Genomic DNA, 55,997 nt, shown 5'->3' with positions numbered 1-55,997 from the left:
CAGCCAGCTGACGGCGCAACTGGCCGCCGACACCGCGCGGCTCACGGCCGTCGAGGCGAGGCTCCGCATGATCGAATCGGAGGGTCGGATGACCGCCCAGGACGTCGTACTCACGCAGATCCCGCCGGTGCGCGTCGCGGAGCTGACCGCTGTCGCGCCCAGCTACGAGACCCAGGACATCGGTCCGGTGATCCAACCGCTGTACCCGGAGCTGTTCCGCCGGCTGGCCGAGGCCGGGATCACGCCGACCGGCCCGGCCATCGCCTGGTACGAACCCGCCGGCGATGACGACGGCGACGCTGTCGTCGTGCACGCCGGGGTGACCGTCGGCGCCGGCGTGATGGCACGGTCCGACCTGGCGGTACGTGATCTGCCCGCGGTGGGCACGGCCGCGACGATCGTCCACCACGGCGCCATGGACGACGTCGAGCAGAGCATCCAGGTGCTCGCCCGGTGGATCGAGGAGAACGGCTACCGCACCGTCGGATTCGCCCGTGAGGTGTACCTGGAATATTGTCAGGACTCCCCGGAGCAGGGCGTCACCGAGCTTCAGCTCGCCGTCGACCGCGCCTGACTGTCGCTTTCGCCGTCGCGCCGAGCGCGTCGGCGGCTGGTCCCAGCGCCAGGTCCGATCGCCGCCAGCACCCGCACCCTGGCCGGGGCAGGCTGGACGCATGACGATCACCGCCACCTTCCGCGTCCACGCCGTGCCGGCCGCGGCGCTGGACCTCGTCCGTCGGACCGGCCGCGACGCCGCGGGCCATCGCGTCGAAGGGCGCCCGGCCGACGGCGGGGAGCCGCTGCGCTGTTGCCTGCGCGACGCCGAGGCCGGGGAGGCGCTGCTGCTCTTCGGCTACGCCCCGCCGATCGCCGCCGTCGCGTACCGGGAGATCGGGCCGGTCTTCGCGCACGCCTCCGCCTGCCCCGGCCCGGACCACCGCGGCGGCCACCCGCCGGCCGGCGGGGACGTCCCCAGGTCCTGCGGGCGTACGACCGGCAGGGACGGATCTGCGGCGGCAGGCTGCACGACGGCACGGACCCGGAGGCGGTGATCGCGGAGCTGTTCGCCGACCCGCAGGTGCACCAGCTGCACAGCCGCAACGTGGTCTACGGCTGCTTCATGTTCGTGGTGGAGCGGGCCGCCGGGTGACGGCCCTCAGCTGACCAGCAGCAGCGCGCCGACCGCCGCGAGCGTGCCGACGACGGCGAGCAGGGTGCTGGTCAGCACGAACCGCTTCACCGGCACCGTCACACCGGCAGCCCGGCACCGTTCGAACCACAGCAGGGTGGCCAGCGACGCCCACGGCGCGGCCAGCGGGCCGACGTTCGTGCCGATCAGCAGGGCCAGCAGGCGGGTGTGGTCGGCCGTCGGCAGCACCGACTCGCCGGCCAGGTAGGCCGGTAGGTTGTTCACCGCGTTGGCCAGGAGCGCCCCGGTGCCGCCGGCACGCAGCGCGCCGGCCGCCCCGCCGTCGGCCCCGACCAGGCCGGCCACCAGGTCGTCCAGCCCGTGCCGGCCGAGGGTCTGCACCACCAGGAACAGGCCGACGACGAAGAGCAGCAGGCGTACGGGCACCAACGCGGGGCGCAGTGTCGCCGGGGAGCGGATCACGAAGCCCACCAGCACCAGCGCGAGCGCGACGCTGGAGGCGATCCCGATCTCCACCCCGGCGAGGATGCCGGCGACGAAGAGCAGGCAACCGGCGAGCGCGGTGCGGTGCAGCACCGCATCGGGCGGCACGTGCCGGGCCGGCGGTACGAAGCGACCACCGGCCGGCCGTTCACGCCGCCACCAGCCGTACCAGAGCAGCACCATCGTGACCGCCACGGCGGCGAGCTGCGGCAGCGCCATCCGCTCGGCGTACGCCAGTGGCGTGAGGCCGACCCGGTCGGCGGCCAGCAGGTTCGTCAGGTTGGACACCGGCAGCAGCAGGCTCGCGGTGTTCGCCAGCCAGACCGTGGTGACCGCGAGCGGCCCGGCCGGGACGCGCAGGCCGCGGGCCAGCGCGAGCAGCACCGGCGTGAGCAGCACGGCTGTGGTGTCGAGGTTGAGCACGAGCGTGGTCACCGTGGCGAGGCCGCCGCAGAGCAGGAACAGCGCCGCCCAGCGGCCCCGGGAGGCGATGGCCAGCCGGCTGGCCAGCACGTCGAAGACCCCCGCCACGGCGGTCAGCTCGGCCAGCACGATCACGGTGCCGAGGAAGAGCAGCAGCGGCAGGATGCGGTGCAGGGTCGCTGTCGTCTCGGCGCGGGGCAGCAGCCCGCTCAGCGCGCAGGCCGCACCGGCCACCGCGAGGACGACCGCCACCACGTCGAGCGGGTGGGGACGCCAGCGCACGGTCGGCTCGGGCGGGGCCGGCGGCGTGCCGGCGGCAGACTTCACAGCTGAGCACGTTGGCACATCACCCGCCGGAGCGGCCCGGCCACCCCCGCCCAGGTGACGGGCCCCACCGGGCTGCCCTCGACCGAGGCGCCGGCCCGCCGGACCGGGCCTGATCCACGTCGTGACATGGCCGGGCCCGGCCCCTTCGAGAAGGAGGCCGGGCCCGGGTCACGCGGTGCGTGCTACCAGCTCAGGTAACCGGGCTGGGTCTGCACGTTCAGCTCCGGGAACCGGGTCAGGTTGGCCGTCCAGGTCCGCCAGTCGTTCAGCTCCAGGACGTCCAGGCCCTTCTGGATGTCGTTGGAGTAGATGTTGCCGTTGTAGTAGTACGTCGACCAGGCGCCGCCCGTGATGGCCTGGGTGTCGGACAGCGGGCCCCGCTCCCAGTACGCGATCTCCTTGGGGTGGCGCGAGTCGGTGAAGTCCCAGACGGAGATGCCGCCCTGGTACCACGCCTGCACCATGATGTCCCGCCCGAGCACCGGGATCAGCGAGCCGTTGTGCGCCACGCAGTTCTCGGTCTCGGCGTTCGTCCGGGGGATCTTGTAGTAGCTGCGGAACTCCAGCTTCCGGGCGTCACCGCGGCCGGTGATGTCGTAGACGGCGTCCGCACCGCGGTTGGGGCCGACGGTCTCGTTGCAGGTGGCCGCCCCGCCGCCGCCCAGCTCGTCGGTGAAGACGACCTTGGTGCCGGCGTTGTTGAAGGTGGCCGAGTGCCAGAAGGCGAAGTTGACCGTGTCGCGGACCTGGGTGATCACCCGGGGCGCTTCGCGGTTCTTGATGTCGAGCAGGACGCCGTCACCCATGCAGGCGCCGGCGGCGATGTCCTTCGACGGGTACGCGGTGATGTCGTGGCAGCCGGTGGTCGCCGAGCCGGTCTCGCTGCCCGGGAAACCGCCGTCCGGGAAGAGGTTCGGCGTCGAGATGACTGCCGCCTGGGTCGGCTTCTTCACCGGCACCTTGATGATGGAGATGGAGTCGTGCGGCGGCTGGCAGTCGGGGAACTCGGCCCGCGGGCTGTACGACGAGACGTACAGGTAGACGTTCTTGCGGTCCTTGCCCGGCACCAGCGTGTGGGTGTGCGAGCCGCAGGCGGTCTCGACGGACTTGATGTAGCGCGGGTTGGCCTTGTCGCTGATGTCGAAGACCTTGATGCCCTCCCACGACTCCTTCACCGACGCCGGCTGCGCCACGCTCGCGCACGAGTCGTCGCTGCGTGACGAGTCGGTGGAGACGAAGAGCAGGTTGCCGTAGACGGAGATGTCGTTCTGCGAGCCCGGGCAGTTGACCTGCGCGGTGATCTTGGGCGCGCTGGGCCGGGAGATGTCGTAGACGACGAACCCGTTGTAGTTGCCGGCGAAGGCGTACTTGCCCTGGAACGCCATGTCGCTGTTGAGCGCGGCCGTCGTGTCGAACGGCGCCTGCTTCGGCAGGTTGGCGATCTGCCGCAGGTTGGGGCTGCTGCGGATCTCGTCGACACCCGGGATGTCGCTGGCGGCGGCGGCCGGTGGTGCCGCGGCCGGCGCTGCCTCCTGCGCGCTGCTCGGCGTCGCCACGGCGACGCTGGTCAGCAGCAGGCCTGTTGCGGCCAGGCTGACGATGCGGAGTTGTCGGAGCCGTGCGGTGGCCAACTTGATCATCGGCGGCGCCCTTCGAAAGGGGGGATGACGTTGTCGGTACCTTACCGAGCCACGGAGATCATCGATGTGAGCTGGGTCACATCTACGCCGACTCGTCAATGGATAGGATCGCTGCGACCTCGACCTGAGGGGGGTGCGACATGACTGTCCGACGTGGCCGGTTACTGGCCGTCGTCATAGCGGCGGCCATCGTTGTGGTGCTGGGGGTGCTGGCGGTCCGTGCCGGCGGCGACCCCGGCCGGCCGGCAGCCGAACGCGGTCCGGCGTCACCGTCTCCGACGGCCAGCCCGACCGGTCCGCCACCCCCGCCCGTGCTCGTGCCCGGCCGTCCGGGTGAGCCGGCGGTCGCCCGGTCCGCGCACGAGCTGCGCGACGACAGCCCACCCCGCTACAACGGCCTGGACACCATCTACGTCCAGATGATGATCCCGCACCACCAGCAGGCGCTGGAGATGAGCACGCTGGCCCAGGAGCGGGCGGCCGACCCCCGGATCCGCGCCTACGCCGACCGCATCCGCGCCGGCCAGGGCCCGGAGATCAAGGTCCTGCGCGGCTGGCTCGCCACCCGCGGGCTGCCCGAGACGGCGCCCGGCCACGACCACGCCGGCATGCGGGGAATGCAGTCACCCGAGGCGATGAACCGGCTGACCGCCGCCCGGGGCGTCGAGTTCGACCGCCTCTTCATCGCGATGATGACCGACCACCACCAGGGCGCCGTCACCATGGCCACCGACCTGCTGTCGGTAGGCGTCGATGCGACCCTCAACGAGCTGGCCACCTCCCTCGCCACCGAGCAGGCCATCGAGATCGCCCGCCTGCGCGAGCTGACCCCGCGCTGACCAGCCACCGGCCGCCCGCCACCGGCCACGACACGTACGCTGGGTGACCGTGAGACGCACGCTGTTCGGCCGCGCCCTGCGCGGCGTCGCCTTCGACGTGGCCGTCTCCGCCGTGGTGGCGTTCGTCGGCCTCGCCTCGGCGGTGGCCCAGCCCGGCGGTTGGGCAGCCACCGGCGTCGGCGTGGGCATGGCGGTGGCGCTGCTGTTCCGCCGCACCCACCCGGGCGCGGTGACAGTCGTCGTGGCGGCGCTCGCCCTGGTCCAGGTGATCGCCCAGTGGGGTCCGCTCGCCTTCGACGTCGCCGTTCTCATCGCGCTCTACAGCGTCGTGAAGTACGGCGAACGCCTGCGCGACGGCGTGCTGGCCGGCGCGGTCGCCGCCGTTGGCGTGCTGCTCGCCGCCGCGCAGACCCCCGGCGTCATCGACTGGTGGGTGACCGCGCTGTGGTACGCGCTGGTCACCGGCGCGGTCTGGCTCGTCGCGCTGAACGTACGGACCCGCCGCCTGTACGTGCTCAGCCTCGAGGAACGGGCCGCCACCCTGGAACGCGAGCGGGAGGCCGAGTCCCGGGTGGCGGTCGCCGAGGAGCGCACCCGCATCGCCCGCGAGTTGCACGACGTGGTGGCGCACAGCATGGCGGTGATGATCGTCCAGGCGGACGGGGCCCGGTTCATGCTCGACCGCGACCCCGAGCAGGCCCGCACGGCAGTGAAGGTGGTCGCCGACACCGGCCGTTCGGCGCTGGAGGAGATGCGCCGGCTGGTCGGGGTGCTGCGCGACGCGGGCCCGTCCGGCGTCGGCGGGTCGGTGGTGGCCGCCGACCCGGAGCACCGCCGGCTGGCCCTGGCCGAGCTGCCCGACCTGCTGGCCCGCTTCCGCGACGCCGGGCTGCGCATCCACGACACCGCCAGCGGTCAGCCGCCGGCCCTGCCTCCGGGCCTGGAACTGACCGTCTACCGCGTGGTGCAGGAGGCGCTGACCAACGCGCTCAAACACGCAGGTGTCGGGGCCGCCGTCGACGTCACCCTGGCGTACACCGCCGACGCCGTCGTGGTCCGGGTCGTCGACGACGGCCGGGGCCGCCCGGTGGTCAGCCCGGCGCCGTCGGGCGGTCACGGCCTGCTCGGCATGCGCGAGCGGGTGGCGGTGTACGACGGCAGCCTCACCGCCGGCGCCCAGCCGACCGGGGGTTGGCAGGTCCAGGTCCGGCTACCGCTACCGTCGGAACCCTCAGCGGAGGTGATCGCGGCATGACGGTCCGGGTGGTGATCGTGGACGACCAGGCGCTGGTGCGCGCCGGATTCCGGATGGTGCTCAGCTCCCAACCCGACCTGGAGGTGGTCGGGGAGGCCATCGACGGCGCGGACGCCCTGCGGGTGCTGTCCCGCACCGAGGCCGACGTGGTGGTGATGGACATCCGGATGCCCACCATGGACGGGGTGGAGGCGACCCGCCGGCTCTGCGCCGACCGGCCGTCGGGCCCTCCCCGGGTGCTCGTGCTGACCACCTTCGACACCGAGGCGGACGCGTTCGCCGCGCTCCAGGCCGGTGCCAGCGGCTTCCTGCTCAAGAACGTCCCGCCGGAGGAACTGCTGGACGCCATCCGGGTGGTGGCGCGAGGCGACTCGGTGGTCGCCCCGTCGATCACGCGGCGGCTGCTGGACCGCTTCGCCGGCCAGCTCGGCGCGGGCCCGACCGCCGACCCCCGGCTGGCCCAGCTCACCGAGCGGGAGCGGGAGGTGCTGCTGCTGGTCGCGCAGGGCCTGTCCAACGCCGAGATCGCCGCCAAGGTGCACGTGGCCGAGGCCACGGTGAAGACCCACGTCGGGCGCATCCTGGCGAAGCTGCACCTGCGCGACCGGGTCCAGGCGGTCGTGCTGGCGTACGAGAGCGGTCTGGTCACGCCCGGCCGGTGACCCGTCGTACGACCCGGGTCGTACGGCCGGCGGGCCGAGCGCTACCTCGGTCGTACGCACCTCGAGCGTCCAGGTGGAGATCGATCGGGTCGGCCCGGCCATAGCGTCGAAGGCGTCCGATCCGCGCCTGCACCGGGAGCCCGCACATGATCCGATCGACCCTGCGCTCGCTGCGCGCCGAGGCGCTGCGCATGCTGCTCTCCGCGCTGGCAGTCGTGCTCGGCGTCGCGTTCATCGCCGGCACGCTGATCTTCGTCGACGGGATGCGCGCCGGCGCGTACGAGCGGGCCGGGACCTTCGACCGGCACACCGACCTCGGCGTCTACCCGAGCGGCGACAGGGCGCTGCCGGCGAGCCTGGCCGACCGGGTCCGCGCCGTCGACGGCGTGGCCGCCGCGGCCGGGGAGCTGATCGGCACCGCGGGGCTTCTCGGCACCGACGGCCGGCCGGTGCTCGGCTACGCCGTGCTCGCCGGCATCCCCACCGAGGCTGCTCTGCGCTCGTACGACGTGGTGTCCGGCCGCCTACCCGACCGCGCGGGCGAGGTGGTGCTCGACGCGGCCACCGCGGCCGAGGAGGGCTTCACCCTCGGCGCCCCGGTCCAGGTCGGCGGCACCGGCGGCGCGGCCCGTCCGTACACCCTGGTCGGTACCGTCGACGTGGCGGGCAGCGTCCGCGACGTCGGCGGGCCGTTCATCGGCCTGGTCGGCCCGGACGCGCTCGCGGTCAGCGGCGCGCGCGGCTATGACCGGATCATGGTGGCGGCGCGACCGGGAACGTCCGAGACGGTGCTGACCGACCGGCTGCGCGCGGTCGTCGGGGGCGCCGACGCCAGCGTGAAGGGCCGGCAGCAGATCCTCGACGAGGCCGTCGACGACGCGGTCCGGGACCTGAACCAGTTCATGATGCTGCTGCTCATCTTCGTCGGGGTCGCGGTGGTGGTGGCCGGCTTCGTGATCGCCAACACCTTCGCGATCGTGCTGGCGCAACGCACCCGGCGCACCGCCCTGCTGCGCCTGGTGGGCGCGACGCGGGGGCAGGTCTTCCGGGCCGCCCTGCTGGAGTCGGCGCTGGTCGGCTTCGTGGCGTCCGTGCTCGGGGTGCTGCTCGGGATCGCTCTCGCGGCCGGTATGCGGCTGCTGATGACCCGGCTGGACGTGCCGTTCTCCGGTGGGCTGACCGTCGCCGGCTCGACAGTGCTGACCAGCCTGCTGCTCGGCACCGCGCTCACCGTGGCGTCCGCCCTGCTGCCCGCCTGGCGGGGGACCAGTGTCGCCCCGGTGGCCGCGCTCACCGACGCCGCGGTGCAGCCCGGTCGGGGCGCCGGTCGGCTGCGCCTGATCGTCGGCGCGGTGGTGCTCGGTGCCGGCGTCGCGGCCCTCGCTGGCGCCGCAAGCGCCGGTCAGGTGCTGCTCGTGGCCGTCGGCGGCGTGTTGGCGTTCTTCGGGATCGTCCTGTTCGGGCCGGTGCTCGTCCCGGCGCTGGTCCGGGCGATCGGCTGGCCGGCTCGGCGGCTGTTCGGGATGACGGTGGGTCTCGCGGTGGCCAACGCCGTGCGCAATCCGCGCCGGATCGCCGCCACGGCGACCGCCCTGGTGATCGGAATCGGACTCGTGTCGGCGTTCGTGGTCGGTGCGCGCAGCACCAAGGACGGCATCGAACGCAGCGTCGACGCCGAGATCGGGACGGACTTCGTGGTGAGCGGCATCGGCCAGAACCTGCCCGCCGCGCTCGCCGGTGAGCTGGCCGCGCGCCCCGAGTTGGGCGTGGTGCACGAGCAGCGCAGCACCGTCACCGGCGACATCGAGGTCCGCGCCGCCCACCCGGCGCTGGTCGGCCGGACGCTGACCGCCGTGCTGGCCGGCGACGTCGGGCTACTCGGGCCGGGGCAGGTCCTGGTGTACCGGGAGCTGGCGCAGGCGCGCGGCTGGCAGGTCGGTTCCCCGGTCACCATCGCGGGCCGGTCGTTCCGGGTGGCGGCGGTGGTCGCCGACGACGCGCCGGACATGGTCGCCGGCGCGGCGCCCAAGGGGCACGTCATCGACCTGGACGACGCGGACTTCGCCGTGCTCTTCCCCCGCGAGCGGGGCTTCCTGGCCGAGATCGACCCCGCCGCCGGCGTGAGCGCCGACGAGGCCCGCGACGCGATCGAGACCGTCCTGGCCCGCTATCCGACGGTGAACCTGATGGACCAGGGCGCGTACAAGAAGATGCTCACCGGCACTGTGGACATGCTGTTGGCCTTCGTCACCGCGCTGCTCGGCCTGGCCGTGGTGATCGCGCTGGTCGGCGTGGCCAACACGCTGAGCCTGTCGGTTGTCGAACGCACCCGGGAGAACGCCGTGCTGCGGGCGGTCGGGCTGACCCGGGCCCGGATGCGGGCCATGCTGGCGGCGGAGGCGGTCCTGATGGCACTTGTCGGCGCGGTGCTCGGCGTCGGTCTCGGCACCGGCGTCAGCGCCTCCGCGATGGCGCTGCTGGACCGTCTCGGTGGGGACTTCCACGTGGTGCTGCCGCTGGGCCAGCTCGGGTTGATCCTCGGCGTGGCCGTGCTGGCCGCCCTGCTCGCGTCGGTGCTCCCGGCCCGCCGGGCGTTGTCCCGGCCCGTCGTCGAGGCGCTCGCCGACACGTGATCCGGTCTGCCCCGTCTCGCGGGCGTCGAGCGGACATCCGCCGGCCGGTCCCGCCGTCTTCCCCGGCGGCGGGACCGGCCAGCGGTGCCGGGTCTAGAGGCGCTCGACCATCTCGCCGGCGCACCGGTTGCGGGTGTCGAAGACGTAGCGGGCGTGCCGGACCACCAGGTCGTAGTCGAAGCTGTCATGGTCGGTGACCACCACCACCGCGTCCGCGGCCCGCACCTCCCGCTCGGTGAGCCCGACGATGGTGACCCCGGCGGGAATGTGGTGGGCCTGGGCGTACGGCTCGACCGCGTGGACCTCGGCGCCGAGGGCCTGCAGACGGCGGGCCACGTCGACGGCGGGGGAGTCCCGCATGTCTCCGGTGTTCTTCTTGTACGCGAGCCCCAGCAGCAGCAGCCGGGCGCCGCTTACCGCCCGACCGGACCGGTTCAGCCCCGCCATGATCCGCTGGGCGACGTGCTCGGGCATCTCGTGGTTGACGTCGTTGGCCAGCTCGATGAACCGGAACTGCCGGCCGAGGCGCCGTTTGACCTGCCAGGACAGGTAGCACGGGTCGATCGGCAGGCAGTGCCCGCCGACGCCGGGGCCGGGCCGGAACGGCAGGAACCCGAACGGCTTGGTCTCGGCGGCGTCGATCGCCTGCCAGACGTCGATGTCCAGGTGGTGCGAGAGCATCGTCAGCTCGTTGATCAACGCGATGTTGACCTGGCGGAACGTGTTCTCGATCAGCTTGGTCAGCTCGGCGACCCTGGTGGAGTCCACCGCTACGGTGCGCTCCACCAGGCGCTGGTAGAACCCCTGCACCTGGGCCAGCGACGCCGGGTCGACACCCGAGACCACCTTCGGGGTGTTCTCCAGTCGCCAGGTCGGGTTGCCCGGGTCGATCCGCTCGGGGCTGTAGCCGAGGTGGAAGTCGCCGGGGCTGGTCAGCCCGCTGGCCGACTCCAGCAGCGGTCGAAGCAGCTCCTCCGTCGTGCCGGGATAGGTGGTCGACTCCAGGATCACCGTGCAACCCGGCCGCACGTACGGGCCGATGCCGACGCCGGCCTGCTCGACGAAGCTCAGGTCCGGGGTGCCGTCGCGCAGCGGGGTGGGCACGGTGATGACGCAGATGTCGAAACCCTCGGCGTCGGTGTACTCCGTGCTGGGGCGGTACCGACCGCTGCCCAGCGCCCGGCCCAGCCGGTCGGTGGGGATGTCCTCGACGAAGGACTCACCGGACGCGAGCCGCTTCACCCGGTCGGCGTCGACGTCGAGGCCGACGACGTCCAGGCCCGCCTCGACGGCGCGCATGGCCAGCGGCAGCCCGACGTACCCCTGACCGATCACGACCAGCTTCTCAGCGCTCACCCGGGCTCCCGCGGCAGATGGTGGAAATGACCTGCGGAGAGCCTAGAGTGGTTATCGGCGGCGTAAGTCCGTTTTGGTGATATCGGTGCTGGTGAGGCGGCTGGTCAGTTGCCCACCGGATCGTCCGGACCGGTCGACGCCTCCGAGCTGGGGGGCGGGCTGGTCGGGGGCGGGTCGGTCTTCGGCGGGTCGGTCTTCGGCGGGTCGCTGGGCGGCGGCGCGGTGGTCGCGTTCGGCGTCGCCGACGGCGGGCTGGACGACTGCGAGGGCTGCGTGCTCGGCGTGGCGGTGACCGACGCCGACGTGGTGGCGTCCGGGACGTTCGGCCGGTTCGGGCGCTCCGGGTCGTCGGTGCTCTGCTCGTTCGCCGCCGGCAGCTCCGCCTGCTGGCTGGGCACCTGCGTCGCGGAGGTCGTCGGCAGGTTGACCGCCGGCTCCTCGTCGCCGGTGTTGCGTGCCGCACCCAGCGCCGCCCCGAGACCGATCAGGGCTACCAGCATGGCGGCTGCCGCGCCGACAAGTGGCCCGCGACGTCGCTGACGCGCGACATCCGCCGCGCTCGCCACCGCCGCGCCGACCGGCACGTCGGTGCGGGTGCCCGGTCCGGCCTCGCGCAGCGGGACCGACGCCGCCATCGCCGTCGGCGGCTCGCCGCCGGTGACCGCCGTGCGGGCGGCCTCGGCCATGGCCGAGCCGCTGGTGAAACGGTCGAGCGGATCCTTGGCGAGGGCCCGCGACACCAGGGCGCGGACCGCCTCGGGGATCTCGTGCGGCAGCTCCGGCGGCTCGTCGTCGAGATGCCGGACGGCGACCTGGAGGGGGTTGTCCCCGGTGAACGGTGGACCGCCGGTCAGGCAGCAGTAGGCGACCGCGCCGAGCGCGTAGATGTCGGTGGCGCCGCTGACCGGACGACCGGCGGCCTGCTCGGGCGCCATGTAGAGAGCCGTGCCGGGCACCGCGTTCGTGCTGGTGATGCTGGTCACGTTTGTGGAACGGGCGACGCCGAAGTCGACGAGGACGACAGTGCCGTCCTCCTGGACCAGCAGGTTGCTGGGCTTGACGTCGCGGTGCACGATGCCGCCGCGGTGTGCCGCGCTCAGCGCGTGCGCCGCCTGGGCCACGATCGACATCGTCTCGGCCACGTCGAGCCGACCCGCCGCCTCGATCCGCTTGGACAGCGGCTCGCCCTCGACGAACTCCATGACCAGGTAGTCCGCCCGACCGCCGTCGGGCAGGTCGTCCTCGCCGCAGTCGTACACCTGCACGATCCCGGGGTGCCGCAGAGCGGCCATGATCCGTGCCTCGGCCCGGAAACGGGCGATGAAGTCCGGGTCGGAGACCAGCGCCGGCAGCAGGACCTTGACCGCGACCTGCCGGCCGAGGACCAGGTCCGAGGCACGCCAGACGTCGCCCATGCCGCCGGTGGCGACACGTTCGTCCAGGCGGTACCGCCCGCTGAGCACGACCTCCGATGACAACACAGCATTACCGTACCCAGAGTGGCGGCCAACGGCGCGCTGCGGCTGATCGGCCAGGCGGTCGTACCCACCGGTCCGACCGGTCCGACCTCAGTGGACACGGCCAGATCTGTGACGGCATGATGACGGCACGTGACAAAAGGCGACACATCCCGGCGTACGATTGCCGGATCACCGCCGGGGGCCGTCTCCCGGCCCCGGGAGCGTCCGCTGGTGCCCAGCTGTTACGGCGGCACGCCGTCCGGACGGCTTGATAATTGTCACTCTTCCGTGACGCGATCCCGACTTGTCGCTCGGATGGTCCCCTCCTAGCGTTAGCCCGGCTCGGGGCCGCCCGGCCGACCGCCTCGAGAGTCGAGAGCCATCGCGCCGGGGCGGAGGCCCCCGGCCGGCCCGGACGCGGGCGCGAAGCGGATGCGGATTCGGGGGAGGGCGGTGCGGGTGCGGTCGACGGTGCGCGCGCGGACAGCGCCGCCATGGCGCGTCGGGCCGGGCCGCCGTCCCGAACGATCCGTGAGCCGCGGATGACCGGCGAGTTGTCCGAGGCGGTCACCGCGGCGCAGGCCGGCGACGAGGACGCCTTCCGCTTCCTGTACCGCAGCCTGCAGCCGGGTCTGCTGCGCTACCTGACCGCCCTCGTCGGCGCGGACGCCGAGGACGTGGCGTCGGAGACGTGGTTGCAGATCTCCCGCGACCTGCCCACCTTCACCGGCGGTGAGTTCCGCGCCTGGACGGTCACCATCGCCCGTAACCGGGCCATGGATCATCTGCGCCGGCTGCGTCGGCGACCGTCGCTGCCCGTCCCGGTGCAGGCGCTCACCGAGTTGGCCGGCGACGTCGACACCGCCGAGCGGGCCGGCGAGACGATCAGCACCGAGGCGGCCCTGGCACTGATCGCCACGCTGCCGCCGCGCGAGGCCGAGGCGGTGCTGTTGCGGGCCGTGATCGGGTTGGACGCTGAGTCGGCCGGTCGGGTGCTGGGGCGTCGGGCCGGGGCCGTCCGGACCGCCGCCCACCGTGGGCTGCGGCGGCTAGCCACCCTGCTGGATCGACAGACGGTGACCGTGGCGCCGCCCAACGGTGCGGTCCCCACCGGGACGACCGACGCGCAGGGCGGGGTGTCGACGCCTGACGCTCCGATGACGCGGTCCGCGCCTGCCGTGCCGGCTCACGGCGCCGACGGCGTCACACCGTCGGTCGGCGCCGAGGTGGTCCCGCCACCTCGCGGACGGACCGGCCGATCCCGGCGGACGTCACACGCCGAGCAGGCGGACGGCTGACGTGAGGGGATTCCGGATGAACCCGTACCGGCCGGACCGGCACGCCGGCCGTGCCGAGACCGAGCGGCTGCTCGACGCCACCCGCATCGACGCTGCCCTCGACCCCGAGGCGCCTTTCGGCCCGGACACGTCGTCGGCCTCCGCCGCGGCCCCGCACGTCGACACCGCCGTCGCTTTCGACCTCGATGCGGCCGAGCGGTCCCGTGCGTCCGCCGCCCCGCAGTCGGCGACCGACCCGCTGGCGCGGCTGCTCGCCGCCGCCGCCGGCCCGGCCCGGCCGGGGGAGCTGGCGGGCGAGGAGGCAGCGCTGGCCGCGTTCCGGGCCGCCCGGGCCGCCGCCCCGGAGCCCTCGGCGGGCCCACGACCACGCGGCCGCCGGCTCACCGCCGGCGCGTTGGCCTGGATCGGCGCGCTGGCGGCCACCGCCACCGCGGGCGCCGCGTTCGCCGCGGCCAGCCTGGACCTGGACCCGGCGCCGGAACCGGCGCCTCCGGTGCCGAGCAGCGCGCCGCGACCCTCCAATGCTCCCGAGGCCACCCCGTCCGCCGCTCCGAGCCGGTCGACGCCTGCTGGCTCGCCGTCGGTGACCGGCACCCCGTCGGCTGGCGTGACGCCGGGGGGTCAGTTGCACGGGCTGTGCCGCGCCTGGCGGGCCGGGAAGCCCGAGCAGCGGGAGAAGAAGTTGCGGACCCCGGCCTTCCAGCGGCTGGTGGCGGCCGCCGGTGGCGTCGCCGCAGTCGAGGAGTACTGCCAGCGACTGGTGCCCGAGGCGAAGCCGTCCGCTCCGGCGCGAACGTCCCCGTCAGCGGAGCCGTCCGCTCCGGAGCGGACGCCGCCCCCCGCCGAACCGTCCGCGGCGGCGACGCCGCCGGGATCGGCGAAGCACAAGCCCTCGCGCCCGGCGGGGCCGGCCGCGAACTGAGCATCCAGCCGGCGCGGTTCGTTCTGCCGTGCCCCGGGAAATTCGTCTGTTAGACAGAGGTTGGTGGCACCCTCGACGCCGCCGACAGTGTCGGTGGGTGGGTTTACGGTGGCACAGTGTTCCGGAGTTGGCGCACGACGAAGGAGGCTGCACCGATGGTGACGTCGCCCGAGCTGGACCGCAGCGCGATCCTGCGTGAGTCCGCCGCCGCCGGCCGACATCTCGCTCGCATCTGCTTCAAGACGGGCCCCCCGACATACACCGGCGTCGAACTGGAATGGACCGTGCACGACGCCGCCGACCCCGCCCGACCGGTCGACCCGGTGCGGCTGCGGGCGGCGCTGGGGCGCCACAGCCCCGTCACGCTGGACCCGGCGAGCCCCGCCGAGCCGCTGCGACACGGCGGCACGGTGACCCTCGAACCGGGCGGCCAGTTGGAGATCTCCACCCCGCCGCGCTCCTCGGCCGGCGCGCTGATCCAGGCCACCGAGGCCGATATCGCCCAGGTCACCGGCCTGCTGACCGCCGCCGGGCTGACCCTCGGCCGCAGCGGAATCGACCCGCACCGTCGGCCCCGCCCCGTGGTGGACACCCCCCGATACCGCGCGATGCGCCGCGCCTTCGACAGGCGGGGACCGGCCGGCCGGACGATGATGTACAGCACCGCCGGTCTGCAGGTCTGCCTCGACATCGGCGAGCCGGACCAGGTCGCGCCGCGCTGGGCGGCGGCCCACGCGGTCGGGCCGCCGTTGCTGGCGGCGTTCGCCTCGGCCAGCCGGCACGCCGGGCGGCGCACCGGGTGGGCGTCCGCGCGGATGGCCGCCTGGCTGGCCATCGACCCGACCCGCACCCGCCCGGTGTGGGTGCCCGGCAACGCCGACGAGGATCCGACGACCACCTGGATCCGGTACGTGCTGGCCGCGCCGCTGCTCTGCCTGCGCCGACGCGGCCCGGACTGGGCGCCGCCGCCGGGTGTCACCTTCGCCGACTGGCTCGACGGGGCGCTGCCCCGCCCACCCACCACCGACGATCTTGACTATCACGTCAGCACCCTCTTTCCGCCCGTGCGTCCGCGCGGCTACCTGGAACTGCGCTATCTGGACGCCCAGCCGGACCGGGACTGGCGTCTCCCGCTGGCGGTGTTGAGCGCGCTGTTCGCCGACGCGGACACCGTGCGCGCGGCGTACACGATCGGTGCGCCGGTGGCGCACCGCTGGTCGGCGGCCGCGCGGCACGGTCTGTCCGACCCGACGCTGGCCGCCGCCGCGGCCGCGCTGCTCGACCTGGCCCTGGCCGCACTGCCCCGGCTGGAGCTGCCGGCCGGCATCCACGACGAGGTCCACCGAGGCGTACGACGGCGGCTGGCCGCCGCACAGCGGGGAGACCGGTGAGTGCGAGGAGTGAGCCGGGGTTGCGAGCCCCGCAGTCGCGAACGGAAGGCGGACTGGGTGAGCGCGAGGAGTGAGCCGGGGTTGCGAGCCCCGCAGTCGCGAACGAAAGGGAGACCGGTGAACGGCGAGACGGTGGCTGTGGGCACGACTGACCATCCCGAGGGGGAGCGGTTGCGGGGGCGGATCGCGGCGGAGTTGGCGCGTGCCCGGTCCCGTACGGCGCTGCTGACCGAGGCCGTCGACGAGGCCGACCTGATGCGCCAGCACTCTCCGTTGATGTCGCCGTTGGTGTGGGATCTGGCGCACGTCGGCAACCAGGAGGAACTCTGGCTGGTCCGTGATGTGGGTGGCCGCGAGCCGGTCCGCTGCGACATCGACGAGTTGTACGACGCGTTCAAGCAGCCCCGCCGCGACCGGCCGGCGCTGCCGCTGCTGCCACCGGCGGAGGCGCGTGCCTATCTGGGCACGGTCCGCGACAAGGTGCACGACCTGCTCGACGCCGTGAGTTTCACCGACCGGCCGCTGGTCGCCGACGGGTTCGCCTTCGGCATGATCGTCCAGCACGAGCAGCAGCACGACGAGACGATGCTCGCGACCCACCAGCTGCGCGCGGGTGCGGCGGTTCTGCACGCCCCGCCACCACCCGAGCCGACCGCCCGCGTCGGCGGTGAGGTGCTGGTGCCGGCCGGGGAGTTCACGATGGGCACGGACACCGATCCCTGGGCGCTGGACAACGAACGTCCCGCGCACCGCGTCGACCTGCCCGCGTACGTCATCGACGCCGCGCCGGTCACCAACGGCGAGTACGTGGCGTTCATCGCCGACGGCGGCTACACCGACCCGCGGTGGTGGAGCGCGGCGGGTTGGGAGCACCGGGTGTCCGAGCAGCTCGTCGCGCCGATGCACTGGCGTCGCGACGGTGACGGCTGGGCGTACCGCCGCTTCGGCAGGTGGGATCCGGTGCGCGCCGACGAGCCGGTGGTGCACGTGTGCTTCTACGAGGCGCAGGCGTACGCCGCGTGGGCGGGCAAGCGTCTGCCGACCGAGGCGGAGTGGGAGAAGGCCGCCCGGTGGGATCCGGCGACGGGTCGGTCGCGCCGTTACCCGTGGGGCGACGAGGACCCGACCGAGGCGCACGCGAACCTCGACCAACGTCACCTGCGGCCGGCGCCGGTGGGCGCGTACCCGGCGGGGGCGTCGCCGTTGGGTGTGCACCAGCTCATCGGGGACGTCTGGGAGTGGACGTCGACGACCTTCCGCGGCCATCCCGGCTTCACCGCGTTTCCCTACCGGGAATACTCGGAGGTGTTCTTCGGCGAGGACTACCGGGTGCTGCGTGGCGGCTCGTTCGGCACGGACCGGTCGGCCTGCCGGGGGACGTTCCGCAACTGGGACTATCCGATCCGGCGGCAGATCTTCAGCGGCTTCCGCTGCGCCCGGGACGCCGCGCCGGACGAGTCGCACCCGTGACGTCGCGCCGGGCGGCTGCGCCGGCGGCCGGCTTGCGCTGATGTGCCGTCACCTGGCCTATCTGGGGCCGCCGGTCACGCTTGCCGAGCTGCTGTTCGAGCCGGCGCACGCACTCGTACGCCAGTCCTGGGCGCCTCGTGACATGCGCGGCGGCGGCACGATCAACGCCGACGGGTTCGGCGTCGGCTGGTATCCGAGCGACGGCGAGCCGGTGCGGTACCGGCGTGCCCAGCCGATCTGGAGCGACCCGACGATCGCCGACCTGGCGGCGGTGACCCGGGCCGGCGCTGTGCTGGCCGCGGTCCGCTCGGCGACCGTCGGGATGGCGGTGCTCGACGGTGCCGCCGCGCCGTTCGCCGAGGGGCGGTGGCTGTTCAGCCACAACGGTGTGGTCCGGGGCTGGCCGGACGCGGTGGTGCCGCTCGCCGCCGGCCTGCCGGTCCGTGACCTGCTGACCCTGGACGCGGCGACCGACTCGGCGTTGCTGTGGGCGCTGGTGCGGCACCGGCTGCGCGGCGGCGACGATCCGGCGGAGGCGGTGGCCCGGACGGTGGCCGAGGTCGCCGTGGCCGCCCCGGGGTCGCGGCTGAATGTGCTGCTCACCGACGGGCGGCGCGTGGTGGCCACCACGTTCGGCCACGCGCTGTCGGTACGTGCGGCGGCGGGCTCGGTGCTGCTGGCCTCCGAGCCACACGACGACGATCCCGGGTGGCGGCCGGTGCCGGAGGGGCACCTGGTCACGGCCACCGTGGACGAGGTGCGGATGTGCCCACTGCCGATCCGGTGAGCGGCACCGGTCGGGCAACGCGAGGTGTGTGACCGAGGAGAGAGGCAGGACCGATGACCGCGGAACCGTTGGAGATCTACCTTGAGCCGCAGGACCTGGAGCGTGGCCTGCGGGAGGACGTCCGGGCCGGGTTGACCGCCGAGGCGAAGTGGCTGCCGCCGAAGTGGTTCTACGACTCGCGGGGCAGCGAGCTGTTCGAGGAGATCACCCGGCTGCCCGAGTACTACCCGACCCGGGCGGAGCGGGCGGTGCTGGCCGAGCGCGCGCCGGACGTGGCGGCGCTGACCGGCGCCAAGACCCTGATCGAGCTGGGCTCCGGCTCGTCGGAGAAGACCCGGCTGCTGCTGGACGCGCTCACCCGTCAGGGCGGGCTGGGCACGTTCGTGCCGCTGGACGTGTCGGTAAGTGCCCTGCTGGGGTCGACCGCGCAGATCGCCGCCGACTATCCGGGGCTGCGGGTCCGGGGCATCGTGGGTGACTTCACCCGTCAGCTCGACCGGCTGCCCACCGGCGGTCGGCGGCTGGTGGTGTTCCTGGGCGGCACGATCGGCAACCTGCTGCCGGCCGAGCGGGCCGACTTCCTGGCCGCGATGCGCGCCGCGCTGGAGGTCGGCGACTGGCTACTGCTCGGCACCGACCTGGTGAAGGACCCGTCGGTGATCGTGCCCGCGTACGACGACGCGGCCGGCGTCACGGCCGAGTTCAACCGCAACGTGCTGTACGTGATCAACCGGGAGTTGGGCGCCGATTTCGACCCGGAGGCGTTCGAGCACGTCGCCCACTGGGATCCGGACCACGAGTGGATCGAGATGCGGCTGCGGGCGACGCGCCCGATGCGGGTCCGGGTGCTGGATCTGACGGTCCAGTTCGCCGCGGGGGAGGAGCTGCGCACGGAGGTGTCGGCGAAGTTCCGTCCGGAGGGGGTGGCCGCGGAGCTGCGCGACGCGGGCTTCGCGGCGGCGAACTTCTGGACCGACCCGGACGGGCTCTTCGGCGTGACCCTGGCCCGGGCGCGGTGAGGCTGCACCCACGATCTCCGGCCCGGGCGCGGTGAGGCTCTTCACCCGCGGCGTCCGGGCCGTTCGGTGATCGGTTAGGCTGGTCGCGCGAAGGGGAGTAGCCCCCAATGTCGTGGTCGACATACTGGTGCGTTCCGCACCCGGCCACGCGGCCCCGGTCTCCGGGGCGGGCGAGACCTTCGACTCAGGCTGTCGCAGCCGGGTCGAGGGCGCCCCCGTACCTCCTCCCGGCGTGAACGGGAAGGATGTCATGGAGGGATTCCTCGCCGCGCTGGTCGTCAGCTTCGGTGTCATTTTCGTGGCCGAGCTGGGAGACAAGTCCCAGTTGATGGCGCTGACGTTCGCCACGCGGTTCAAGCCGATTCCGGTGTTGATCGGCATCACCGTCGCCACGGCGGTGGTGCACCTGGCGTCGGTCGCCATCGGGTCGGGTCTCGGCGCCGTGCTGCCCACCGAGTGGATCTCCCTGGTGGCCGGTGTGGCGTTCCTCGGCTTCGGCGCGTGGACCCTGCGCGGTGACAAGCTCACCGAGGAGGAGAAGCGCAAGGCCGAGAAGACCAGCAAGACCGCGATCGTGGCGGTGTCGGTCGCGTTCTTCCTGGCCGAGCTGGGTGACAAGACGATGCTCGCGACGATCACCCTGGCCACCAAGTACGGCTGGTTCGGCACCTGGCTCGGTTCCACGATCGGCATGGTGGCCGCGGACGCGCTGGCCATCCTGGTGGGCCGGATGCTCGGCCGCCGCCTGCCGGAAAAGACCATCAAGTACGGCGCCGCGGTGCTCTTCGCCATCAGTGGCCTCTGGCTGATCCTGGAGGCCGTCAACGAGCTGACCTGAGCACCGACTAGCTGCCCCGCTGGCGGGTAACGGCTCCGGGTGGAGCCGGCGGAGCTGCTGCGCCACGGCGACGAGGTGCTGGTCGCCGTGGTGGAGGTGGCCGGGGCTCTGGTGATCTTCGTGGGTGCCGTGTGGGCGGCGGTGCGGTTCGTGGTCGAAGGACTGCGGCACCGCACCGCCGCCGTCTTCACTCCGATCCGACTGTCCCTGGGCCGGTTTCTGACGCTCGGTCTGGAGTTCCAGCTGGCCGCCGACGTCCTGCGTACGGCGGTGTCACCGTCGTTCACCCAGATCGGCCAGCTGGCGGCGATCGCCACGATCCGGACGGCGCTGAACTACTTCCTGGGCCGGGAGATCCGGCAGGAGCAGCGGCAGGTCACCGACGGGCAGCCACGGCCGTGATCGGTGCGCTGGTCGAGGTGGTGACCGCGCTGGCCCTGGTCGTGGGTGTGGTCACCGCCCTGTGCACAGGTGCCGTCCGGGTCGCGGTTCGGGTCCTGCTGGATCTGCTCACGGCGGCCGGCCTGCTCCGTCTGGCCGGCGATCCGCAGTGGGGTGCCCTCGCTGCCGCGGCGGCGATCGTCGCGCTGCGCCAACTGCTCGCGGCGGCGTTGAGTCTCGCGCCGCCGTGGTCGCGCCGACAATCCCCGCCGCGCTGCGCGGACGACGATCACCACTTACCGTGGGCGGTAGCAGCGAAACAGGGAAAAGCGGGAGGATAACCACATGGCCCGGCACGACGAACCGAACGAGTACGGCTACGCCGGTGGCGCCACCGCTCCCGAGCCCCAGCCCGGCGGCAAGCCCGACGAGCAGGACCTCGCGGAGGAGGTGGCGGTGCCGGGCGACGATCTCACCGCGCCGGCGACCGACGCGTTGGCCGACGAGACCGAGGAGCGTCGCCCCAGCGAGCGTCGCCGCTGACCTCCGCACGCATCGCCGGCGGTCGCCCCACAGGGGCGACCGCCGGCGTCGTTTCGTCCCGCCGACCTGTGTGCAGCAGCTCGTCCCGGACCGCCGGTCGAGTGCGGTGACCACCGTCAGCACGGCCAGCGTGCGGGCGATGTCGGCGGCGATCGGGGTGGCCCAGCCGCGCAACCCCGCCCCGCCCGCTGTCCGGACGATCGCCGCGTAGGTCGCGCGGGCGGCGGCGTCCCGCCGATGTCGGCCAGCGCCGCGAGTGCCGCGCCTCGCGCTTCCGCGGGTCGCCGGCCACGACCTCGCGCCTGACCTCAGCCCCGCCACGAGGACGAAGTCGGCCAGCGGCCCAGGTCGAGGTGCCAGCGCCGCCGCCGGGCCGGGGCGTCACCACAGCCAGCCGGGTGTACGACCCCGAGCGGCGTCCCTGCCGAGATCAGCGCGAGGGCGCACCAAGGAGCGGCAGTGCGCTTCCGGCGGTCGATCGTGGGCGATCGCGGCAGCCGCGAGGGGGCGGCACGGATCGGCCGTGGACTTTTCCCGGATGTCGCCGATGCCGAATGGCCCTTTGTCGGGTTGGTCATGCGGGCGCACTTGTTCGCCTCGAAAATGCATAACTCCGGACATAAGCCCTATGAGGGGCTTTAATGGTTTCACGAGTTGGCAGACGACCTTGGGGGTTTTCGTGAAGTTCTTTGGCGTAACCGGACCCGCACGGAGGCACTCCTGATGGACCTGCTCCGCCAATTGCGCCACGTGCGTCGGCACTGGTGGGTCGTGCTGGTCACCGTCATGGTGGCCCTGGGCGTCTCGGCGTTCCTGACCGTACGGGCCCAGCCCCGGTACGTCGCTTCGGTGACCTTCTTCGTCACCACCCCCAACCAGGGCGTCACCGACGCCTACCAGGGTGGTCTGTTCCTCCAGCAGCGGGTCAAGTCGTACGCCGACCTGCTCAGCAGCGACCGCCTGGCGCAGAGCGTGGTGGCCGAGACCCCGGTCGGGCTCACTGCGGACGAGGTGCAGCGCCGGGTGACCACCTCCACGGAGACCGGCACCGTGCTGCTGCGCGCCTCCGTCACCGACACCGACCAGGCCCGGGCGCTGCGGGTGACCGAAACCCTCGCCGCGAAGTTCGTCGAGCTCGTCCAGAAGGTCGAGACGCCGCCCGAGGGCAAGGCGCCGATCAAGATCGAAGTGGTGAGCGGTCCACGGGTCAGCTCCAGCCCCGTCTCCCCGCAGCCGCTGCGCAACCTCACGCTCGGCGGTCTGCTCGGTCTGGCGCTCGGTGTCGGCCTGGCGATCCTGCGCGGCGTCGCCGACGTCCGCCTGCGCGACGCCGCCGGCCTGCAACGCGCCACCGGAAGTCCGTTGCTCGGCGAGATCCCGTTCGAGAACGCAGCCCGTACCGCTCCGCTGATCGTCGGCGAAGCCGCGACGTCGGCCCGCGCGGAGGCGGTCCGTAAGTTGCGGACCAACCTGCGCTTCGTGGACGTGCACGAGCCGGCCCGGGTCATCGCCGTGACCAGCGCCCTGCAGGGCGAGGGCAAGACGACGCTCTCCTGCAACCTGGCCATCGCGCTCGCCGAGGCGGGCTGGCGGGTGCTGCTGGTCGACGCGGACCTGCGCCGCCCGAAGGTCGACGAGTACCTGGGCCTGGACGCGGGTGTCGGTCTCACCGACGTGCTGGTCGGTGACGTCCAGGTCGGTGACGTGGTCCAGCGCTGGGGCGACAAGTCCCTGCTGGTGCTGCCCAGCGGCTCCGCGCCGCCGAACCCGAGCGAACTGCTCGGCTCCAAGGCGATGGCGGACCTGCTGCTCGCGCTGCGCGAGTCCGCCGACATCGTGATCATCGACACCGCGCCGCTGCTCGCGGTGACCGACGGTGTCGTGGTGGCCGTGCAGGCCGACGGCGCGCTGCTGGTGAGTCAGCAGGGCCGGACGTCGCGAACCCAGGTGGCCGCGGCGGCCCGCTCGCTGCACTCGGTCTCGGTGCGGTTGCTCGGTTGCGTGCTGAACATGGCCAAGGTGGCCAAGGCCGAGGCGTACCAGTACGAGGCCTACCGGGTGGTGACCTCGCCGGCAACGGCGTCGGTGCCGACCGCCCGGGCCACCGCCCCCCGGCACAGCGAGGGCGCCGGCGTCAACGGCGTCAGCGACCGCACCCAGGAACTCACCCGGTTGCGCCGATGAGCGCGGCGAGGGGTCGTAGCGAGCGTTCGATCTCCTCAGCGCAGCGACGGAAGTCGGCGGAGGTCCCGCCGATCGGGTCCCGCAGGTCGTCCGCGTCCGGGGCGGCGGGTTGCAACCGTCCCCGGGCGTGGGCGGCGGCGGCGATGGCGGCCCGCAGCGGGTCGTCGCGCGACTCGGCGGGCGGCTCGGCAGCTGCCGCGAGTCGGCCGAACTGGCGCAGGGTGAACGTCCGGTGCAGCGCGCCGGGCGCCAGCGAGGTGCAGATCGAACGCTGCCGCCGTGTCGCGGTCAGCACGAGCGTCGCGTCGGCGAGGTATTCGGGACGCAGCGTCCGGCTGGCGAAGGCCGCCGGGTCGCCGCCACCCTCGGCCGCGACCTGGGCGGCGTACGGGTGCATCGCCATCCCGTCCATCGCGTCGGTGCCGGCGCTGGACACCAGCACGGGCCGCTCGGCCAGCAACCGGCGGGCCAGGAACTCGGCCATCGGCGAGCGGCACAGGTTGGCGTGGCAGACGAACAACACGCGATCGACCATCGGGAGCCCTCTCGTGGGTGCGGAGGCGGGTCGCCACACCCCGAGGGTGGTGCGTCGACGTCGCTGGCCGCGCGGGGAGGGGTTGTCGGCATCGTACGCGGGCCGACCGCCCGCCGGACGTGCTGCCGCGCCGGTCGAGGCCGATCCGTGGTCCTCGGCGGTGCTCCGGTGAAGATCGGCATCCTGTCGTACCACTTCCCACCCGAGCCCGCCTTCATCCCCGGCAGCCTCGCGGAGGAGCTGGCCGCGCGCGGGCACGAGGTCCGTGTGCTCACCGGCTTCCCGGACTACCCCGGCGGTCACGTCTATCCCGGGTGGCGGCAGCGCTGGCACCACGAGACGCACAGTCAACGGCTGGCGGTCCGGCGGGTGCCGCGCTACTCCGGCGGGGCCACCTCCACGGGCGGGCGGATGGTCAGCTACCTGTCGTTCGCGGGCAGCGCGTCGCTGGCGGCGCGTCGGTTTCTCGGCGACGTGGACGTGCTCTACGTCTTTCAGCTGCCGGCCACCACGTTCGCCACCGCCGCCCTGTTCCGGCTGCTGCCGAAGGTGCCGGCCGTGCTGCACGTACAGGATGTGTGGGCACGCGACGGCGCGGACGCGGACGGCGACGGCCGCTGGTCGGCGCGGATGGGCGCCGCGATGACCCGCATCTACCGGACGGCCGCGCGGGTCGCGGTGGCCGCGCCGTCGATGCGGGACCTGGTGATCGCCGCCGGGGCCGACCCGGCCCGGGTCCAGCTGGTGCTGAACTGGACCGACGAGCGCATCTTCTACCCGGCGACCCCCGGCGCGGCGGCCCGGCAGATGATCCGACGGGATCGCCGGTGCGTGGTCATGCACGCCGGGACCATCGGCGCCCGCCAGGGGCTGGAGACGGCGGTACGGGCCGCCGCCGCGTTGGACCGCACCATGGACCTGGTCCTGGTCGGGTCGGGTGCGGACGAGCGGCGGGTGCGAGGGCTCGCCGCCGATCTGAAGGCGGAGAACGTCCGCTTCCTTGAGCGGCGCTCACCTGTCGACATGCCCGAGTTGTACGCCGCCGCGGACTACCAGCTGATCATGCTGCGCGACCTGCCGGAGCTTCGCGGCATGGTGCCCGGCAAGCTGCAGGCCGCGCTCTCCTGCGCCGCGCCGGTGGTGGCGTCGGCCGGTGGTGACACCGCCGAGCTTGTCGAACGCGCCCGAGCCGGGCTGTCGTGCCCGCCCGAGGACTGGGCCGCGCTGGCCGACCGGTTCTGGTTGGCCGCCACCATCCCGCCGCCAGCGCGCACCGAGATGGGCCGCCGGGGACGGCAGACGTACCTGCGGGAGATGTCGTTGCCGGCCGGGGTGGACCGCATCGAGCGGTTGCTGCACGAGGCCGCCGGCCGGGTTCCGCAGGACGCGGGAGAGCCGCGAGGAAACCTCGCGTAAAGGACGAGAAGTGCCATAACCGTACGAGATTCCTCAGCAGCGTGCTAAGAACGTCGGGGAATCCGACGGACTGTCCGATTCCAGCAAACGGGAGTGTGGTGTGACGGAGAGCGAACGGCCGCAACGACGGCGGAGCCGATCTCGGCGTCGCCGGCGGGCGCGACTGCGACGGGCCCTGCTCGGCGCCCTGGTCGTCGGATCACTGCTGCTGGCCGCCGGGGGATGGGTCGGCTTCCGGGGCTGGCAGGCGCGTGCCCACCTGCTCAATGCCGCCGGCCTGGCCCGGGAGCTGAGCGCGCAGGTGGTCGGCGGGGACACCGAGCGTGCCCAGCGGACTCTCTCCGCCCTGCAGGAGCAGGCCGGCGCGGCCCGGGCCGCCACGTCCGACCCGAGCTGGAAGGTCGGCCGGCGTACCCCGATCGCCGGCGACGACCTCGACGCGGTCCGGCTGATCGCCATCGCCATCGACGACCTGGCCCGGCGGGCGTTCCCGACCCTGCTGCGGACGGACCTGACCAGCCTGGTGCCGGCCGGAGGCCGGTTGGACCTGACCCGGCTCGGCTCGGTCTCCGCGGAGCTGGCCCGGGCGAACGACGCGGTGCAGGGCACCCGGCGCGACCTGGGCGCGGTGCCCGTCGACCGGCTGGTCAGCCAGGTGCGCCAGGCGCTGACCGACCTCCGTGGCGAGATCGACAGGCTGGCCAGTCTCACCGCCGCGGCCGACCAGGGCGCTCGGCTGCTGCCGCCGCTGCTCGGTGCCAATGGATCACGGCGCTACCTGCTCGTCTCGCAGAACCTGGCCGAGCTGCGTGCCACCGGCGGCATGTTCGGCGCGTACGCGATGATCGAGGCCGAGAACGGTCGGGTCCGGATGGGCCAGCAGGGCAGCAGCGCCTCCCTCGGCCGGTTCACCCCAGCGCTGAAGCTGCCCGCCGAGACCCGGGCGATCTGGACCGACCTGCCGGGCATCTATCCCGCCGACGTGAACCTCACGCCGCACTTCCCGACCGCCGCCGCCCTGTACCGGGAGATGTTCCGACGTAAGACCGGAACCACCGTCGACGGCGTGCTCGCCATCGACCCGGTGGTGCTGTCCTACCTGCTCAAGGCGACCGGCCCGGTGCTGGTGCCCGGCGGTGTGCCGCTGGCCAGCGAGAAGGTCGTGCAGACGCTGCTCAACGAGACCTACCAGCGGCTGGACAACAGTCGGCAGGACGAGTACTTCGCGGCCTCTGCCGCTGCGGTGTTTGACGCCTTTTTCAAGAAGAATGTCAACCCTAGGGTGTTGTTGTCCGCATTCGACCGTGCTATCACGGAACGCCGGATATTGTTCTGGAGTGCTCGACCGGAAGAACAGCGGACGTTCGGCGACAGCCGGATGGCCGGAGCGCTCCCGGAACAGGACACGGTGCCGACGGTCGGCGTGTTTCTCAACGACGGCAGCGGCGCGAAACTCGGCTACTACCTGCGGCCGACGGCGAGCCTCACGGTCGGCGAATGCCGATCCGACGGCCGCCGCGAGCTCCAGCTGCGGGTGACCCTGCGCTCGACGGCGCCGAAGTCGGGGCTGAGCAAGTCGATCCTCGGCCTCGGTCTGGCTGGTGATCCGTACACCGCTCGCACGTTGGTGTCGATCTTCAGTCCGGCTGGCGGCTCCGTGCTCGACGCCCGGCTCGACGGGGTCGAAACGGCACTGGGCAGCGGCACCGAACGCCGCCGCCAGGTGGCGACGGCAAACGTCGACATCGGCCCCGGCGCCGAGAGAGCGCTGGAGGTCACCGTCCTGACGGCCAAGACCGGCGTCGGGCAGGCCGAGCTGTGGCTGACCCCCACCGCCAGCCCGTGGACCACCCAAGTTCATTCCGCACCAAGCTGTGACCAGTAGGAGGGAACCAATCATGCGGCTATCCCGCATCATCATGGCGCTCACGGTCGGCCTGGCCGTGGTGGCCGTGCCGACGGCAGCGGGGGCGGCACAGCCGCAGCCGACGCCGAGCGCGACCACCGACCCGCCCCAGCCGCCCCCGTACGCGCCGCAGCCGCCGGCCCTGACCATCAACCGGCCGACGATCTTCCTCGGCGAGACGGTCATCCTGACCGGGACGGGCTTCGGCCCCAACGAGACAGTCGACCACTCGGTGACCGTCACCCCGCTGGCGGCCCCCGCCGCCGGCAAGGCGCCGGCCCGCCGCAGCGACGGCACCACCGTGGCCATGGCGCCGGTGGCGTACCAGGCGAGCGCGCCCCTGCAGTTCACGGCGTTCACCGACGCCCAGGGCCGCTTCACCAAGAGCTACAAGCCGTCGGTGACAGGTCTGCTGACCTTCACCGCCACGGGCCGGGAGTCCGGCCGGACCGCCACCGCCGAGCTGCGGGTGCTGCCCCGCAAGCAGCCGCTGCCCGTCACCGGTGACAGCATCGGTACGCCCATGAAGCTCGGCGGCGGCCTCGTCGGCGCCGGTGCGATCATGCTGCTGCTGACCCTGGCCTGGCGTCGTCGCCAGCGCTTCGGCGGGGCCGCGCACTGATCGGCGTACCACCAACCGGGCAGTGCCCGGATCGCACCTCAGGCTGGCGCCCGTCGGATCCTCCGACGGGCGCCAGCCCCATGTCATCCCTCCCCCGGGAGTCCGTCGACCAGCCCGGGGGGCGATTCGCCCGAGGCGCCCGCCGGGGCTGATCGACCCGTCATTGTCGGAAAGCCCCGCCGCCCCCGGACCTCCGCCCAAGGTCGCCGTGCGCTGGGAGCACCCGGCGGGCTGGTCCCGCCTAGGCGCGTTCGGGCACTCCGGTCGACGTGACCGGGCTGTCGGGTTACGTGATCGACACGAGGTCGCCGATGTCGGGGTATCAACCCGCCCCGGATACCCCGATATCGGCGAACCCGAGTCGATCACCACCCCGATGCACCCTGCCGGCGGTGTTCGCTGCGCCGAATGGGTGGGATGTCCGTTTCTGGGTGGTCGTTGGGGTGTGACCGGCCGCATCCGTGGGCCGGAATCGTGGCGGGCCGGGGGTCGTTACACACTCTGACGATCGCAGGACCACGGCCACCCGCCCCGCACGTCTGGAGGTGGGAATGGCCGGCCGGGCCGGGTCGTTGCAGACCCCCGAACCACCCCGCCGCCCGCCGACCGACCGGCTCGATCCGGCACCGGCGGGTTTGCCGAGCCGGGAATGACCCCGGCCAGCGGGTCGTTACACAGGGTCCCGGCGACACGAGCCCCGCTCACGGGCCGACCCGGGAATCACCCCGGACCGCCGGTCGTTACACAGGGTCCCGGCGCCACGAGCCCCCCGCTCGCAGGCCGCCCCCCGGGCGCCACGAGCGTTCAGCCCGTAGGCCCCCCTCAGACTTTCCCCTGTTTTGTGCAGCGCCGGACGAGGTGCTCACACCCCGCGTCACCGACCCCCCCCCCCCCCCCGGGATGGTGCGTGTGGTGTTCCTACCCCCGAAGGAGCTTCCCCCATGAACACGATCTTGCGTAAGAGCATGCTGTCCGTGGCTGGTCTCGCGTTCGCCGGTGGTGTCTTCGCCGGTCCGATCGCCGCCCACGCCAACCCCGTCGATGCCACGCCGGCCGCTGTGGCCGTGCAGTCGGCGGCGCCCAAGCCGCAGGGCGCGCAGTCGCACATCACCCTCAACGACGAGCAGACCGCCAACGTCAAGGCGATCATCGCCGCCACGAAGAAGGCCGGCCTGCCCGAGCGCGCCGCGGTCATCTCGATCGCGACGAGCCTGCAGGAGTCGAAGCTGGAGAACCTGGGTCACCTCGGTGACGCCAACGACCACGACTCGCTGGGCCTGTTCCAGCAGCGCCCGACCTCCGGTTGGGGCACCCCGGAGCAGATCACCAACCCCGAGTACTCCACGACCGCGTTCCTCAAGGGCCTCAAGCAGGTCGACGGCTGGCAGGACATGCCGCTGACCGACGCCGCGCAGACCGTGCAGGTCTCGGCCTACCCGGACGCGTACGCCCAGTGGGAGCAGCAGGCCACCGACCTGGTCGCCCAGCACTGGAACAGCTGACCCACCGCACGCCCGACCGATGGCCGGCACCCCGAACCGGGTGCCGGCCATCGGCATACCGTGCCCCGCGCACTGGCCTGGCCGGCACGCCGAACCGGGTGCCGGTCATCGGCGCACCCGAGCCCGCGCACTGACCGGGCCGTCAACCCCGAGTCGGGGACGGCCATCGGCATACTCAGCCCGTCGAGTGACCGGCCGATCCCTCACATCCACGGGCGCAGCTCGGCCGAACGGCATTGTCGGCCCGTGTCACGGTAGATCTTGGACAGTTTCCGTTCGGTGCGAACGGAAACTGTCCAAGATCTCCGGCCGACGCCCGACTGACGTCGGGCGGTGCGGTCAGGTTCGGCCGTTGGTATGCCCGACCCGTGACTGACTGCCGGGCGGCACGCCGACGCGTGCGGCGGGTCCGCACCGACCGGCATGCCGGTGCGTGCGGCACGTCGGCCCGACCGGCACGCCGATCGGACCGGCGCGTGGGCCCGGCTGGCACGTCGACCCGGCCGGCACGTCGACCCTGCGGCGGGTCGGCCGGGCGGCAGGCGTACCCCAGGGGATTTTCAGTCGTGGTTGCCGCGGAGGATGTCGATCAGCGCGGCGACCAGCGCGAGCGCGATGATCCCCGTGGCGAGCAGGAGCGATTTCTCGAAGGCCGAGGTCCAGTTGCCGCGGCTGTCGGCGAGCGAGGAGAAGAACACCGAGCCAACTGCGGCGATGCCGGCCGCCGCTCCGATTCGCTGGCCGGTCTGGAGCATGCCGGCTCCGCTGCCTGCCTGGGGGACCGGCACCTGGGCGAGGGTGAGCGTCTGGTTGGGGGCGATGACCAGTCCGCTGCCGATACCGGCGACGAGCAGCGGCGCGGCGGTGACCCAGGGCGCGGGGGCGTCCGGCGCGAGGTGCAGTGCGAGCACCGTGGCGGCCAGACCGACCACCACGGCGAGTAGTCCGATGGCGACCAGGGGACGGCCGAAGCGGTTGACGATGCGTCCCCCCAGTGCGGACGCTGCGGCAGACCCGAGCGCGAACGGGGTGATGGCGAGACCGGCGACGAGCGCGCTGTAGCCGAGCCCGTTCTGCAGGAACAGGGTGAAGATGAAGAAGATCGCGGTGAATCCACCGAAGTAGACCAGCGCGATGAGTGATCCGAGCGTGTACGACTGGAAGCTGAACAGGTGCAGGTCGAACAGGGGTTCGCGGTGCCGCGCGTACCACCGTTCCCACAGTCCGAAGGCGACAAGCACCGCCAGGCCGGCTGGGATGAGCGCCCACTTCCACGGCGTACGCCATTGCTGTTCCTGCACGAGTGGCAGCAGGATCAGCACCACGCCGACGCCGAGCAGCAGCACACCGATCGGGTCGAGTCGGCGTCGACCGGGCTGTCCGTCGGGTCGACCGGGGAGCAGCCGCCACCCGAGGATCACCGCGACGATGCCGACCGGCACGTTGACGAAGAAGACCCACCGCCAGCCGTGCTCCTCACCGCCGAGGGCGATGAGCAGCCCGCCGAGCAGTGGTCCGACGGCTGTGGAGATGCCGATGGTCGCGCCGAGCAGACCGAATGGGCGGGCTCGTTCCGGCCCTCGGAACAGCTGTTGGATCAACCCGATCACCTGTGGGTTGATGACGCCGGCGGCGGCGCCCTGGAGCAGCCGGGCGGCGACCAGCCAGGTGGGGGAGGTGGCCAGGCCGGCGAGCGCGCTGGTCAGGGTGAACAGCGCGATGCCGAAGACGAACGCGTTGCGCCGCCCGCGGAAGTCACCGAAGCGGCCGGCAGGTACGAGCACCAGCCCGAAGGTCAGCGCGTAACCGGAGAGGACCCACTGCAGGTCGCTCGGGGAGGCGTGCAACGCCCGGTCGATGGAGGGCACCGCGACGTTGACGATGCTCACGTCGAGCAGCGTCATGAACGCGGCGACCAGGCCGACCCCGACGGCCTGCCAGCGTCGGCGGTTCTCGGCCGCGTCGACCGGCTGCGGCTCGTGCGCCGCGCTCATGGTGCCCTCCGTCGACGGTCGATCATGCATCCCTGACCGCTACCCCGGCAGGCGGGGGCCAATCGTCGGGGGTCACGCCATCTGACGGGCGCAGAATCGGGGGCCGAAGTCGAGGCCGGCCATCGGCGAATCCTCGCGGTGCAGCAGGCCCTTCTGGGTGAGTTCGTGCAGTGGGGTGTGCACCTGCTCCTCGGTCAGTCCGGATCCTTGGGCGATCAGGTCCGGATAGGGCACCTGGCCACGTGCTTCGAGGGCGGTGACCGCCTGGTACACGCGCTGCTCGACCTCGGACAGCTGAACCCGCTGCATGATCTCCTCCTTTGCTCGTCCGCTCCGCGCGGACGGTCGCACCACCGCTTACCCCCTGCCTGACCGAAGATGCCCACCCGATCGGGCGGTTGGCAGCGCGCGGTGCCCGGGCCTCGCAGCGGAGGGTGCCCTAGGCTGCAACCGTGATCGTCTGGGATCTCGTCGTCGCCGGCGCCGGCCCCGCCGGGCTCTCCGCGGCACACACCGCGGCCCGCGCCGGCGTTCGTACGCTGGTTGTCGAGCGGGCCGCGCACCCGCGGTACAAGACGTGCGGGGGTGGCCTGATCGGCACGTCGCTGGCGGCCGTGCGCGGCCGCATCGAGGTGCCCGCGCACGACCGGGTGGACCGGGTGACGTTCACCCGCGACGGCCGGCGGGAGTTCACCCGCCGCAACGGCAGTCCGGTGGTGACCATGGTGCGCCGCGAGGAGTTCGACGACCGGCTGCGCGCGGCGGCGGTGGCCGCCGGCGCGCAGATGCGGGAGCAGGTCGCGGTCCGCGCGATCGAGCAGGACCCCGAGGGGGTACGCCTGCGGTTGGCCGACGGTACGACGCTCACGGCCCGCACGGTGATCGGCGCGGACGGTTCCTCGGGGGTGACCGCCCGGCACGTGGGTGTGCGCTACCGGCAGGTGGACCTGGGGCTGGAGTTGGAGGTGCCGGTGTCGCCCGCCGAGCAGGAGCGCTGGCGCGGGCGGCTGCTGCTGGACTGGGGGGCGATGCCGGGTTCGTACGCCTGGGTGTTTCCGAAGGGCGACCGGTTGACCGTCGGTGTGATCGCGGGTCGGGGCGCGGGGGAGGGGACGCGCGCCTACCTGCGGCAGTTCGTCGACCGGTTGGGGCTGACCGGGCTGCCGGCGGAGCACGACTCGGGTCACCTGACCCGCTGCCGCGAGGAGGACTCCCCACTGCGCAACGGCCGTGTGTTGGTGGTGGGGGATGCGGCCGGGTTGCTGGAGCCGTGGAGCCGCGAGGGCATCAGCTTCGCGCTGCGCTCCGGGGAGATGGCCGGCGCGGCGGTCGCCGACGGTGATCTGGCCGGGTACGAGCGGGCGGTCACCGAGCACCTGAAGCCGGAGATGCGGGCGGGGTTCCGGCTGCTAGACCTGTTCACCCGCCGCCCGGAGGTCTTCCACGCTCTGCTGGCGACCCCGCCGGGTTGGCGGATGTTCGTCCGGTTCTGTCAGGGTCGGGCGAGCTTCGACGACATGCTGCGACGTCGACCGGTCCGGGCGGCGCTCGCGGTGCTGGACCGGCTGCCCTCGCCACGCCGGCCGGCCGCCAGCATCCACCCCTGAGCGATGGCCCGCCGGCCCGTGTGACCACCTGGCCTGCGCGTGCCAGGTCGCCCGTGCCCGTCCACGCCTGGCCCGCACCGGCGTGACCCCCTGGCCTGCACCGGCGTGACCCCTGGCCTGCTTGGCTCGCACCCGCGTGCCCACCTGGCCCCCGTGGCCCGCACCGGCGTACCCACCTGGCCTGCGTCCGCCCGCTAGGCCGTCGACCGGCGGCGGCGGCGGCCCGCCCCGGCCATGGGCCCAGGATCCTAGGATGCTGTACACGGTGTGCCAGGCCGCACCCGACGGTCGAGGGGACTGTCAGCCGACAGACCGGTGCCGCCGGCTGCCTGCCGTCAGACAATGGCGGGGGACGAGGGGGTGCCGATGGCCGAGCAACCGTTCACCGAGGACGAGTACGCGTTCCTGCGCCACATCCGGTTCGGGGAGCTGCCGCCCGCCGTACGCCCGGACGAGCGCGTCGCGCTGACCGAGACCGATCCGGGGCGGGACGGACCGGAGAGAGCCGAGGACCCGATCCGCTGGAACGTGCAGGGCTGAGACTGGAACGTGCAGGGCCGAGACGGGAACGCACAGGGCCGAGAGACGAACGTGCCGCCCCGAGAGACGAGCGGGTGGGCCGGGGTGTCGCCACCCACGGCCCGCCGACGTTGCGCGATCAGAAGACCGGCACGCCCTCGCGTACCAGTCGCCAGTTGGGCTGGAAGAAGTCGTCCGGGTTGATCGTCCCCTTGGCCTGCGCCCAGTCGATGAGCAGCTGACGGATCTCCTGCTGCGCGTTGTAGACCTGGGTCTTCACGATGCCGGGGAAGTTGCCGCCGCCGCTGCGCCGGTAGTTGTTCACCGCCACCACGAACTGTGCGCCGTCGGCCACCGGGGTGTCGGTGCCGGCCAGCACCAGCCGGGTGATGCGCTGCCCGACCGGCTTGGAGATGTCGATGTCGTAATCGACGCCGGAGAAGACGTCGTAGTTGTAGTCGGGCACGGCTGGGTCGGTGATCTGCTCCGGGTCGACCGGGGCGCCCGGCGCGAGGGTCCGGAAGTACTTCGCCGAGTACTCCAGGTACGCGCGCACCTCGGCGCCGCTGAGCACTACCGCCTCGAGGGTGTTGTCGTACACGTACAGGCCGGCCACGTCGCGGATCTTGACATCGCCGGCAGGGAACACAGCGGTACGGCTGAACGGCGCCGCGATCGACAGCACCGGCAGGTCCGCGTACGCGGTGCCGGCCAGCGCGGCGCCGACCACCTCGGTCTGCACGTGGTTGATGAAGTCCAGGATCGGCGTGTCCTTGTACCGCGACTCCGCCGCCGACAGTTCCACAGTGGACTGCGCGACCACCTGGTTGACGTACGCGATGGTCTTGGCGTGCTGGGCCCGCACGGCCGCGAGCACCTTCGGGTCCTCGGCCACCGTGTTGGTGTTCAGCATGGTGGCGGCCTTCTTGGTGATCGTCCAGCGGCCGCGCTCACGGGCGAGGGTGAAGTCCATCCGGGTGAGCCGCTGGCCCCACTTGGACGGCTCGGAGAGCAGCACCTGCGCGCCGGTGCGCTCGTTGGTGACGAACCGCTCGACCACCTCGTTGTGGGCGTGCCCGAAGAGGATCGCGTCGATCCCCGGCACCTGCTGGGCGATCAGCGCCACCGGGTTCTCGTTGGGCAGCTCCGGGCCGTAGCTGGAGGTGCCGCTGTCGCCGCCGTGCGCGGAGATCAGCACGAGGTCGGCGCCGCGCGCCCGCATGATCGGCACCCACTTCGCGGCGGTCGCCACCATGTCGTCGAAGCGCAGCTTGCCCTCGACGTTGCCCTTGTCCCAGATGGCCACGCCGGGGTTGGTCAGGCCGAGGATGCCGACCCGCAGGGTCGGCGCCGCGAAGCCGAGGGAGACCTTCTTGATCACGTACGGCAGGAAGGCGGGCTTGCCGGTCTTCGCGTTGATCGCGTTCGCGGCGAGCGCCGGGAAGCCGAGCTGGCGGATCCACAGGTCCAGCAGCGGCAGACCGTAGTTGAACTCGTGGTTGCCCAGCGTCACGGCGTCATAGTCGATGACGTTCATGGCCCGGGCCATCGGGTGCTTCTCGCCGGTGGCGGTGATCGGCTCCTGCTTGGCGTAGTACGTGGCGAGGGGAGTGCCCTGGATGGTGTCGCCGGCGTCGAGCACCAGCGTCGCCTTGCCGCGCCGCTCGGCACGGATCTGGTTGATCAGGGTCGCCAGCTTCGCGACACCGATGTCATTGTGCTTGCTGTCGTCGTACTCGGCGTCGCGGTAGTAGTCCCAGTTGTAGACGTTGCCGTGCGTGTCCGACGTGCCCAGGAGGGTGAGGTCCCAGGTGCGCGGCCGGGCCGGGCCGGCAGCCTGCGCGGGGGCGGCGGCGATCAGCGGGGCGGTCGCCGCCGCGGCGGCGACCGCGAGCACCTGGCGACGCGACGGACCGGATCCAGAGGTCATGACGTGCCTTTCCATGGGGGTGGACGCGCCTCGTGAGCGCCTCGCGCACCATAGCCAGCGCCTGTCACTTGCGCCACGCCAGTCCCGGTTTCCGCAACCCGTCGCAGGGTAGGCGCTTCGGGACGAGGTCACGGGGGAGCAAGCCGCACAGTGCGAGGAGATGTCGGTGAGTGAGGACCAGCACACCCAGCAGGACCCGACCAGCCAGTACGGCCAGCAGTCCGGTTCGCCGGGCCAGCAGCAGTCGCCGCCCGGCTCGACCGGGGAGATGACGCCGAAGCCGGACCACGGTGAGGAGTCGTACCGGGGGAGCGGGCGGCTGGACGGCAAGCGTGCGTTGATCACCGGCGGTGACTCGGGGATCGGTCGGGCCGTGGCTATCGCGTTCGCCCGCGAGGGCGCCGACGTGCTCATCTCGTACCTGAGCGCGGGGGAGGACGCCGACGCCCGCGAGACCATCCGGCTCGTGGAGGACGCCGGTCGGCGGGGCGTCGCGGTGCGCGGCGACATCACCGACGAGGCGCACTGTCAGGAGCTCGTCGACCGGGCGGTGCGCGACCTGGGCGGGATCGACATCCTGGTGAACAACGCGGCGTACCAGATGTCGCAGGACAAGGGCATCCTCGGGATCAGCACCGAGCAGTTCGACCGGGTGCTCAAGACCAACCTGTACGCCATGTTCTGGCTGTGCAAGGCCGCCATTCCCCACCTGGCCGAGGGCTCGGCGATCATCAACACGGCGTCGATCCAGGCGTTCGACCCGTCGCCGCAGTTGCTGGACTACGCCACCACCAAGGCGGGGATCGCCAACTTCACCAAGGCTCTCGCGGCCGACCTCGCCGAGCAGGGAATCCGGGTCAACGCGGTGGCCCCCGGCCCGGTCTGGACGCCGCTGATCCCCGCCACCATGCCGAAGGAGAAGGTGCGGCAGTTCGGCACCGACACCCCGGAGGGCCGGCCCGGCCAGCCGGCGGAGCTGGCGCCGGCGTACGTCTTCTTCGCCTCCCAGGAGTCCAGCTACGTCACCGGCGAGATCCTGGGGGTCACCGGCGGTCGACCGACCAAGTGATCCGGCCGCCGGGTGGTCGCCCGCGGGTGACCACCCGGCGGTACGGGCCCGCGGGCGGTGGCGTCAGCGGGGCCAGGTCGCGAAGCGGTGGCGCACCCGCGCGACATCGTCGGCGCCCAGGCCGTAGCGGCCGAAACGCTTGTCGGACAGCCGGTCCAGGTAACGGCCGGCGGCCCGCACGTCGGCCGGGTCCAGGGCGGGGTCGACCTGCCGGGCGAGCACCAGCAGCTGCGTCACGTCGTAGTGCTCCAGCGCCGCCGCCACGTCGATGAAGTCCCGGACCTCCCGCCGGTTGACCAACGCCGCGATCTTGTTGGCGACCAGGTCGCGGACGTCCATCACCGGGCCGAGGTCCATCACCACCGGGCTCTGCTGCCGGTCCAGCCGGGCCAGGCTGAGCCGGATCTCGCGCCCGTCGCGGCTCACCACGAAGTCCTTCATGTCCTGGCCGTACCCGTCGAACAGATCGGCGAGCTCGCTGTCCGGGTCGGCGTCGGTGACGGTGAACCCGGCCCGCTCCAGCGCCACGCGCACCCCGGCGGTCGCCGCAGCGGCAGCGCCCTCGACGTCGGCGAAGAGGTCCACGTCCTCGGTCGGCCGGGCGACCAGGCCGTGCGCGGCCCAGGCCACCCCGCCACCGAGCACGAACCGGTACGGCCCGGCGGCGGTAAGCGCCACCCGGGCCACCTCCCGGTAGAACTCGTGCAGGTGGGGTGCGATCACGCCGCGCGCAGGCCGCGGTGCCGGCTCTCCCAGGCGAGGCGGACGCCCCGGGGCAGGTTGAGCAACCGCCACACCCGGCGCAGTGTCCGCCCGTTGATCAGGATGCGCAGGTCGTCGGCGCTGGAGGTCTCGCGCAGCACGTTCTCGTACATCCAGAGCAGCTGGTCGGGGTCGCCGAGGTCGAAGGTGCGCTCGGCGTTCCACATCAACCGCACCGGCAGCTCGACCACCCCGCGGGTGGGGCCGGTGAGCTCGGTGAGGGTGCGCGCCACCACGGCCGGACGACCCGGGCGGGCCAGGAAGACCACGCCGGTCGCGGTGGGCGAGACGGCCTGCATGCTGTCAGGGTAGCGCCCGCCGGTCCCGGTGTCGCTCAAGCGACCTTCCCCGGCCCGTCCGGCGGCGGGTAGGAGGAGGATCGCCCGGCCGGTGATGAGTTGTCGCGCCCGCACCCGTCATACCTAGGACGGGACACGACGAGACGGGAGCATGACGTGACGAGTGCGCACACGGACGAGCAGGTGGGCGGGGGCAGCCTGGGTGGGGTCGACGAGTCGGCCTTCGCAGGACTGGCGGGTCGGCACCGGCGGGAGCTGCATGTGCACTGCTACCGGATGCTCGGGTCGTTCGAGGATGCCGAGGACACCGTTCAGGAGACGTTGCTTCGCGCGTGGCGGCGGCGGGAGACCTTCGCGGGGCGGTCGTCGTTCCGGGCCTGGCTGTACCGGATCGCCACGAACGCCTGCCTGGACCTGCTCGCCAGACGCCGTCCCGAGCCTGCGACAGGTGGCGAGGTGCGGTGGTTGCAGCCGTACCCGGACCGGCTGCTCGACGAGCTGCCGGCGGGTGACGCGGACGAGCCGGAGGCCGTTGCCGTCGCGCGGGAGACGATCGAGCTGGCGTACCTGGTGGCGGTCCAGCACCTCGCGCCGCGCCCACGGGCCGTGTTGATCCTGCGGGACGTGCTGGGCTGGCCGGCGAAGGACGTCGCGGAGCTGCTCGGGGATTCCGTCAACTCGGTGAACAGCGCGCTGCAACGGGCCCGCGCCGGCATGCGCGAGCACCTGCCCGCCGAGCGGCAGGACTGGACCGGCGGTGCGGAGGACGTCGGGACGCGCGAGCTGGTACGCCGGTTCACCGACGCGAGCGTGGCCAAGGACATCGACGCGCTCGCCGCGATGCTGCGCGACGACGTGCGCTGCTCGATGCCGCCCACACCCGGCGTCCACGTCGGCCGCGACGCGGTGCTGAACGACTGGCTCCAGGATGGCTTCGCCGACCTGGGACGCCTGCGCGGCGTCCTGACGGCCGTGAACCGGCAGCCCGCCATCGCCTTCTACCTGTGGCGGGAGTCCGAGGGCGCGTACCTGCCGTTGACCATCGACGTTCTGCGGGTCACCGGCGGCGCGGTCGCCGAGATCGTCATCTTCCACGACGACCAGTTCCCGCGGCTCGGGTTGCCGCAGCGCCTGCCGGCGGACGGTGCCCGGTGACCGCCGCGGCCCCGGCGTCGGGCCGGACCAGCCGTGTTCACCGACTGCGCGGGCTCGCCGGTGTGGGGCTCCTCGCCACGCTCGCGGCGATGCTGGCCACGACAGTCGTCGCCGCGCTCGCCCGGGCCGCCGGCGTCGACTTCGCGGTCCCCGCCGGTGGCGAGACGATCCCGATACCCGGGTTCGCCGTGGTGACCGGCGTCTTCTCGGTCGTGGGCATCGTCATCGCCGCCGCTCTGCTGCTCTGGAGTACGCGTCCCGCCGCGCGGTGGGTGTGGACGGCGGTGTCGCTGACCGCGATCTCGTTGGTTGCGCCCCTGCTCTGCGGGGGAACCGCCGCCACCGTCACCGCCCTTGTTGGACTGCACCTCGTTCCCGCGGCCGTGATGATCCCCGCGCTGAGATGGAGCCTGCGCGCCGAGTGACGATGCCACGACGCCCCCTCCCCGATTAGCGAAGAGTCCTCATCTGACCTATGTTCGTGAGGTCGCTCGCGTGGGAGGGGGTGTCGGAGATGGGTCTGCGGACGTTCATCGAGGGTTGGCCGGTGTATCGGCAGCTCACCGGCACGGACCCGTTGGGCCGGGGCGCCGCCGCCAAGTCCGCGCGCTCGGCCGGCCTGACCGCCCGCACCGACACCGCCGACAGCGTCGCCCGCTCGGTCTGTCCGTACTGTGCGGTGGGTTGTGGCCAGCGGGTGTTCGTGAAGGACGGGCAGGTCACGCAGATCGAGGGCGATCCGGACAGCCCGATCTCGCGGGGCCGGTTGTGTCCCAAGGGTTCGGCGAGCAAGAGCCTGGTGACCAGTCCGCTGCGGCAGACGACGGTCCGCTACCGGCGGCCGTACTCGACGCAGTGGGAAAACCTGGACCTCGACACCGCGCTCGACATGATCGCCGACCGTGTCCTCGCCGCCCGCGAGCAGACCTGGGAGGACGTCGACGAGCAGGGCCGGCCGCTCAACCGGACGATGGGGATCTCCAGTCTGGGTGGGGCGACGCTGGACAACGAGGAGAACTACCTCATCAAGAAGTTGTTCACCGCGATGGGGGCCTTGCAGATCGAGAACCAGGCCCGTATTTGACACTCCGCCACCGTCCCCGGTCTGGGGGCCAGCTTCGGTCGTGGCGGTGCGACGGATTTCCAGCAGGACATCGCCAACGCTGACGTCATAGTCATCCAGGGCTCGAACATGGCTGAGGCGCACCCGGTGGGTTTCCAGTGGGTGATGGAGGCCAAGCGCCGGGGCGCGAAGGTCTTCCACGTGGACCCGCGGTTCACGCGGACCAGCGCGGTGGCGGACGCGTACCTGCCGATCCGGGCCGGCACGGACATCGCCCTGCTCGGCGGCGTGGTGCGCTACATCCTGGACAACGAGCTGGACTTCCGCGAGTACGTGCTCGCCTACACCAACGCGGCGACGATCGTCAGCGAGCGGTTCAGCGACACCGAGGACGGCGACGGCTTCTTCTCCGGCTTCGACCCCGAGACCGGCAGCTACGTGCAGGACAGCTGGCAGTACGACGGCCACGAGGACTCCTCCGGCAGCGGGCACACCACCCAGGAGCGCGACAACGCCGCGGGGTTGGCGCACGAGTCGCACGGCGCGCAGGTCGGCGGGCAGACCCAACGGGACGAGACGTTGCAACACCCCCGCTGCGTCTACCAGATCCTCAAGCGGCACTTCTCCCGCTACACGCCGGAGATGGTGGAGCGGGTGTGCGGTATTCCGCAGGAGAAGTTCCTCGAACTGGCCCAGGCATGGACCGCCAACTCCGGCCGGGACCGCACCGGCATGCTGATCTACTCGGTGGGGTGGACGCAGCACAGCGTGGGCGTGCAGTACATCCGTACCGGGGCGATCATCCAGCTGCTGCTGGGCAACATGGGCCGCCCGGGTGGCGGGGTGATGGCCCTGCGCGGTCACGCCAGCATCCAGGGTTCGACGGACATCCCGACGCTGTTCAACCTGCTGCCCGGCTATCTGCCGATGCCGCACCACGCCGACCACCCGACGTTCGACGAGTGGGTGGACAGCATCCGGCACCCCGGCCAGAAGGGCTTCTGGGGCAATGCCCGATCGTTCGCGGCCAGCCTGCTCAAGGCGTACTGGGGTGACGCGGCGACACCGGAGAACGACTACTGCTACGGCTACCTGCCCCGACTGACCGGTGACCACGGCACCTATCAGCAGGTGCTGGACATGATCGACGGGAAGATCAAGGGGTACTTCCTGCTCGGGCAGAACCCGGCGGTCGGCTCGGCGCACGGGCGCGCGCAGCGCCTCGGCATGGCGAACCTGGACTGGTTGGTCGTGCGGGACCTGTTCATGATCGAGAGCGCGACGTTCTGGCAGAACGGTCCCGAGGTGGCCACCGGCGAGATCGTGCCCGAGGAATGTCGCACCGAGGTGTTCTTCCTGCCCGCCGCCTCGCACGTCGAGAAGGAGGGCACGTTCACCCAGACGCAGCGCCTGTTGCAGTGGCGGGAGAAGGCCGTCGAGCCCTCGGGCGACGCCCGCTCCGAGCTGTGGTTCTTCTACCACCTCGGGCGCAAGCTGCGGGAGAAGCTGGCCGACTCGACGTTGCCGCGTGACCGGGCGCTGCTCGACCTCACCTGGGACTACCCCACGCACGGTCCGCACGCCGAGCCGAGCGCCGAGTCGGTCCTGCGGGAGATCAACGGGTACGACGTGACGACAGGCAGTCCACTGTCCAGTTTCACCGAGGCCCGTGCGGACGGCTCCACAGCGATCGGCTGCTGGATCTACACCGGTGTGTACGCCGACGGCGTCAATCAGGCAGCCCGCCGCAAGTCCCGACACGAGCAGGACTGGGTGGCCGCCGAGTGGGGCTGGGCGTGGCCGGCGAACCGCCGCATCCTCTACAACCGCGCCTCGGCCGACCCGGACGGCAATCCGTGGAGTGAGCGCAAGCGCTACGTCTGGTGGGACGCGGAGAAGGCCGAGTGGACCGGCTACGACGTGCCGGACTTCGAGAAGACCAAACCGCCGTCGTACCGACCGCCGGCCGGCGCGTCCGGGCCGGAGGGGATCGCCGGCGACGATCCGTTCGTCATGCAGGGCGACGGCAAGGGCTGGCTGTACGCGCCCAGCGGTGTCCTGGACGGCCCGCTGCCGACGCACTACGAGCCGGTGGAATCGCCGGTGCGTAACCCGCTCTACGGTCAGCAGGCCAACCCGACCCGCAAGTCGTACGCGCATCCGGTGAACTCGGTCAACCCGAGCCCGCCCGAGGACCACAGCCAGGTCTTCCCGTACGTGTTCACCGTCAGCCGGCTCACCGAGCACCACACCGCCGGTGGGATGAGCCGCACGGTGCGCCCCCTCGCGGAGTTGCAGCCGGAGATGTTCGTCGAGGTGTCACCCGAGTTGGCCGCCGAGACAGGGTTGGCGCACCTGGGGTGGGCGCACCTGATCAGCGGGCGCGCGGTGATCGAGGCGAAGGTGCTGGTCACCGACCGGCTCACGCCGCTGCGGGTGGACGGCCGGATCATCCACCAGGTCTGGCTGCCGTACCACTTCGGTTACGAGGGTCTGGTCACCGGCGACTCGGCCAACGACCTGTTCGGCATCACCCTCGACCCCAACGTCCTCATCCAGGAAAGCAAGATCGGTACCTGTGACGTCCGGTCGGGCCGCCGTCCCAGCGGGACGGCGTTGCTCGACCTGGTCGCCGACTACCAGCGGCGGGCCGGCATCACACCGGGCGGACACGCGCCGGCCGTCACCACCGACCAGGACGTGGAGGGGCGCGATGGCTCCTGACCCGAACAGCCTCTACGGGCCGCTGGATCCGGCGCCGGACGCCGGTTATGTGGACGCGCCGCCGCGGATGGGGTTCTTCACCGACACGAGTGTGTGTATCGGGTGCAAGGCGTGCGAGGTGGCCTGCAAGGAGTGGAACGGCGTTCCGGGCAGCGGCCTGGATCTGCTGGGTATGTCGTACGACAACACGGGTGCGTTGACCGCGAACTCGTGGCGGCACGTCGCGTTCATCGAGCAGCCACGCCCCGCGGGCCACGGCGGCGCGGCCTTCGCGGGTACGCCGACCGGCGCGACGGTCAGCGCGGCGTCGGCGGCGGTGGCCGCCGGCACCGCAGGCCCGACCGGCACCGACCCGGGCCTGCCGCCCGGGTCACCGTCGGCCGCCGCGCGCATGGTCACCGGCACCGCGGCCACCGCGGAGTCGGCGCCCGCCGGCCGGGTCGACGTGCTCGGCGACCCGACCTCCGCGCACGAGCACGGCACGCACCCCACCGTCACGCGCGACGGCCCCACCGGGAATGGCGGCGCGGGCGTGCAGTTCCTGGGGATGCCGGGTGGGCAGCCGCCGGGGCGGGGTAGTGGTGTGGAGGGTCGGTCGGATTTTCGGTGGTTGATGATGTCGGATGTGTGTAAGCACTGCACGCATGCGGCTTGTTTGGATGTGTGTCCGACGGGTTCGTTGTTCCGGACGGAGTTCGGGACGGTGGTGGTGCAGGAGGACATCTGCAACGGCTGCGGTTACTGCATTTCGGCGTGCCCGTACGGCGTGATCGACCAGCGTAAGGGTGATGGTCGGGCGTGGAAGTGCACGTTGTGTTATGACCGGCTGGGCGCGGGGATGACGCCGGCGTGTGCGCAGGCGTGTCCGACGGAGTCGATTCAGTACGGGCCCCTCGACGAGTTGCGGGAGCGGGCGGCGGCGCGGGTGGCGACGCTGCATGAGCGGGGTGTGCCCGAGGCCCGGTTGTACGGCGAGGACCCGAACGACGGTGTGGGTGGTGACGGGGCGTTCTTCTTGTTGTTGGACGAGCCGGAGGTGTACGGGTTGCCGCCGGACCCGGTGGTGACGACGCGGGACCTGCCGGCGATGTGGAAACGCGCCGGCCTCGCCGCCCTGGCCATGACGGCGGCGACCGTCGCCGCGTTCGTCGTCGGAGGATCCTCGTGAGCCCAGAACGCCCCCCGGTGGGCGATCGGTTCCGCCGGTTCACCGACGCCCGCGACGAGACGACCGCACGGCGCTCCGGCGGTGACGCCGTCGCGCGACCGTCCGGCGGCGACCCGGCCCGGCGATCGGGCCGGCGGCGCGGTCGCGGCGGCGGCGAGGAGCTGCGGGTCCCGGAGGCCGAGTTCACCTCGTACTACGGGCGGCCCATCCTCAAGGCGCCGGTCTGGAAGTGGGACATCGCCGCGTACCTGTTCACCGGCGGGCTGGCCGCCGGCTCGTCGCTGCTCGCCGCGGGAGGGCAGCTCACCGGCCGACCGGTGCTGCGCCGCGCCGGCCGGGTCACCGCGCTGGGCGCCGTCAGCGCCAGCGCCGTGTTCCTGATCCGGGACCTGGGCCGGCCGGAGCGGTTCCACCACATGCTGCGGGTGGCCAAACCGACCTCGCCGATGTCGGTGGGCACCTGGATCCTGACCGCGTTCGGGCCGGCCGCAGGCGTCGCCGCGATCGCCGAGGGCGCCGGCCTGCTGCCCCGCCGCGGGCTGCTCGGCGTGGCTGGCCGGGCACTGCCGCCGGTCGGGCACGCCGCCGGGCTCGTCGCCGCCGCCACCGCGCCGGCGCTGGCCACGTACACCGGGGTGCTGCTCGCCGGCACGGCCGTGCCGTCGTGGCATGAGGCGTACCCCGAGTTGCCGTTCATCTTCGCGGGCAGCGCGCTGGCCAGCGGCGCCGGCGTGGGTCTGCTCGCCGCGCCACCGGCGCAGGCGGGGCCGGCCCGCCGGATGGCGGTGGCCGGCGCGGCCCTGGAGCTGTACGGCGCACACCGGGTGGAGACCCGAATGGGGCTGCTCAGCGAGCCCTACCGGTCGGGGCGGCCCGGTCGGCTGCTGCGCGCCGGTCGGCTGCTGACCGCCGCCGGGGTGGCCGGGGCGCTGCTCGGCCGGCGCAGCCGCGCGGCGGGCGCGTTGTCCGGCGTCGCGTTGCTTGCCGCGTCGGTGGCCACCAGGTTCGGCATCTTCTACGGTGGCGTCGCGTCGGCGCGCGACCCCCGCTACACGGTGGTGCCGCAACGCGAGCGGGTGAACGCTCGTCGGACCGGGGTGGATCCTGCGGCTGACTGAGCGGCCGCTTCGGCGTTGTGATCGAATGTCCGACGGAGGCGTTCAGGCGGCTGGTGCCCCTCCCGGTCTTCAAAACCGGTGTGGTCCGGGACCCGGGCCAGGCGGGTTCGATTCCCGTCCGTCTCCGCCAACTGCGGCAGGAGTGACGTGATGCGCGACGGCAGCGTCGACCCGCGACGCCGGGTGCCCCGCACCGACACGCTGCTCGCCGACGCGCGGCTGGCGGAGGCCGTCGCGACCCTCGGCCGGGACCGGGTCAAGGCCGCCGTCGTCCAGGCGCAGGAGCGGGCCCGCCGTGGCGAGATCGAGCCCTACGAGGTCCCCGACGCCGTGGTCGCCGGGTTGCCCGCCCCGGGTCCGCGTACGGTGCTCAACGCCACAGGCGTCGTGCTGCACACCAATCTGGGTCGGGCGCCGCTGTCACCGACCGCAGTCGCCGCGGTCGTGGCGGCCGCCGGGCACACCGACGTCGAGCTGGACCTGCGTACGGGGCGACGCGCACGCCGTGGCCGGGACGCGATGGACGCGCTGGCCGCCGCCGTGCCGGACGCCGCAGCCGTGCACGTGGTCAACAACGGCGCCGCCGCGCTGGTGCTGGCCGCTACCGCGTTGGCCGCCGGTCGGGAGATCGTGGTCAGCCGGGGCGAGCTGGTCGAGATCGGCGACGGGTTCCGCCTGCCGGACCTGCTGGAGAGCACCGGCGCGCGCCTGCGCGAGGTGGGCACCACCAACCGCACCACGCTCGACGACTACGCCGCGGCCGTCGGCCCGCAGACCGGCTTCGTGCTCAAGGTGCACCCGTCGAACTTCCAGATCAGCGGCTTCACCTCGGCCACACCGGTGCGCCACCTGGCCACGCTCGACGTGCCGGTGGTCGCCGACATCGGTTCCGGGCTGCTCGCGCCGGATCCGCTGCTGCCCGACGAGCCGGACGCCGCCGGCACCCTGCGCGCCGGCGCGGCCCTGGTCACCGCGAGCGGCGACAAGCTGCTCGGCGGCCCCCAGGCCGGGCTGCTGCTCGGCGACGCCGCGCTCGTCGAACGGCTGCGCCGCCACCCGCTGGCCCGGGCGCTGCGGGTGGACAAGTTGACCCTTGCCGCGCTGGCCGCCACCCTGCACCGCCCGGACACGCCGACGCGGACCGCGCTGCACGCCGACCCGGCAGCCCTGCGCCGCCGGGTGGAGCTGCTGCGGGACAGGCTCGGCGCGGACGGGCGCAAGGCGGAGGTCGTCCCGGCGGTCGCCGTGGTCGGCGGCGGCGGCGCCCCCGGCGTCGAGCTGGACTCGTGGGCGCTGAGCCTGCCCGAGCGGTACGCCGTGCCGCTGCGCACCGGCGAGCAGCCGGTGCTCGGCCGGGTGGTGCGGGGCCGGCTCCTGCTCGACCTGCGCTGTGTGCCCGTCGACGCCGACGAGACGGTCCTGGCGGCAGTGCTGCGCGTCGGAGGAGACGACTGACCATGTTCGTCGTCGCCACCGCCGGGCACGTCGACCACGGCAAGTCGACACTGGTCCGGGCGCTCACCGGGATGGAACCCGACCGATGGGCCGAGGAACGCCGCCGGGGCATGACGATCGACCTGGGTTTCGCCTGGACGACGCTGCCGTCCGGCGCCACCATCGCCTTCGTCGACGTGCCCGGGCACGAGCGGTTCGTGCCGAACATGCTCGCGGGGGTCGGCCCGGTGCCGGCCGCGTTGCTCGTGGTCGCCGCCGACGAGGGGTGGATGCCGCAGTCCGCCGAGCACCTGGCCGCGCTCGACGCGCTCGGCGTCGGGTACGGCCTGCTGGTGGTGACCCGCGCGGACCTGGCCGACCCCGCGCCGGCCGCGGAGCGGGCCCGCGCCGAGATCGCGGCGAGCAGCCTCGGCGCGGTGGAGACGGTGGCGGTCAGTGGGCTGACCGGCGCCGGCCTGCCGGAGCTGCGCTCGGCGCTGGACCGGCTCACCGCCCGGCTGCCCGCCCCCACAGTGGACGCGCCGGTGCGTCTCTGGGTGGACCGCAGCTTCACCGTGCGGGGCAGCGGCACCGTCGTCACCGGCACGCTGGGCGCCGGCCGGTTGCGCGTCGGCGACGAGTTGGAGCTGGCCGGGGCCGACGAACCGGTTCGGGTTCGGGGCCTGCACTCCCTCGGCGAGGCCCGCCCGGAGGCGGAGGCCGTGGCCCGGGTGGCGGTCAACCTGCGCGGTACGCACCGCGACCGGCTCGGCCGCGGCGACGCGCTGCTCACCCCGGGCCGGTTCCACCACAGCGACGTCATCGACGTACGGCTCACCGGCGACCCGGCCGCCGACCTGCCCGCCACGCTGACCCTGCACGTGGGGTCGGCGGCGGTGCCGGTGCGGGTCCGCCCGCTCGGCGCGGACACCGTCCGGCTGCGGCTGGCCCACCCGTTGCCGCTGCTGGTCGGCGATCGGGCGCTGCTGCGTGATCCCGGCCGACACCACGTGGCCGGCGGCGTACGGGTCCTCGACGTGGCGCCGCCACCGCTGTCGCGCCGGGGCGCGGCTGCCGCCCGCGCGACGGTCCTGGCCGACCTCGACGGTCGACCCGACCTGGCCGGTGAGCTGCGCCGCCGTCGGCTGGTGCGGGCCGGTGCGCTCCGGCGGATGGGTGTGCCGGTGCAGGCCACGCCGGTGGCCGGTGACTGGCTGGCCGACCCCGCGCACTGGCGGCGGCTCGGCGAGCAGCTCACCGAGGAGGTCGGCCGGTACGCCCGGGAGCACCCGTTGGAACCGGGCATGCCGGTGGACGCGCTGCGTCAACGCCTCGCCCTGCCCGACCGGGCGCTGGTCGAGGCGCTGATCCGCCCGCCGCTGCGGGTGCACGCCGGGCGGATCGGCACGGCCACCGTCGACGCCCTGCCCGAGCCGGTGGCCCGGGCCGTGCAGCGGGTCCGCGCCGAGTACGCCGACCGGCCGTTTCGCGCCCCCGAGGCGGACCGCCTCGTCGACCTGGGCCTGGGCCCGCGCGAGATCGGCGCGGCGGTGCGCGCCGGCGCGCTGCTGCGGCTGGCCGACACCGTGGTGCTGCTGCCCGACGCGCTGGACGCGGCGGTCGCCGTGCTGGCCACGCTGCCGCAGCCGTTCACCCTGTCGGCGGCCCGGCAGGCGTTGGACACCACCCGCCGGGTGGCGGTGCCGCTGCTGGAGTTGCTGGACCGTCGCGGCGCCACCCGGCGCCTGCCCGACGACGCCCGGGTCGTCGTCACCTGAGCGCACCACCACGATGATCGGGGGCGGACGCGATCGCGGCGGCCGCTGGTGCCGGGCTAACCGGCCCCTCGACCGTCGGCGGTCACCTACGGTGACGCCATGGACCCTTCGGCGGTCTGGCGGGACCGGCAGCACCAATGGCGGATCGAGGCGTACCGCGCGCCGGATCTGCGGTTCGCCATCTACGCGACAAACGGCCCAACCGAGTCGGTGCCGCTCTGGCTGTTCGGCATGTCGGCGCTGGCCCGGTGGTTGATGACCCACTCGATCTCGCTGGACGACCTGGAGGTCGACTGAGCGCCCCGACGGCCGGAAACGGGACCCGGAGCCGGGCGCGCTGCGGTTAGGTGACCTGAAGCGGTCAACGGGGGTGGGCGGTGGGCGGTCAGCTGGGGCAGTTGGCGCTGGTGGCCGTGCTGGTGCTGATCAACGCCGCGCTCTCCGGTAGCGAGATGGCGCTGGTGACGCTGCGGGAGGGTCAGTTGCGCCGGTTGGGTCGGCGGACCCGCGCCGGTGACCGGCTGGTCCGGCTCTCCCGGGACCCGAACCGCTATCTGGCCACGATCCAGCTCGGCATCACCCTGGCCGGGTTCCTGGCCTCGGCTGCCGCGGCGGTGTCGCTCGCCCAGCCGCTGGTCGGCCCGTTGGGGTTCCTCGGCGCGGCGGCCCGACCGGCATCGGTGCTGCTGGTGACGGTGGCGCTGACCTTCGTCACGTTGGTGCTGGGCGAGTTGGCGCCCAAACGCCTGGCCATGCAGCGGGCCGAGCGGTGGGCGTTGCTCAGCGCCGGGCCGCTGGACCTGCTCGCCCGGGTGTCCCGCCCGGCGGTGTGGCTGCTCAGCTCGGCCACCGACGTGGTGGTCCGGCTCGCCGGCGGGGACCCCCGGGCCAGCCGGGAGGAGATGACCGAGGAGGAGTTGCGGGAGATGCTGGTCAGCCAGCGTGGCCTGTCGGCGCAGCAGCGGGAGATCCTGACCGGCGCGTTCGACATCGCCGGTCGGACGCTGCGGGAGATCCTGGTGGCCCGCCGGGAGGTGACCACGCTGGCCGCCGACCTGGCCGCCGACGAGGGGGTACGCCAGCTGGCCGCCGCGGGCCGGTCCCGCGCCCCGGTGACCGGCCCCGGCGGTCTGGACGAGGTGATCGGCGTGGTGCACATCCGCGATCTGGTGCGGGCCGGCACCGGGACGGTGGGGGAGCGGGTCCGGTCGCCGTTGCTGCTGCCGGTCACCCTGCCGGTGGCCGACGCGTTGCGCCGCTTGCGCCAGGAACACCAGCAACTGGCCCTCGTCGTCGACGAGCACGGCGGCATCGACGGCATCGTCACGCTGGAGGACCTGCTGGCCGAGGTCGTCGGCGAGTTGTACGACGAGACCGACCGCGACGTGCGGGGCGTGACGTGGGAGCCGGACGGGTCGGTGTTGGTGCCCGGTGACTTCCCCCTGCACGACCTGCCCGATCTGGGGGTGCGACTGAGCTTCCCGCTGTCGCGGGAGTACACGACTGTGGCCGGGCTGGTGCTGGCACGGTTGGGTCACCTGCCTGGTGAGCCGGGCGAGACGGTGCGGTTGCCCGGGTTGACCATCGAGGTGGTGGAGGTCGCCGACCGGGCGGTGCGGCGGGTGCGGCTGCGTGGCTTCGTCACCGAGCGCTGAGCGTGTCGCCCAGAAGAGGGACAACACACGTAAAAGACCCCTCGGCGGAGGTCTCTCGCCTAGCGTGCGGTACGTGAAGGACCGAGGGTTGCGTACGTTCGTCACCGTGCTCGCCGGTCTCGCGGTGATCTACTTCGGCAGCGCGGGCCGCAGCCCCGAGGAGGGCCGTGGCCTCTCCGGCGGGGTCATCGTCCTGGCGCTGCTCGCCGCGCTCGGTGTGTGGCACCTGACCCGACCGGGCGACAAGACCGTCAAGTGAGCGCCTCACCCGGCGGCGACGCGGGTGACCTCGCCGGCGGACTCCTCGCCGAGCGCCACCCGCACCAGCGCCGAGGCGAGCCGACCGAAGTCCGGTTCGTCGACCAACCCCGCCAGCCGGTCGGGTGAGCCCGGCAGGCCCAGCCGCTTCGCGCCAGCCAGGGCTCGACGGTCGGCGTACGGGCGCAGGTCGGACCACACCGTCTGGGCCTCGCGCAGGTAGATGTCCGCGCCGGTGGGCCCGATGCCGGGAAACTCGGTGAGCCGTCGGCGCAACCCGGCCGGGTCGCCCTGGGCGTCCCGGTGCAGCCGCCGCAGGTCGCCGTGCCAGCGGTCCAGACACAGCCGGGCGCCGGTGCCGAGCATGGTGGCGGTGCGCTCGTCGTAGCGGCGGTAGTGTCCGCGGCCCAGCGCGTCGACCCGCTGCTGCCAGCTCGCCGCCTCCATCGCCTGGGGTGTGCGGTAGCCGGCCGCGAACAGCTCCCGCGCGGCGTCGACCGCCACGCACGCCCGGATCCGGGTGCTCAGCAGGGTGGCCAGCACCAGCAACTGGTACAGCGGGCCGGGGCGGTCGGCGAGCCGGATACCGGCCTCCTCGGCGTACGTGTTGCCGCGCCGGTCCAGCAGGACCCGCACCACCGCTCGATCGTCACCCACATGTGGTGTGTACCCGCCCAGGGCGCGGCTAGCCCTGCGGGCGCGGGGCGGGACCGGAATGCCGCCCGGCCGGACGGGTATGCCGCCGGTGGAGGCGGTCGATGCCGCCTGCCGTACCCGGAGGGAGACACTCGTGGTCAACCCGCAGCAGGAGGAGTTCCGGCGTAACGCCAAGGGAGCGACGAGCCAGGACAGCAAGGGGCCCCAGCCGACCGGGCATCCGCTCAACCGCGGCACGTCGCGCGGGGACGCCGGCCGGCCGGTGCCCAAGGGGCAGGTGTCGCCGTACGGCCCGGCGGGTGAGCCGGTCGCCGAGGACGACAGCGACACCCGGGCCTAACGAGCGTGATCTGACGGCCGCCGCAACCTGTTCCAGGTGGCGGCGGCCGTCAGTCCGTACGCCAGGTGCGGGACGATGTCGGAGATCCAGTCGGAGCGCCCCCAGGTGCGCGGATCGCTGATCCCCAGCACGGTGATGGACCCGTCGGTCATCGTCATGACCCCGGCGCCGAGCACGCCGGTGGCCATCGGCAGCGGCTGGCGGCGCCCGCCGGCGTAGAGCGCGAACGCCACGCCGGCGGCGATGCCCAGCCCGTAGCCGATCAGGGCCCCGAGCCCCGAGCGGCGGTTCGCCGCCCGGGGCCCCGACCCCAGGTCCACGTGCGCGATGCCGGCCAGCCGGTCGACTGTCTGCTCCGGTGTGCTGCTCGCCGCTCGTGCCCGCAGGGCGATGTCCAGGTAGCCGACCACGTTGAGCGCGGTGGTGCCGACGGCGCCCGCGATGGCGCCGTCGGCCAGGTCGACCCCCCTCACTTCGGATCGCCCGGTTCGCGTTCACTCTTGGGTCCGTAGGTGCGCTCGCCGCGTACGACGCCCCGTTGGCCGCGATCCTCCTGCAGGATCCGGTTCGCGACCTGGTTGGCCTTGCCGTCGGGCACCCGTCGTCCGGAGTCGTCGATCGCGTTGCGCAACCGCGCCCGCTGCTTGTCGTACGCGTTGCTGCCCGGCCGTGGTCCTGGCATCTGCTGCCTCCTTCGTCGCCGTTGGCGTACCGCGGCCGTCTACCCGTCTCGCGGCGGGCCAACCCCGGGGGTCAGCGGGGGCCGCGCACCACGGCGACCGGGCACCGGGCGTGGTGCAGCACCGACTGACTCACCGACCCCAGCAGCAGGCCGGTCACCTCGCCGCGCCCCTGCCCCCCGACGACCATCAGTTGGGCGGAACGGGACGCCTCGGCGAGCACCGCGCCGGTGCGCCCGTGCGTCGCCCGCCAGGTCAGCCGCAGCCCCGGGTGGCGGTCGGTCAGCCCGTCCAGCCAGCCGGTGAGCATCCGCTCCTGCTCAGCGTGCAGCTGCGCCTCGTCGTACACCAGGGGTTGCATGTCACCGGGGCCGCTGCTGCCGGGGTGCCGGTAGGCGTGCACCGCGCGCAGCGGCACGCCGCGCGCCACGGCGGTCTCGGCGGCGAAGTCGGCGGCGAGCCGGGACGCCGCCGAGCCGTCCATCGCCACCAGCACCGGCTCGTCGGGGCGTTGGTCGCCGCGGGCGACGAGCACCGGGCAGTCGGCGTACGCGCAGACCTGCACCGCCACCGAGCCGACGACCAGCGCGGAGAAGCCGCCCAGCCCGCGGTCGCCGAGCACGATGAGCGCGGCGGTGGGGGACTCACCCACCAGCACGGCGGAGGCCTCGCCGTCGATGATCTCACCGGAGACCGTGAGCCCGGGTGTGGTCGCCTCGGCCTCGGCCACTGCGGCGGCCACCAGTTCCTCGGCCCGGTGGCGCAGTCCGGCGCCGGGCGGCGCGTCGTGAGCGGGGGAGACCGGCACGTGCAGCAGCGGCCAGATGAACCCGTGCACGACCCGCAGCGGTCGGTGCCGGCGGACGGCCTCGGCGGCGGCCAGGCGCACCGCGCGCAGGGACGACTCCGAGCCGTCCACGCCGACCACCACCGCCGCGCTGTCCGCCGAGTTCACCCGTGTCACCTCCCGCCGGGCCAGTATCGCGGGCGTGGCGGCGCGGCGGAGCGATACCGCCGGTCGGGCCCGGGTCGGTACGCTGGCGGCGACCGGACGGGGAGGAGCGTCGTCGATGGGTGAACCGGACGAGCCGAGCACCGCCCGCATGATCGACTTCTGGCTCGGCGGGGAGCACCACTTCGACGTCGACGTGGCCGCGGCGGGCGCCTTCGAGCAGGCGTACGGGCCGTGCGCGCCGGTCTTTCGGGAGCTGCGGGCGTTCCTCGGCCGGGCGGTGCGGGCGATGGCCGAGCAGGGCGTGGACGGGTTCCTGGTGTTCGGCGCGGGCGTGCCGACGATGGGCAACGTGCACGAGGTCGCCGCCGAGGCCACCGTGCTCTACACCGACGTCGACCCGGTCACCATCCGGCTGGGGCAGCGGATCCTCGCCGACAGCGACCGGGCGGGCTACGGCTACGGCGACGCCACCGACATCGGCACGATCGACCCGGCCCAGCTGCACCGATTCGTCCCGGGGTGGGGGCGGCGGCCGGTGGGGGTGGTCTTCCTCGGGCTCGCCGCGTTCCTCGACGACGCCACGCTCACGCGCACCCTCGACGAGCTGTACGCCGCAGCGGCGCCGGGGAGCCTGCTGGCCGTGGACTTCGACACCGAGGAGTTGGCCGCCCACCCGCAGGCGCTGGCGATGATGGGGCCGGCGTTCCGGTTGCGTCCCCCGGCGGCGTTCGCACCGCTGCTCGGTAGGTGGACGCCGACGGCGGACGGGATCGTCCCGGTCCACCGGTGGCGGCCCGCCGGCCCGCCCTCCGACGTGCCGGACGCCTTTCATGGCGTGCTGGCGACACGGGGCGCCGACTGACCCGCGACGACCGGTTGTCCGGGGGCGTCCGTATGATGCTTGCCCTGTAGCAAGTTTCTGGAGGGACGACCAACCATGGTGGACGCGCCGGACGGGGTGTCGCGCGCGCTGCGCGAGGCCGCGCCCGACCAGCTGGCGGAAGCGGCGGACCGGGCGATCCGGTCGGCGTTGGGCGCGTTGCGCACCGACGTGTTCGTCGCCGACTACCGGATCAGCGGTCTCTGGCCGGTGCTGGATCCCGACCTGCCGGCGGCCGGAGCCCTGGCCCGGCACACCGTGGCGCAGCGCTGCTTCTCAAGCCAGCAGCCGGTGCGCGACGGGCTGGACGACGGCGCGTGCCGGCTCTACCTGCCGCTGACGGTGTGGGGGGAGCGGCTGGGTGTGCTGCTCATCGAGCTGCCGACCGTCCCGGGCCCGGCGGTCACCGGCCACGCCACCGACATCGCCGGCGACCTGGCGGTGGCGATGCGGGCAGCGGACCGCGAGACCGACCGCTATCGCCGGGCCCGTCGCCGCGAGCGGCTCAGCATGGCCGCCGAGATGCAGTGGGACCTGCTGCCCGGTCGCAGCGTGTCGCACCGCGCCTTTCACCTGGCCGGGCAGTTGGAACCGGCGTACACCGTCGGCGGGGACCACTTCGACTGGTCGTTGGACGGTGACCGGCTCACCCTGACGGTGCTCAACGGCGAGGGCACCGGCCTGGCCGCGTCGCTGCTGACGGCGGTCACGGTGAACGCGATGCGCAACGCCCGCCGCTCCGGCGGTGGCCTCGTGGAGCAGGCGGAGCTGGCCTCGGACACGGTCTACTACCAGCACCGGGGGCGTCGGCACGTGGCCACGCTGCTGCTCGAGCTGGACATCCGCACCGGGCGGGTGCGCGCGGTCGACGCCGGTTCGCCGCACCTGCTGCGGATGCGTGGCGCGACCGTCGAGCCGGTGAAGCTGGAGCAGCAGCTGCCGTTGGGCATGTTCGCCGAGACCCGCTACGAGCTGCAGGAGTTCACGCTCGCGCCGGGTGACCGGGTCTTCGTCGTCAGCGACGGGGTGTGGGCGGCCGAGCCGGCGGGGCGGGAGCCGTACGGGCAGCGGATGATGGCCCGATCCCTACGGGCCACACGGTTGCAGCCGGCGACCGAGGCGGTTGGTACGGTGATGCGCGAACTACACGCCTACCACGCGGATTCCGATTTGCGCGACGACGCCGTCGTCGTCTGCCTCGACTGGCATGGTCCGCGTGAGCGGGACGGCGGATGAGGGTCGCCGCCGCCGCGCCGGGCGGGCACCAGCGCGACGACGGCAGGGGACATCGGGTGGAGCGACCTGGGGATCTCGCCTCGGCGATCGACGCGGCCGCCGAAACGCTGATCGCCGTGCTCGACTCGGCGGCGTCGCGGCATCAGGTGCCACCGACGCAGCTGCGGGTGCTGATGCTGATCAGCGGCCGGCAGGAGACCAACGTCAACGGCCTCGCGGAGTTGCTGGACGTGGTGCCCTCCTCGGCCAGCCGTCTCTGCGATCGGCTGGAGGCGACCGGTCTGTTGCGCCGGGTGGCCGACCCGCGCGACCGGCGGGAGGTGCGGTTGGTGCCGACCGCCGCCGCCCTGACCCTGCTGCGGGAGCTGGCGGAGCGGCGCCAGCGCGCGGTGCAGGCAGTGCTGGACAGGATGCCCCCGCGGATGCAGCACGATCTGTTGCTGTCGTTGCTCGCCTTCGGTCGCGCGGCGACGCAGACGGTGCCGGAGCAGCAGAGCGATCAGGCGGTTCAGACGGCCTGAACCGCCACGCTCCTTCCACTAGTATCCTAGGACGCCTTAAGCGTGGTGATCCACGCCACAGTGCGGCACAGCCGCACCAACGGCACGCGGCGGCGGCCGAGGAGCGCGGGGGAGCCCGATATAGTGGCAGCGCACTCAGCCGGCCCGTGATCATCGAGATCACGGGCTGCATCAGGGCAGAGGTCCCATCCCGGGGCCGCAGGGGAGCCGGCGGTTGCCGGCCCGACAGCGCGTACGACCTCCGCCGCGCCCGTTCACGGTCTGGCGTCGGGGCGTGCGGTGGAGGAGGTTCGGTGTCGCGTCGGCCGGCTCGGGCAGAGCATCCGCGGGACACCGGTGACCAGGCTCCCGGCGACCAGGTGCTCACCCTGCCCAACCTGATCAGCTTCGGGCGCCTGCTGGGCGTACCCCTGTTCCTCTATCTGTTCCTGGTGGCCCGCGCGGACGTGGCGGCGGTGGTGGTGCTGGCCATCGGCGGCACCACCGACTGGGTCGACGGTTGGATCGCGCGCCGGCTGCGTCAGGTGAGCCGGCTCGGAGAGCTGCTCGACCCCCTCGCCGACCGGCTCTACATCCTCGCCACGCTGCTCGCCTTCACGGCCCGGGAGGTGGTGCCGTGGCAGTTCACGGCGGCGCTGCTGGCCCGGGAGGCGCTGTTGCTCGGCTCGCTGGCGGTGTTGCGCCGCTACGGGTACGGGCCGCCGCCGGTGCACTACGTGGGCAAGACCGCCACGTTCCTGCTGCTCGCGGCGTTCCCGGTGCTGTTGTTGGCCACCGAGTGGAGTGCGGCGGCGACGGCCACGGCCGCGATCGGCTGGGGGCTGGCCTGGTGGGGGCTGGTGCTCTACTGGGTGGCCGGCGCCATGTACGTGGTGCAGGCGGCGCGGCTGGTGCGCGCGGCGCGCGGCCCGGGAGCGGCCACGTGAGCGCGACGCCGCCGGAGCGTCCCCGCACGGATCGGGTGTACGCCCCGGACTTCCTCACCGAGCTGTTCCGCAACCCCCTGGATCCGGGGTACGCGGACGCGGCGGCCGCGCGCCGGCGGGCGGCGTCGTCGCAGGACGACGCGTCCCCGGGTTGGCCGGCGCGGTCGGTCAGTCTGGTCGTGGTGGTGGTGCTGGGCTTCCTGTTCGCGGTGGCGTACCGCCAGACG

53 protein-coding genes, 1 tRNA gene and 1 pseudogene (2 of these 55 only partly in view) are annotated in these 55,997 nt (G+C 73.0%); 41 read left to right on the top strand and 14 right to left on the bottom strand.

Annotation, left to right across the window (positions count from 1 at the left end; all coding sequences use genetic code 11):
• Positions 1-574 carry the 3' portion of a MerR family transcriptional regulator gene (locus ACLQ27_RS02435; protein ID WP_357496859.1) on the top strand. It extends 257 nt beyond the left edge of the window, so only the last 574 of its 831 coding nucleotides appear in the window; its start codon lies off the left edge, out of view; it ends in the stop codon at positions 572-574.
• A gap of 100 nt (positions 575-674) precedes the next feature.
• Positions 675-1,150: pseudogene (locus ACLQ27_RS02430) on the top strand (DUF1203 domain-containing protein).
• A 6-nt stretch (positions 1,151-1,156) separates the two neighbouring features.
• Here the strand turns inward: ACLQ27_RS02430 and ACLQ27_RS02425 are convergent.
• Positions 1,157-2,383 carry an SLC13 family permease gene (locus tag ACLQ27_RS02425; protein WP_425865456.1) on the bottom strand — a complete coding sequence of 409 codons (1,227 nt, stop codon included), beginning with the start codon at positions 2,381-2,383 and terminating at the stop codon, positions 1,157-1,159.
• Between the two features lie 182 nt (positions 2,384-2,565).
• Positions 2,566-4,023, bottom strand: coding sequence for an LVIVD repeat-containing protein (locus ACLQ27_RS02420; RefSeq protein WP_234582829.1), 1,458 nt, complete (start codon positions 4,021-4,023; stop codon positions 2,566-2,568).
• 140 nt (positions 4,024-4,163) lie between these two features.
• Here ACLQ27_RS02420 and ACLQ27_RS02415 point away from each other — a divergent pair, with 140 nt between their 5' ends.
• The 4 genes from ACLQ27_RS02415 (at position 4,164) to ACLQ27_RS02400 (ending at position 9,412) form a co-directional block, all read left to right on the top strand.
• Positions 4,164-4,862, top strand: a complete 699-nt coding sequence (locus ACLQ27_RS02415; protein WP_425865455.1) for a DUF305 domain-containing protein — start codon at positions 4,164-4,166, stop codon at positions 4,860-4,862.
• 43 nt (positions 4,863-4,905) lie between these two features.
• Positions 4,906-6,117, top strand: coding sequence for a sensor histidine kinase (locus tag ACLQ27_RS02410; RefSeq protein WP_425865454.1), 1,212 nt, complete (start codon positions 4,906-4,908; stop codon positions 6,115-6,117).
• The gene (locus tag ACLQ27_RS02405; protein WP_357496849.1) at positions 6,114-6,779 is read left to right on the top strand and encodes a response regulator transcription factor; all 666 of its coding nucleotides are present in this window, start codon (positions 6,114-6,116) and stop codon (positions 6,777-6,779) included. The genes ACLQ27_RS02410 and ACLQ27_RS02405 overlap by 4 nt, the downstream gene beginning before the upstream one ends.
• A 146-nt stretch (positions 6,780-6,925) precedes the next feature.
• Complete coding sequence (locus ACLQ27_RS02400) at positions 6,926-9,412, top strand: ABC transporter permease (protein WP_425865453.1); 2,487 nt, start codon at positions 6,926-6,928, stop codon at positions 9,410-9,412.
• Between the two features lie 93 nt (positions 9,413-9,505).
• Here ACLQ27_RS02400 and ACLQ27_RS02395 read toward each other — a convergent pair whose 3' ends face one another.
• Both ACLQ27_RS02395 and ACLQ27_RS02390 read right to left on the bottom strand, forming a co-directional pair.
• Positions 9,506-10,768, bottom strand: coding sequence for a nucleotide sugar dehydrogenase (locus tag ACLQ27_RS02395; RefSeq protein ID WP_357496845.1), 1,263 nt, complete (start codon positions 10,766-10,768; stop codon positions 9,506-9,508).
• A 104-nt stretch (positions 10,769-10,872) separates the two neighbouring features.
• The gene (locus tag ACLQ27_RS02390; protein WP_425865452.1) at positions 10,873-12,249 is read right to left on the bottom strand and encodes a serine/threonine-protein kinase; all 1,377 of its coding nucleotides are present in this window, start codon (positions 12,247-12,249) and stop codon (positions 10,873-10,875) included.
• 521 nt (positions 12,250-12,770) lie between these two features.
• Here ACLQ27_RS02390 and ACLQ27_RS02385 point away from each other — a divergent pair.
• The 11 genes from ACLQ27_RS02385 (at position 12,771) to ACLQ27_RS02335 (ending at position 23,061) form a co-directional block, all read left to right on the top strand.
• Complete coding sequence (locus tag ACLQ27_RS02385; protein ID WP_425865451.1) at positions 12,771-13,526, top strand: RNA polymerase sigma factor; 756 nt, start codon at positions 12,771-12,773, stop codon at positions 13,524-13,526.
• Positions 13,527-13,542: 16 nt separating this feature from the next.
• The gene (locus ACLQ27_RS02380) at positions 13,543-14,448 is read left to right on the top strand and encodes a hypothetical protein (protein ID WP_425865450.1); all 906 of its coding nucleotides are present in this window, start codon (positions 13,543-13,545) and stop codon (positions 14,446-14,448) included.
• 155 nt (positions 14,449-14,603) lie between these two features.
• The gene (gene egtA, locus ACLQ27_RS02375; protein ID WP_425865449.1) at positions 14,604-15,839 is read left to right on the top strand and encodes an ergothioneine biosynthesis glutamate--cysteine ligase EgtA; all 1,236 of its coding nucleotides are present in this window, start codon (positions 14,604-14,606) and stop codon (positions 15,837-15,839) included.
• Between the two features lie 117 nt (positions 15,840-15,956).
• A complete protein-coding gene (gene egtB, locus ACLQ27_RS02370; RefSeq protein WP_357573801.1) occupies positions 15,957-17,309 on the top strand; it encodes an ergothioneine biosynthesis protein EgtB in 1,353 nt (450 codons plus the stop codon).
• 40 nt (positions 17,310-17,349) lie between these two features.
• Positions 17,350-18,096, top strand: a complete 747-nt coding sequence (egtC, locus tag ACLQ27_RS02365) for an ergothioneine biosynthesis protein EgtC (RefSeq protein WP_357496835.1) — start codon at positions 17,350-17,352, stop codon at positions 18,094-18,096.
• A 53-nt stretch (positions 18,097-18,149) separates the two neighbouring features.
• Positions 18,150-19,115 carry an L-histidine N(alpha)-methyltransferase gene (egtD, locus tag ACLQ27_RS02360; protein ID WP_234591224.1) on the top strand — a complete coding sequence of 322 codons (966 nt, stop codon included), beginning with the start codon at positions 18,150-18,152 and terminating at the stop codon, positions 19,113-19,115.
• 250 nt (positions 19,116-19,365) lie between these two features.
• Entirely contained in the window at positions 19,366-19,953 is a 588-nt protein-coding gene (locus ACLQ27_RS02355; RefSeq protein WP_234591222.1) for a TMEM165/GDT1 family protein, read from the top strand.
• Positions 19,954-19,992: 39 nt separating this feature from the next.
• Positions 19,993-20,355, top strand: a complete 363-nt coding sequence (locus ACLQ27_RS02350; RefSeq protein WP_234591220.1) for a DUF1622 domain-containing protein — start codon at positions 19,993-19,995, stop codon at positions 20,353-20,355.
• On the top strand, positions 20,352-20,675 hold the full coding sequence (locus ACLQ27_RS02345) for a hypothetical protein (protein ID WP_357496832.1): 324 nt from the start codon (positions 20,352-20,354) through the stop codon (positions 20,673-20,675). The genes ACLQ27_RS02350 and ACLQ27_RS02345 overlap by 4 nt, the downstream gene beginning before the upstream one ends.
• A gap of 4 nt (positions 20,676-20,679) precedes the next feature.
• Positions 20,680-20,877, top strand: coding sequence for a hypothetical protein (locus ACLQ27_RS02340; protein WP_234591216.1), 198 nt, complete (start codon positions 20,680-20,682; stop codon positions 20,875-20,877).
• 723 nt (positions 20,878-21,600) lie between these two features.
• A complete protein-coding gene (locus tag ACLQ27_RS02335; RefSeq protein ID WP_357573800.1) occupies positions 21,601-23,061 on the top strand; it encodes a polysaccharide biosynthesis tyrosine autokinase in 1,461 nt (486 codons plus the stop codon).
• Here the strand turns inward: ACLQ27_RS02335 and ACLQ27_RS02330 are convergent.
• Positions 23,042-23,596: a low molecular weight phosphatase family protein gene (locus ACLQ27_RS02330; RefSeq protein WP_357573799.1), complete on the bottom strand. Its 555-nt coding sequence runs from the start codon at positions 23,594-23,596 to the stop codon at positions 23,042-23,044. The genes ACLQ27_RS02335 and ACLQ27_RS02330 overlap by 20 nt on opposite strands.
• A gap of 168 nt (positions 23,597-23,764) precedes the next feature.
• Here ACLQ27_RS02330 and ACLQ27_RS02325 point away from each other — a divergent pair, with 168 nt between their 5' ends.
• From ACLQ27_RS02325 to ACLQ27_RS02310, 4 genes are all read left to right on the top strand, one after another.
• Positions 23,765-25,012, top strand: coding sequence for a glycosyltransferase family 4 protein (locus tag ACLQ27_RS02325; RefSeq protein ID WP_425865448.1), 1,248 nt, complete (start codon positions 23,765-23,767; stop codon positions 25,010-25,012).
• A gap of 100 nt (positions 25,013-25,112) precedes the next feature.
• Positions 25,113-26,897: a DUF4012 domain-containing protein gene (locus tag ACLQ27_RS02320; RefSeq protein WP_425865447.1), complete on the top strand. Its 1,785-nt coding sequence runs from the start codon at positions 25,113-25,115 to the stop codon at positions 26,895-26,897.
• 13 nt (positions 26,898-26,910) lie between these two features.
• Entirely contained in the window at positions 26,911-27,540 is a 630-nt protein-coding gene (locus tag ACLQ27_RS02315; RefSeq protein WP_425865446.1) for a hypothetical protein, read from the top strand.
• A gap of 941 nt (positions 27,541-28,481) precedes the next feature.
• A complete protein-coding gene (locus ACLQ27_RS02310; RefSeq protein ID WP_425865445.1) occupies positions 28,482-29,042 on the top strand; it encodes a hypothetical protein in 561 nt (186 codons plus the stop codon).
• Positions 29,043-29,602: 560 nt separating this feature from the next.
• Here ACLQ27_RS02310 and ACLQ27_RS02305 read toward each other — a convergent pair.
• Both ACLQ27_RS02305 and ACLQ27_RS02300 read right to left on the bottom strand, forming a co-directional pair.
• Complete coding sequence (locus ACLQ27_RS02305; RefSeq protein ID WP_425865444.1) at positions 29,603-31,036, bottom strand: MFS transporter; 1,434 nt, start codon at positions 31,034-31,036, stop codon at positions 29,603-29,605.
• Between the two features lie 72 nt (positions 31,037-31,108).
• Positions 31,109-31,345: a hypothetical protein gene (locus tag ACLQ27_RS02300; RefSeq protein ID WP_425865443.1), complete on the bottom strand. Its 237-nt coding sequence runs from the start codon at positions 31,343-31,345 to the stop codon at positions 31,109-31,111.
• Positions 31,346-31,488: 143 nt separating this feature from the next.
• On the opposite strand from ACLQ27_RS02300, the gene ACLQ27_RS02295 reads away from it, so the two are divergent.
• A complete protein-coding gene (locus tag ACLQ27_RS02295; RefSeq protein WP_425865442.1) occupies positions 31,489-32,643 on the top strand; it encodes a geranylgeranyl reductase family protein in 1,155 nt (384 codons plus the stop codon).
• A gap of 366 nt (positions 32,644-33,009) precedes the next feature.
• Positions 33,010-33,183, top strand: coding sequence for a hypothetical protein (locus ACLQ27_RS02290; protein ID WP_425865441.1), 174 nt, complete (start codon positions 33,010-33,012; stop codon positions 33,181-33,183).
• A 118-nt stretch (positions 33,184-33,301) separates the two neighbouring features.
• Here the strand turns inward: ACLQ27_RS02290 and ACLQ27_RS02285 are convergent, their stop codons facing one another.
• Positions 33,302-35,092 carry a bifunctional metallophosphatase/5'-nucleotidase gene (locus ACLQ27_RS02285; RefSeq protein WP_425865440.1) on the bottom strand — a complete coding sequence of 597 codons (1,791 nt, stop codon included), beginning with the start codon at positions 35,090-35,092 and terminating at the stop codon, positions 33,302-33,304.
• Positions 35,093-35,258: 166 nt separating this feature from the next.
• On the opposite strand from ACLQ27_RS02285, the gene ACLQ27_RS02280 reads away from it, so the two are divergent.
• Positions 35,259-36,161, top strand: coding sequence for an SDR family oxidoreductase (locus ACLQ27_RS02280; RefSeq protein ID WP_425865439.1), 903 nt, complete (start codon positions 35,259-35,261; stop codon positions 36,159-36,161).
• 63 nt (positions 36,162-36,224) lie between these two features.
• Here the strand turns inward: ACLQ27_RS02280 and ACLQ27_RS02275 are convergent, their stop codons facing one another.
• On the bottom strand, positions 36,225-36,884 hold the full coding sequence (locus ACLQ27_RS02275; protein WP_425865438.1) for a nucleotidyl transferase AbiEii/AbiGii toxin family protein: 660 nt from the start codon (positions 36,882-36,884) through the stop codon (positions 36,225-36,227).
• Positions 36,881-37,222 (bottom strand): hypothetical protein, encoded by a 342-nt coding sequence (locus tag ACLQ27_RS02270; protein ID WP_425865437.1) that lies wholly within the window; start codon positions 37,220-37,222, stop codon positions 36,881-36,883. The genes ACLQ27_RS02275 and ACLQ27_RS02270 overlap by 4 nt, the downstream gene beginning before the upstream one ends.
• Positions 37,223-37,378: 156 nt before the next feature.
• Here ACLQ27_RS02270 and ACLQ27_RS02265 point away from each other — a divergent pair, with 156 nt between their 5' ends.
• From ACLQ27_RS02265 to ACLQ27_RS02215, 11 genes are all read left to right on the top strand, one after another.
• Entirely contained in the window at positions 37,379-38,377 is a 999-nt protein-coding gene (locus ACLQ27_RS02265) for an RNA polymerase subunit sigma-70 (protein WP_425865436.1), read from the top strand.
• The gene (locus ACLQ27_RS02260) at positions 38,374-38,802 is read left to right on the top strand and encodes a DUF6069 family protein (protein WP_357575870.1); all 429 of its coding nucleotides are present in this window, start codon (positions 38,374-38,376) and stop codon (positions 38,800-38,802) included. The genes ACLQ27_RS02265 and ACLQ27_RS02260 overlap by 4 nt, the downstream gene beginning before the upstream one ends.
• Positions 38,803-38,891: 89 nt before the next feature.
• Entirely contained in the window at positions 38,892-42,164 is a 3,273-nt protein-coding gene (fdh, locus tag ACLQ27_RS02255; RefSeq protein ID WP_425865435.1) for a formate dehydrogenase, read from the top strand.
• Positions 42,154-43,332, top strand: a complete 1,179-nt coding sequence (locus tag ACLQ27_RS02250; RefSeq protein ID WP_425865434.1) for a 4Fe-4S dicluster domain-containing protein — start codon at positions 42,154-42,156, stop codon at positions 43,330-43,332. Before fdh ends, ACLQ27_RS02250 begins: the two co-directional genes overlap by 11 nt.
• 17 nt (positions 43,333-43,349) lie before the next feature.
• Positions 43,350-44,450 (top strand): NrfD/PsrC family molybdoenzyme membrane anchor subunit, encoded by a 1,101-nt coding sequence (gene nrfD / locus ACLQ27_RS02245; protein WP_425865433.1) that lies wholly within the window; start codon positions 43,350-43,352, stop codon positions 44,448-44,450.
• Between the two features lie 34 nt (positions 44,451-44,484).
• Positions 44,485-44,580: transfer RNA gene (locus ACLQ27_RS02240), tRNA-Sec, on the top strand.
• A gap of 20 nt (positions 44,581-44,600) precedes the next feature.
• Positions 44,601-45,905: an L-seryl-tRNA(Sec) selenium transferase gene (gene selA, locus ACLQ27_RS02235; RefSeq protein ID WP_425865432.1), complete on the top strand. Its 1,305-nt coding sequence runs from the start codon at positions 44,601-44,603 to the stop codon at positions 45,903-45,905.
• 2 nt (positions 45,906-45,907) lie between these two features.
• Entirely contained in the window at positions 45,908-47,662 is a 1,755-nt protein-coding gene (gene selB, locus ACLQ27_RS02230; protein ID WP_425865431.1) for a selenocysteine-specific translation elongation factor, read from the top strand.
• Between the two features lie 99 nt (positions 47,663-47,761).
• Positions 47,762-47,959 carry a hypothetical protein gene (locus ACLQ27_RS02225; RefSeq protein WP_088989536.1) on the top strand — a complete coding sequence of 66 codons (198 nt, stop codon included), beginning with the start codon at positions 47,762-47,764 and terminating at the stop codon, positions 47,957-47,959.
• A gap of 80 nt (positions 47,960-48,039) precedes the next feature.
• A complete protein-coding gene (locus tag ACLQ27_RS02220) occupies positions 48,040-49,317 on the top strand; it encodes a hemolysin family protein (RefSeq protein WP_425865430.1) in 1,278 nt (425 codons plus the stop codon).
• Positions 49,318-49,390: 73 nt separating this feature from the next.
• On the top strand, positions 49,391-49,576 hold the full coding sequence (locus ACLQ27_RS02215) for a hypothetical protein (protein WP_234586346.1): 186 nt from the start codon (positions 49,391-49,393) through the stop codon (positions 49,574-49,576).
• A gap of 5 nt (positions 49,577-49,581) precedes the next feature.
• On the opposite strand, the gene ACLQ27_RS02210 is transcribed toward ACLQ27_RS02215, so the two are convergent.
• Positions 49,582-50,232 (bottom strand): hypothetical protein, encoded by a 651-nt coding sequence (locus ACLQ27_RS02210; RefSeq protein ID WP_425865429.1) that lies wholly within the window; start codon positions 50,230-50,232, stop codon positions 49,582-49,584.
• Between the two features lie 133 nt (positions 50,233-50,365).
• Here ACLQ27_RS02210 and ACLQ27_RS02205 point away from each other — a divergent pair, with 133 nt between their 5' ends.
• The gene (locus ACLQ27_RS02205) at positions 50,366-50,572 is read left to right on the top strand and encodes a hypothetical protein (RefSeq protein WP_425865428.1); all 207 of its coding nucleotides are present in this window, start codon (positions 50,366-50,368) and stop codon (positions 50,570-50,572) included.
• On the opposite strand, the gene ACLQ27_RS02200 is transcribed toward ACLQ27_RS02205, so the two are convergent.
• The 3 genes from ACLQ27_RS02200 to ACLQ27_RS02190 form a co-directional block, all read right to left on the bottom strand.
• Positions 50,569-51,045 carry a hypothetical protein gene (locus ACLQ27_RS02200; protein WP_425865427.1) on the bottom strand — a complete coding sequence of 159 codons (477 nt, stop codon included), beginning with the start codon at positions 51,043-51,045 and terminating at the stop codon, positions 50,569-50,571. The genes ACLQ27_RS02205 and ACLQ27_RS02200 overlap by 4 nt on opposite strands.
• A complete protein-coding gene (locus tag ACLQ27_RS02195) occupies positions 51,042-51,254 on the bottom strand; it encodes a phosphatidylethanolamine-binding protein (protein ID WP_088948250.1) in 213 nt (70 codons plus the stop codon). The genes ACLQ27_RS02200 and ACLQ27_RS02195 overlap by 4 nt, the downstream gene beginning before the upstream one ends.
• Before the next feature lie 71 nt (positions 51,255-51,325).
• On the bottom strand, positions 51,326-52,207 hold the full coding sequence (locus ACLQ27_RS02190) for a universal stress protein (RefSeq protein ID WP_425865426.1): 882 nt from the start codon (positions 52,205-52,207) through the stop codon (positions 51,326-51,328).
• Between the two features lie 115 nt (positions 52,208-52,322).
• Here ACLQ27_RS02190 and ACLQ27_RS02185 point away from each other — a divergent pair, with 115 nt between their 5' ends.
• From ACLQ27_RS02185 to ACLQ27_RS02165, 5 genes are all read left to right on the top strand, one after another.
• Entirely contained in the window at positions 52,323-53,069 is a 747-nt protein-coding gene (locus tag ACLQ27_RS02185) for an SAM-dependent methyltransferase (RefSeq protein WP_425865425.1), read from the top strand.
• A 75-nt stretch (positions 53,070-53,144) separates the two neighbouring features.
• Positions 53,145-54,323 carry a PP2C family protein-serine/threonine phosphatase gene (locus ACLQ27_RS02180; protein WP_234586117.1) on the top strand — a complete coding sequence of 393 codons (1,179 nt, stop codon included), beginning with the start codon at positions 53,145-53,147 and terminating at the stop codon, positions 54,321-54,323.
• Positions 54,324-54,379: 56 nt separating this feature from the next.
• Entirely contained in the window at positions 54,380-54,844 is a 465-nt protein-coding gene (locus ACLQ27_RS02175) for a MarR family winged helix-turn-helix transcriptional regulator (RefSeq protein ID WP_357490632.1), read from the top strand.
• A gap of 293 nt (positions 54,845-55,137) precedes the next feature.
• Positions 55,138-55,770, top strand: coding sequence for a CDP-alcohol phosphatidyltransferase family protein (locus tag ACLQ27_RS02170; RefSeq protein ID WP_234586119.1), 633 nt, complete (start codon positions 55,138-55,140; stop codon positions 55,768-55,770).
• Positions 55,767-55,997, top strand: the beginning of a protein-coding gene (locus ACLQ27_RS02165; protein ID WP_425865424.1) for a DUF881 domain-containing protein. It continues 711 nt past the right edge of the window; the window shows 231 of its 942 coding nt (coding positions 1-231); the start codon lies at positions 55,767-55,769; its stop codon lies off the right edge, out of view. The genes ACLQ27_RS02170 and ACLQ27_RS02165 overlap by 4 nt, the downstream gene beginning before the upstream one ends.

Origin of the sequence: Micromonospora sp. DT63, assembly GCF_049841615.1 — a bacterium.
In the GTDB taxonomy this organism is placed as follows: domain Bacteria; phylum Actinomycetota; class Actinomycetes; order Mycobacteriales; family Micromonosporaceae; genus Micromonospora.
The sequence above is the reverse complement of the archived record's forward strand: the minus strand, read 5'-3'. Positions and strand labels throughout refer to the sequence as shown.

What these genes read in the sequence shown, in the direction of transcription:
- ACLQ27_RS02300 (WP_425865443.1), bottom strand. Translation starts at nt 31,345, where the DNA reads ATGCAGCGGGTTCAGCTGTCCGAGGTCGAGCAGCGCGTGTACCAGGCG.
- ACLQ27_RS02380 (WP_425865450.1), top strand. Translation starts at nt 13,543, where the DNA reads ATGAACCCGTACCGGCCGGACCGGCACGCCGGCCGTGCCGAGACCGAG.
- ACLQ27_RS02315 (WP_425865446.1), top strand. Translation starts at nt 26,911, where the DNA reads ATGCGGCTATCCCGCATCATCATGGCGCTCACGGTCGGCCTGGCCGTG.
- ACLQ27_RS02400 (WP_425865453.1), top strand. Translation starts at nt 6,926, where the DNA reads ATGATCCGATCGACCCTGCGCTCGCTGCGCGCCGAGGCGCTGCGCATG.
- ACLQ27_RS02185 (WP_425865425.1), top strand. Translation starts at nt 52,323, where the DNA reads ATGGGTGAACCGGACGAGCCGAGCACCGCCCGCATGATCGACTTCTGG.
- ACLQ27_RS02420 (WP_234582829.1), bottom strand. Translation starts at nt 4,023, where the DNA reads ATGATCAAGTTGGCCACCGCACGGCTCCGACAACTCCGCATCGTCAGC.
- ACLQ27_RS02225 (WP_088989536.1), top strand. Translation starts at nt 47,762, where the DNA reads ATGGACCCTTCGGCGGTCTGGCGGGACCGGCAGCACCAATGGCGGATC.
- selB (WP_425865431.1), top strand. Translation starts at nt 45,908, where the DNA reads ATGTTCGTCGTCGCCACCGCCGGGCACGTCGACCACGGCAAGTCGACA.
- ACLQ27_RS02310 (WP_425865445.1), top strand. Translation starts at nt 28,482, where the DNA reads ATGAACACGATCTTGCGTAAGAGCATGCTGTCCGTGGCTGGTCTCGCG.
- egtD (WP_234591224.1), top strand. Translation starts at nt 18,150, where the DNA reads ATGACCGCGGAACCGTTGGAGATCTACCTTGAGCCGCAGGACCTGGAG.
- egtC (WP_357496835.1), top strand. Translation starts at nt 17,350, where the DNA reads ATGTGCCGTCACCTGGCCTATCTGGGGCCGCCGGTCACGCTTGCCGAG.
- ACLQ27_RS02305 (WP_425865444.1), bottom strand. Translation starts at nt 31,036, where the DNA reads ATGAGCGCGGCGCACGAGCCGCAGCCGGTCGACGCGGCCGAGAACCGC.
- ACLQ27_RS02415 (WP_425865455.1), top strand. Translation starts at nt 4,164, where the DNA reads ATGACTGTCCGACGTGGCCGGTTACTGGCCGTCGTCATAGCGGCGGCC.
- selA (WP_425865432.1), top strand. Translation starts at nt 44,601, where the DNA reads ATGCGCGACGGCAGCGTCGACCCGCGACGCCGGGTGCCCCGCACCGAC.
- ACLQ27_RS02355 (WP_234591222.1), top strand. Translation starts at nt 19,366, where the DNA reads ATGGAGGGATTCCTCGCCGCGCTGGTCGTCAGCTTCGGTGTCATTTTC.
- ACLQ27_RS02195 (WP_088948250.1), bottom strand. Translation starts at nt 51,254, where the DNA reads ATGCCAGGACCACGGCCGGGCAGCAACGCGTACGACAAGCAGCGGGCG.
- ACLQ27_RS02180 (WP_234586117.1), top strand. Translation starts at nt 53,145, where the DNA reads ATGGTGGACGCGCCGGACGGGGTGTCGCGCGCGCTGCGCGAGGCCGCG.
- ACLQ27_RS02335 (WP_357573800.1), top strand. Translation starts at nt 21,601, where the DNA reads ATGGACCTGCTCCGCCAATTGCGCCACGTGCGTCGGCACTGGTGGGTC.
- ACLQ27_RS02250 (WP_425865434.1), top strand. Translation starts at nt 42,154, where the DNA reads ATGGCTCCTGACCCGAACAGCCTCTACGGGCCGCTGGATCCGGCGCCG.
- ACLQ27_RS02285 (WP_425865440.1), bottom strand. Translation starts at nt 35,092, where the DNA reads ATGACCTCTGGATCCGGTCCGTCGCGTCGCCAGGTGCTCGCGGTCGCC.
- ACLQ27_RS02405 (WP_357496849.1), top strand. Translation starts at nt 6,114, where the DNA reads ATGACGGTCCGGGTGGTGATCGTGGACGACCAGGCGCTGGTGCGCGCC.
- ACLQ27_RS02330 (WP_357573799.1), bottom strand. Translation starts at nt 23,596, where the DNA reads ATGGTCGATCGCGTGTTGTTCGTCTGCCACGCCAACCTGTGCCGCTCG.
- ACLQ27_RS02270 (WP_425865437.1), bottom strand. Translation starts at nt 37,222, where the DNA reads ATGCAGGCCGTCTCGCCCACCGCGACCGGCGTGGTCTTCCTGGCCCGC.
- ACLQ27_RS02340 (WP_234591216.1), top strand. Translation starts at nt 20,680, where the DNA reads ATGGCCCGGCACGACGAACCGAACGAGTACGGCTACGCCGGTGGCGCC.
- ACLQ27_RS02385 (WP_425865451.1), top strand. Translation starts at nt 12,771, where the DNA reads ATGACCGGCGAGTTGTCCGAGGCGGTCACCGCGGCGCAGGCCGGCGAC.
- egtA (WP_425865449.1), top strand. Translation starts at nt 14,604, where the DNA reads ATGGTGACGTCGCCCGAGCTGGACCGCAGCGCGATCCTGCGTGAGTCC.
- ACLQ27_RS02290 (WP_425865441.1), top strand. Translation starts at nt 33,010, where the DNA reads ATGGCCGAGCAACCGTTCACCGAGGACGAGTACGCGTTCCTGCGCCAC.